The following is a 57,551-nucleotide window of genomic DNA, read 5'->3' as shown; positions in this document are numbered from 1 at the left end:
ATCCACGAAAACGACCTTCGCATCTTGGATCAAGACAAGGTGGAAGAAATTCACGCCCGCATCGACCAAGCCAAGCGCGATGGTGACACCCTTGGTGGTGTCATTCGTGTCGTCGCCACCAACTTGCCAGCCGGCCTTGGCTCCTACACATCTTGGGACACGAAGTTGGATGCCAAAGTCGCTGCTGCCGTTGTCGGCGTGAACGCCATGAAGGGCTGCGAAATCGGTGACGGTTTCGAAAACGCCGTTCGCCCTGGTTCCCAAGTCATGGACGAAATTGACTGGGAAGAAGGCAAGGGCTTCACTCGTAACTCCGACCACTTGGGTGGCTTCGAAGGTGGTATGACAAACGGTATGCCAGTGATTGTCAAAGCAGCTATGAAGCCAATCCCAACGCTCTACAAGCCATTGCAATCCGCTGACATCAACAGCAAGGAAATCAAGAAGGCCACGGTGGAGCGCTCTGATACAACCGCCATCGTGCCAGCCTCAATTGTGATTGAATCCGTTGTCGCCATCGAATTGGCCAAGGCCATCACCGAAACATTCGACGGTTCACAAATCGACCGCTTGAAGAAGCAGGTTGCTGAATACCGCGAAGAATTGAAGAACTTCTAAGGAGTACGCCATGTCGAATCCAAGTTTACAAGGTAGCATTCAGGTCCCAGGTGATAAGTCCGTTTCCCACCGCTCCATCATCTTTGGTGCGATTGCCGAAGGCGACACTCACGTTAAGAACTTTCTCCGTTCCAACGACTGCTTAGCCACCCTCCAGGCCTTCCGTCAAATGGGTGTTTCAGTTGATGAAGAAAAGGGCGAACTAATTGTTCACGGAGTCGGTCTAAACGGCCTGACCGAGAGTTCTGCAGATCTCGACATGCAAAACTCAGGAACGTCCACCCGTTTGCTTGCCGGCCTACTGGCCGGACAGGACTTTACCAGCCACATGGTTGGTGACGCTTCCCTATCCAAGCGTCCAATGGGCCGTGTCATCACACCATTAACTGAAATGGGAGCAGAGTTATCTGCCACTGAAGGTCACCTACCAATGACGGTCAAGGGACAGCCCCTTCATGGAATTAACTACCGCTTGCCCGTTGCTTCGGCCCAGGTTAAATCCGCCATTCTATTGGCTGCCTTAACAGCTAAGGGCGAAACAGTTATCGAAGAGCCCCTTCCTTCCCGTGACCACAGTGAACGAATGCTAGATCTTTTCTCACCAGAAAGTATTGAACGAACTGGGGATAAGATTCATATTCGCCCAGGTTATCCACTAAAGGGACAGGAAGTCACAGTGCCTTCTGACATTTCATCCGCCGCCTTCTTCTTAGTTGCCGGTGCTATCGTACCGGGTTCAAGGATTACCATTGAATCCGTTGGCATGAACCCCACCCGTACCGGAATCATTAAGGTCTTAGAACAGATGGGCGCTGACCTGACAATCGATTCAATCGAAACGGCCGGTGAACCAATGGCTAACTTGACTATTCAGGCTGGACCTTTGAAGCCATTTACCATTACTGAAAAAGACATCCCCGCCCTAGTCGACGAAGTGCCAATTTTGGCCCTTCTAGCCGCCCGTGCCGACGGTGTTTCAACCATCTCTGGTGCAGCTGAACTCCGTGTTAAGGAATCCGACCGTTTGGCCGCCATTGCAACCGAATTCAAGAAGCTTGGCATTCAAATTGAAGAAAAGCCAGACGGCCTCATCATCACGGGTTCAACAAAGCCATTCCAAGTGGCTGACAAGGAACTCGAATCATACGGCGATCACCGCATTGCGATGACCTTAAAAGTCGCCAGCCTCTTAGCTGACCAAGCCGTTCACATCCAAGATGAGGACTGTATGGCGGTATCCTACCCCGACTTTACCAAGGACTTAAACCAACTACTAAGGAAGTAAGAACATGACCACAGTCTTTATCGACGGCTTGGGCTTTATCGGCGCCAGCCTTGCAGAATTAATGAAAGAGAGTCAGCCCGATGTCAAAATCATCGCTCATGACCCAAACCCTGAAAACCTTCAGGTAATGATGCAGTCTGGCACCGTGGCAGCAGCCGTTGATTTTGAAGAAGGTGCCAAAGAGGCCGACTGGATTTTCTTAGCCAGCCCCGTGGCAGTTATCTGCCAGCGTCTAGAAGAATTAGCAAAGCTTTCTCTGAAACCTAGCGCTGTTGTCACCGACGTTGGTTCTTCTAAAGTTCAAATCGAAAAGAGTGCCCAGGCCCTCATGGAGAATGGCGTTGCCTTCCTTGCCGGTCACCCCATGGCCGGTTCCCACCTTTCAGGTGCAGCAAATGCCAACCCAGGTCGTTTGGTCGATCACACCTATTTCTTGATTCAAGAAAACGCCAGTCAGAAAGAAGTTCAAGCCTTTGAAGACTTGCTGTCTGCAGCTCGTTTCGACTTTCGTATGGTGGACGCCAAGAGCCATGACCACATCGTGGCTAGCTCTTCCCACCTCCCCCACTTGTTGGCCTTTGCCCTAGCCGAAACAGTCGCAAAAGACCAACGAGAATCCGACGTTGATTGGGGAAAGCCAGCCGCTGGCTTCTTAGACGCTAGTCGAATCGCCAAAGCCGACCCGACCATGTGGACCAGTATCTTCCTGTCAAACCCTAAACAGGTTTTAGCAGAAATCACTGACTTTGAAGAAGAAGTACAAAAGTTAAAGAAGTTTATCGAAAACGGTCAGGAAAAAGAACTTTTTGACCAATTAAGTACCACACAAGCAGATCGCATTCGAATGGAGAAAGAACATGAATAACCCAATTTTAATCGGTTTCATGGGCTCCGGAAAAACAACCGTTGGCCGTGAACTAGCTAAAGAATTGAACATCCCTTTCTCCGATTTGGATTTAGTCATTGAAGAACGAATCGGTCATACCATTCCCGAATTCTTTTCCAGCCAGGGCGAAGCCGCTTTCCGGAAAATTGAAGCGGACCAACTCATCGCTGAACTAGATAGTGAGAACATTCTGGCAACTGGTGGTGGCACAGCCTGCCAAGCCGTTAACCAAGAAATCTTAATTCAGCACGACCGTCCGGTTATTTGGCTCCAACCTTCCGACGAAACAACCATCGCTAATCTATCTGGCGAAGACTGGGGCAAGCGCCCCATCTTAGCTGATAAAAGCGTGGATGACCTAATTGCTTTAAAAGAGTCCCGACAGGAAAAATACGGTAAAACAGCCGATTTAATTATCAAAGTCGACCAGAAAACACCGGAAGAAATTGCCAAAGAAATCATCGAAGAACTCAAAAACGTCTGATTAAAACAGAAAGGAATCGCTTATGCCTCTTATCCATACCCTTGGTCCAAAGGAAACCGACTCCAATCTTACTGCACAAAACCTTCAAGATGGAGACCCCCACTATCAGTCTTTTGGAATAAAACTCCACCCAGACTTTGCCTCCATCTATGAAAAGCTTGACCAGTATTCAGGCGACTACTTCTTAGTCCCGGTTGGCTACCAGGGTCCAAACGGTGATACCTGGACCAGCCAGCATTATGCCCACTGGCAACAGCTACGCATCCAAAAGACTTGGGCAGCGCCCACAATGGAAATGCTCCTTGTCGAAAATACGTCACAGCCAAACAGGCGTGCCGTCAGTCATAAGACGACCAAGACACTCCTCGAAGATTTCGAGAAAGCAAATGGTCTGCATTTAGACATTGACTTTGTCCCCGCTAAGCCATTAGCAGCCGACGCCTTTTTCTCTGGGGACTACCAGTACGCCATCTTTAGCCAAAACGCTGAAGATCAACTACAAAAAAAACAGCGGGTCATCGGCCGTTTCCAACCGGAAATGATTTGGTGCCTGTACCAAATTCAATAAAAAAGATCCTGCTTATAACTAAGCAGGATCTTTTTTTATTACCGTCTTTTTCTCGCCAGCCAAACCACAACAATGACAATCAGAATCAAACCTGAAAAGCCAAAGAAAGATGCAAGCTGAGAGCCAATGTGCCAACCAATACTCCAGAAAATAGCACGGGAAATCCAACGGCCGATGTTGCTTCCAAATCCAGAAGAACGACGGCCGTATGAAGATGAACGGTTCGAACGTCCTGATGAACGCATCGGGCGTACTCTGGATACGCGTCCGGAACGTAGTAATAGTGTTTGTATGGATGAGAACATTCTTTCTCCAATCAGTAAGCGTTGTTTACATTACTATAACAAAAAAGTCCGCTCAATGAGCGGACTTTTCTTAATTGATTCATTACAATTCTTGCTTCAAATCTGATGGTTGGTAGAACTTCAACAGTTTGGAGAAGATAAACTGCGCCAAAAGTGCTGCAATGACAGGGATAATCACCCAAACAATCAAACCAACAAATGGTGAGATATAGTGGTTCATCACCGTACTTGGGATTGCCGCATCCTTAATCATTGACTGCAATGGTGACACCATTCCAATGTATCCGAATCCGGCCGTAATTGGCGTTCCCTGAACATCAAAGAGTGCCATTGGAATACCAGCAATGGCACCGGCAAACATGAAGGAGAATAGCATGAGTGGCTTCTTAAAGATAGAAGGCATCATACCCTTCATCGCTCCTAAGAAGATGGCAACGGTCGTCCCCTTCTTGTTGACTGACCATGAGTTAATCAACAAGACGATGGTTGTCGCAACCACACCAGCAGCACCAGCTCCCGCAGCAACACCAGAAAGGTTAATCGCCAAAGCGATTCCCACCGTTGAAACCGGGGTGATAACAATCACTGAGAAGGCCATCGCAATTAGGATAGCCATTGGGATTGGCGCCAACTTAGTAAATGATGCCACAATGTCACCAATCAAAGTCGTAATTTCACCGACTGCAGGTGCAATCTCCTTACCAAGGAGTCCCACACCACCACCAATCAAAATTGGTGACAGGATGATGGCAACTGATCCAAATCCGTTTAAGTAACGTGAAACAAGCCAAACCACGAAGACCGCGATGGCAGAAACAATCATCGCGTTAATCACGTCACCGGCCCCAGCCGCCATGTAAACACGAGTTGGTGCGGCTAAGACTTTACCAGACAACGGATGGGTTGTTCCTGCTTCAACCGTTCCCCACAAAATAGAATTTGAAGCAACCATCGTTGCCAAGGCAACAACACCGGTATCCAAGACCTTCATCTTGAAGTTCATGGCCACGGCCATTCCAATTAGAATTGGAATCATTGATGTAAAGAGGGTCAAAATAGCAGAGTAATTTGCACCCCAGTGAGTATTTCCAATTCCGGAATACTGAATAATATACTTCATAACGGCAGCAGGTAAAACACCAATCAAAATACCATTGGCAGAACCTTGCAAAACCTTGAAGAAGAAGTCTTTAACGTTCAGGGCTTCTTTTCCTGAAAATTCTTGAGTAGTCATCCTTTATTCTCCTCAATAAAAACCCCAAGTCCAAGACTTGGGGTTTCAACAATGTTATTAGAACTTAACAGCAATTGCGGGTGTTTCACCCTTGGCAAATGATACAGCTGCATCAAATGATTGGTGAACCATTTCTGAAACGGCCTTCGTTGTGTAGAAGGCGATGTGTGGCGTTACCAAAACATTGTCACGTGAAATCAAGTCGGCGATCTTTGGATCAGGGAATTCCTTACCTGACCAGTCCTTGTTGAACAAACCAACTTCGTTTTCGTAAACGTCCATTGCGAAGTCAGAAACCTTACCTGAGTTCAATCCGTCGATAACGGCATCAATATCCATCAAGTTTCCACGAGCAACGTTAACAATCACAACGCCATCCTTCATCTTGGCGATTGATTCCTTGTTAATCATGTGTTCGTTTTCAGGAACACCTGGCACGTACAATGAGATAGCATCAGCTTGGGCGTACAATTCGTCCAACGTATCAACGTACAAGCCTTCCTTTTGCAATTCAGGATTAGGGTACTTATCGTAAGCGATAACCTTAGCGCCGAATCCCTTCAAAATGTTAATGGCAACACGACCAATGTGACCAGTACCAATGATACCAACCGTTTGCATGCGCATTTCACGACCAATAGTTGGTGCCCAACGCAAATCATGCTTGGCAACCTTGTTGTCCATTGGCTTCGTACGACGAAGCAAACGTGACAATTGAATCATTGAATGTTCAGCGATAGCGTTTGGTGAGTAAACGGGAACGTTTGAGATGTTGAATCCCAATTCCTTAGCAGCATCGAAATCGATGTTGTCAGTCCCAACGTTTCGGAGTGACATGTTCTTAACACCGGCATCAGCCAATGCTTGCAACGTTTCCTTCGTGTAATCCAATTGTTGGTAAACAACAGCTGAATCTGCACCCTTAGCCAACTTGGCAGTTTCAGGCGTCAACAATTGATCGGTGTATTCAACCTCGATATCAGGGTTCTTTGATTCCCAATCCTTCAAAGCTGGCTTTTCATCTTCACGAATTCCGTAAGCAAAAACTTTCATTATTCGTCCTCCAATTTTTTCTGTCTGTATGTTCATTATACTTCAAACATTTAAACTAAGCTAGATTTATCGCTTATTTTTTTAAAGTAATGGGCTTTTCACCGGCTTTTTCCATAATTCCGTCAATCAATCCGTACTTTAATGTTTCTTCGGCTGACATCCAGTAATCACGTTCGGTATCTCGGGCAATCGTCTTCAAATCCTTACCAGAATTATCTGACAAAATTTGGTTCAACTTTTGACGAGTTTTTGTCAATTGCTCGGCAATAATGGCCATATCTGACTGTTGCGTACCACCAGCTGCACCACCCATTGGTTGGTGAATCAAGTATTCCGCGTTAGGCAGCATATAACGGTGCCCCTTTTCACCTGAAGAAGCAATGATTGTTCCCATTGAGGCAGCCAATCCCATGACAATGGTTGTCACTGGTGCCTTAATAAAGTTCATCGTATCAGTGATTGATAGCCCTGCGGTTACTGAACCACCGGGTGAATTGATGTACATGGAAATTTCTTTATCTGGATCTTGCGCTTCCAAGAAGAGCAATTGGGCAACGATAGAAGTTGCCATGCTATCTTCCACTTCACCTTGAACCAAAATAATTCGGTCCTTCAAAAGTCGTGATGGCAAGTCGTAGGACTCACGTCCGTTTGCAGTTTGTTCAATAACTCCAGGCCACATAGTAATCTCCTTTATTCTTCTTTAGTGTTCTATTGTAACGCATAAAAGACTATTTCTAAACAAAAAAGGGCTCTCACCCCTTTTTGTCATAGCTTATCGGCATCAAAAGTACCGTCTTCAATTTGCTTGGCCAATTCCTTTAGCTTGCGCATCCGGTGGTTGGCACCAGATTTGGAAATTTCCAAGTAGTCACCAACTTCTGTCAAGGAAGCATCGGGATGTTCCAAGCGTACCCTAGCAAAGTCGGCCAGTTTAGCTGGCAGTTCATCCAAATCACCAATCTCCGATTGAATGGTCAAAATGACCTGCACTTGCGCATTGGCAGCATTCGCCACCTTTTGCAAGTTCGCCATGTCAGCATTCATCATCCGGTTAGCAGAATTACGCATATCCTTGGCTAAACGAATATCTTCAAAGCGAAGCATCGTTTCAGTTGCGCCAATTAGCTTCAAAAACTCTACAATCTTATCAGAGCGCTTAATGTATAAAACATAATGCTTGGAACGGGCAATCATTTTAACCGGCATTAAGAAGTCATTAATCAAGTCTAAGAGCTGTTCGGCCAATCCCTCTTGTCCAGTTGAGATTTCCAAGTGGTAATTGGACTTTTCGGGTGAATTCACAGAACCCGCTGCTAAGAAGGCTCCCCGCAGGAAGGCAGCCCGTTTGTCTTCAGTATTTAACAGCCAGGCTGGAACAGACTGATCGATTCCAAAGGGGTCAACCCCCAGGTCATCCAAGATTTCTTGCACTTCGGTATGCAAGATAACTGTTAAAACCTTATGCTCGGATAAAGCAAACTGCTGTTTAACCGCGACATCCACTTCCGCCTTTGGGTAGGATTGTCGAATTAGCGTATAAATACGACGAGCAATGGCTGGGTTATCAGTCTGTACCCGAACCTCCTGTTCAAAGCCCAATGTCGTCACACCGTTCATTTGTAAAAGTGCAGCTAACTCGGGTTTGGCAGCGTCATTCGAAACGATTCGACCCGTTAATTCTTTTTTCACTTCAGCAGCAAAGGACATTCCTAATCCTCCAACAATGAAAGCAAGACTTTCGCAACCTTTTCGCCATCGTGGAAGGCACCGGCATCACGCAACAGTAAGAAATCCCGTGAGACAACCTGAGCGTTCAGCTTTTCGATTGCTTCTGGGTCCTGCTTAACCTGTGTTGAAATTTCACCCCAGCGTTGATAATCAACGAAATCATCGGGAACTTCTGTTTGGTTAGTCAAAACTGCACCAACCATGTCTTTTCCGAGATGGCGGTCCAAGACGGCCAGATGTTCGGCATCCGTATAGGCATCCGTTTCACCCTTTTGAGTCATGATGTTGGCAATGTAAACCTGCTTAGCTGGCGTTACTTGCAAGGCTTCTTTGACACCTGGTACAACGATGTTTGGCAAGATTGAAGTAAAGAGTGAACCCGGCCCATAGACAATCATATCTGCCGATAGAATGGCATCGATGGCCTCAGGGTTCGCCTCAATTTTTTGATTGTCCTTTGAAGCCGATACCCAAACGGTATCCAAAGCTTGGTGAGCAGCCGTAATCGCTGCTTCACCAGATAAGTGCTCACCTGACAAAGTCTTAGCATTTAAAATCAAAGGTTCTTTAGCAACCGGATAAACCTGTCCCTTAATTTTAAGGTAGTGTGATAACTCTCGGATTGCTTCTGATACATCCCCTGTCATCTCCGTTAAGGCTGCAATCAATAGGTTTCCAACAGCGTGCTTTGCTAAAAAGTCATCGTGTGTTTGGAAGCGGTACTGAAAGAGATCTAATAGTTTCTGATCAGCCCCGGACATGGCAACAAGAATGTTCCGAATATCCCCAGGTGGAATGATGTTAACGTAATCGCGTAGTAGACCGGATGAACCGCCGTCATCTGCTACCGTTACAATGGCCGTCAAATCAACGTCCGCCTTAACCAGTGGCTTAATGATAACAGGCAATCCTGATCCACCACCAATCATTACGATTTTTGCAGGCATACTGTAGCCCCTTTCCAATCTTTCTCTTCCCTTAGTTTACCATTTTTATTGTTCACTCACTGCTAAGGAATTCCAATTTAATCATTATTTTTTAATCAATCCCCCTCCTCTTCGAAAAAGGACCAATACGAAGACTTCGTGATAATAAAGGAATCGATTAATGGTAACCCTAGCTGATGACCTAAGGATTTTAATCGCTTCGTAAACTGTCTGTCCGCCTCCGAAGGAAGTACGTTTCCCGAGGGATGGTTATGAGCCAACATAATTCCATAGGCATTCGCTAACATGGCCCGTTGAAAAATTTCTCGTGGCGAAGCAGATACTTCAGTCAAGGTGCCAACAAAGACCACCTCCCAGCCAATCATATCCAACTGTGTATTTAGAAGCGCTAAACAAACCTGTTCCTGCTTCAAATGTCCCATCTCGGCTTGCGCAAAGCGCCCAAAACTTTCTGAGTGCTTCGCTGATATTAGTATTCTCCTGGCGTATTGATTCATTTTTTGGCCAGCATATAACGCGTGTAAAAGCGCCTTATTGACCCGTGGATTTTCTGAGATGAAATCTTCTTTCGTATCTTGATCCATCTCTAAAAAGTCATAGCCACTGGGAAAATACAGTTCAAAGATATCTGTCTGCTGCCTGGCATCTTCCCCCAGACTTTCATAAAAAGAAAAAACCTGATTCTTCATTACCATCCTCCTTAGAGAATAGTACGAAAATCAGGTTTTATTATCTTAAGCTTCTTCTTTTTCTGTCTTCAATGCATCCGTCATCTTCATAATACGGAGTGACATAGCAGCAGCAATAATCGTTAGAATCAAATCCATGATATAGGTCCAACGAATTCCAAGGGCAGTTCCATGTGACAAAGAACTGGCATTATTCTGGAAAACCGAAACGATTGAAGCAGCCAAGGCAATTCCGACCGCAGCGGAATAATTGTTGACCGCAGCAAAAATTGAGTTACCAGCGTTATGGTACTGCCGGTCCATGTTGGAAATCGCGTTGGTCATGTTGTTTCCGTTCCAGAACCCAACACCCAACTGCATCAATGAGAAACCGACGGTCGCCGTCAGTACAGTAAGTGGTAGAACAGCCATAAAGAGAACACCGGAAGTAATCAATGCCAATCCAATGTTGTTTGGTAGGCGAACACCAAAACGGTCGTACAAGTTTCCTGAAATCACCGCCATAAAGGCCAATCCCAAAGCACCTGGGAACAGAACCAAGCCAGCTACAGATGAACTCTGGTGCAAAATTAATTGCAAGCCCATTGGAATAGCATAGTTAAAGGTCAAGTTGACCATCTGCAGGATAAAGGCTGCAAAAACAGAGAGCCGGAACATTGGCTTTGCAAACATACTTGGTGAAAGCAAAGGCTCCTTTTCGTTTCGAGCATAGAGGTAATAACCCAATAGTCCAAAGACGAAGGCAGCCAAAGCAATCATACTTGGCACATTCCAAAGGCCGTCCGCTGAGAAACGATCAATCGTAATCAAACCACCGATGAAGAAGGTCGAGAGAAGCAACCAACCAATAAGGTCGAACCTGACTTTCTTAGTGGGTACTGTCTGTTGAATTGTTGCCCATCCTAGTCCAAGGGCTAGTAATTGCAAAGGAATCACGACCCAAAAGACCATGTGCCAGCCAAAGGCATCCGTTAGGAATCCTCCGAAGGCAGGGCCTAATGCAGGTGAGAATGAAACAATCAATGAAGCCAAGCCAACCATCGTTCCACGGCGGTTAGCAGGGACCTGTTCAAAAATAACGTTATTCATCAAAGGAAGTCCAACACCGGCTCCAACACCTTGCAAAAGACGGCCAAGAAGAACCATTGGGAACTGATTGGATACCGCATCAATTAAAATTCCAACCAAGGAAATGATCCCAGCGGCCATAAACTGGGAGCGGTTATGAAAACGGTCCTTCAACCACGATGACATAATAATAACCATCGAAGTTAGCAAAATAACCCCGGAGGTTAGCCACTGGACCGTTGCCGCATCCACGTGTAACTCTTTCATCAAAACTGGGAATGACACATTCAGTGCCGTTTCCAACATAATGTCTGTAAAAGCAATAAGTGCAATTGACAAAATACTTAGAATCAATTTTGGACTAAGTGTTTTTTCTTCTGGCATAAATGCCTCCTAACATCTGAAATAAAGTAAAGTGAACCGGTAAATACTAGCGGTCGGTGACTGTTGTAAGCAAGTTCCACTGCCTGATCAACTGAGCAAAGTCGCTGATTAATTAGAAAATCAGGTGTCGCCATCCCTGATCGTCCTGGTAGTCCTTCATAATCAAAGAAAAACAAATCAATTTTAGGGTCCCCTTCGAGCATCCTTAAGGATGCCTCAAGGTGTTTATCAGCTAAAGCACCAAAGACAAGCAGAACCGGCTCATCAAACTTTTTATCAATTGTTTTTCTCAAAGCTGCTAAGCCGGCTGGGTTGTGAGCTCCGTCTAAATACACATCCGGCTGGACTTCTTCAAAGCGCCCTGGAATAAACGCTGTTGATAAACCTTTTTGAAGAACCCTTTCTTCCACATCTGGTCGAAAAACTCGGTAGGCCGTGACCGCTGTCGCCTTGTTTGCCTCTTGAAATTCACCGTGCAAATTTGACTTCAAGAAAGTCCGTTCAGCTAAAACCAAAGAACTTTCCTTTTTCAGGCACTCCCTCTTAATCACAGATAGCGCCTCTTTCGGAATGTTGGGTCCAATGACTGTTGGCTGTTTTGCTAAGATAATGCCAGCCTTTTGTTTGGCGATTTTAGCCAAAGTATCCCCAAGCATCGCCTGGTGATCTAAGGCAACAGAGGTAATCACTGCGACTTCCTTTTGGGGCATCAAATTTGTTGAATCATAGAGGCCCCCAATGCCAACTTCAATGATTGCTAAATCCAATTCGGACTCAGAAAAATAGCAGAACATAATGGCTGTGACCACTTCAAATTCAGTGGGACGCAACTCTCCGCCCGAATCCTTTTCAACTTGATCAGAAGCTACTTTCACTCGACCGGTTATCTTCGTCAATTCATCATCTGAAATATCCTGATCATTAATCTGAAAACGGTCGTTAAAAGCGATGATATAGGGCGAGGTAAAGAGTCCGACCTTTAAACCATCGGCCTGTCCAATGGCCGAAAGCATGGTCGCCACGGACCCTTTACCATTTGTTCCAGTCACATGAATAACCGCTGGCAAATGTTTTTCAGGGTTTCTTAACGCAGAAAGAAGGGCAGCCATCCGAGCCTGACTATCCTTTTTCCCAGACTTTGGCCGGGAATGAATATAAGCCAATGTTTCTTCAAACGTCATGGCGCCCTCCCTTCTTATCTAGTTCCATTATAAACACAAAAACCGTCTGATAACAGACGGTTTTATAAGTTTTATACCTTAAATTATAATGGCTTAACCCTTTTCACGGACGGTAAAGTCACGCTTACGGCCTTGACCGTTTCCGCGACGTTCGCCACCATGGTTGTTACCCTTGTAACCACCACCGTTACCACGACGTTCGCCATTTCCACGGCCACGGTAGCCTCCGCCACCATTTCCACGACGATCGCCATCACGGTGTCCACGGTATCCACCACCGTTACCACGACGGTTTCCACCACGGTAACCTCCGCGTGAGCCGCCCTTACCACCCTTACGGCGTGGCAATGGACGTTCGCGTGACAATGTCACAGGGGCGTTTTGCTTTTCCAATCCGGCAACGGATGCCAACAAACCAGCAGCCAATTGTTCTGGTGTGAACTGACTCATCAATGCTGCAACCTGTGCTTGCATTTCTTCTGGCTTAACCTTGCCCATCAAAGCGGCTGTTTCGTCGAGTGAGCCGTTAATACGTCCCAAACGAGCTTCCTGCAAAGTAGCAGGTTGCAATGGTGTCATGCGCTTCTTCGTCAAATCTTCGATGGCACGCAAGTAGTCCATTTCGTTTGGCGCAACCAAGGTAACAGAAGTACCCGTAGCACCGGCACGACCAGTACGTCCGATACGGTGAACGTATGATTCTGGATCTTGTGGAATATCAAAGTTATAAACGTGAGAAACATCCTTCACGTCCAAACCACGGGCAGCAACATCAGTTGCAACCAACAAGTTGATTTCGTGTTTCTTGAACTGATCCAAGACACGTGAACGCATTTGCTGAGTCAAATCACCGTGCAAACCAGCAGCGCGGTAACCACGCGCTTCCAATCCACGTGCTAATTCTTCAACACGACGCTTTGTACGTCCAAAGACAATACCCAAGAAAGGTTCTTGAATATCAATCGTGCGAGTCAAAGCATCAAACTTTTCTTCGTGACGGCAGCGAATAAAGAATTGTTCAACCAAGTCAGTCGTCAATTGCTTTGCTTCAATCTTAACCATTTCAGGGTTCGTCATAAACTTCACCCCGATACGGCGGATTGATTCAGGCATCGTTGCTGAGAAGAGCAAAGTCTGGCGATCAGGATTTACCTTAGCAATAATTGCTTCGATGTCGTCCAAGAATCCCATGTTCAACATTTCGTCGGCTTCATCCAAAACCAAAGTCTGAACCTTATCCAACTTAGCAGTCTTACGGTTGATGTGGTCAAGTAAACGACCAGGTGTTCCAACCAAAATCTGTGGCTTTGACTTCAAGCCTTGAATCTGACGGCGGATGTCTGATCCACCAAAGACCACTTGCACGTTAACGTGCTTGTCTGATCCCAACTTCTTCAATTCATCAGCCGTTTGGATGGCTAATTCACGCGTTGGGGAAATGATAACCGCTTGAATGTTTGGGTTATCCAAATCAATGTGTTCCAAAATTGGCAAACCAAAGGCAGCTGTCTTACCAGTTCCAGTTTGAGCTTGACCAATAACGTCCTTACCAGCCAAAGTCAATGGAATCGTCTTTTCCTGAATTGGCGTTGCTTCCACGTATCCGTGGGCGGCGATAGACTGCAAAATGGCTTGCGACAAGCCGAGTTCTTCAAACTTCAAAATTTTCTCCTTTAAAAGCACAAAAAGCGCGCTCTAAGACCAAATTGGTCTACATCTATGATAACGCGCTTCCTGCGCGTTTAAAAGGCCGAGCGGTTTATAGTCTAGCTGGGCTGACTCAATTGGTACCGCTAAAAAGCGCTACACATGCGACATTATGGGGCCGCTTCCCCGGTCAACTCTGTGAAGAATTGTTGACCAATTTTTTGAACAGAATGTTCATTATCGTACTGGTTAGAAAGCAAGATAACAGCGTTTTTCCCATTTTTAGAAAGAACAACATTTGATTCATACCCAGAAAAAATACCGTGGCCCTCGTATATCGAGCCATAACCGTACAATCCTGAAGCATAGTGTGCCGGAAGGTGTTGCTTAAGCAGGTCTTTATGATTCTTTACAAACTTATTATCAAAGAAATCACGGTATAACTGATAGAGCTGACCGGTCGTCATCGAAACGTTTCCAGTACCAGTTTCTCGTTGGTACTCAACAGTAGTCACGTCTCGTTCACTCTCCGTGCCAACTTGATAAGCATTGGCTAGATTATTCGCCTTCTTAAAGGCTGGATAATAAAGAATTCCTAATTTCGCCTTCTTATTAAAAGTCTGCTCCGCTAATTCTTGATAGGACTTACCAGTCACCTTCATCAAGATACCAGCAAGGAGCCGGTAATTAATTGGCTGGTAAGACCAACCATCCCCCGTTCCAATAACACCACCAGAACTTTCAGCGTTGGCTGCCGAGAAGTCCACGTTTGCCATATCATCAGTATAGCTATCCGGCTGCTTACTCTGTTTCAAGCCAGAGGTCATGGTCAAAAGGTCTCGAACCGTAATTCGGTCCGCATTTTGTACCCCGGGATAAAAGTCAGAAAGCTTCGTGTCATACTTGAGCTTTCCAGCATCAACCTGTTGTCCAATTAAAATTGCAGTTAAAATTTTAGCCGTCGAAGCTACCGGAAAAGTCGTTGTCGGACCATTCCATTTTTCCTTTTGAACGTTTGCCTTACCATAGCCCTTATGAAGAAGGACTTTCCCGTCTTTGACGACTAAGGCTGTTCCAGAAAAATGAGCGCCAGTTAAAGACTGATCAAGTTTAGTCGCAACCTTTTCCTTTGGATTGACCTTTTTCTCAAGGTTAACCGAAGTTGCAGCTGTAGCCTTGTTCACGATGTGCTTATCTTCTTTTTTAGAAGAAAACACGACAGTTACAATGACTAAAACAATCAGGGCTAAAATGGCAAAAACATAAAACAAGGGTTGCTTCGTCCAGCTAACCTTCACCCTCGCGGGAAATAGGTCAGTTCGTTTCAGCATGCTCTTCCTACTTTCCCGTTAAAGTCGCCAGGACTTTTTCTAAATGAATTCCATGGGAAGCCTTTAAGAATACAAGATCATCCTTAGTTAATTCATTTTGCAAATCTTGACCAAGCTGGTCCAGTTGATCAGCCTGGTAAGTGTGTAAGTCCAATTGCTGATCAGCCTTTTCAAGAGCCGGTGCCAAGTTTTCAACCATAAGTGGTCCAACTAGGTTAACCTGCTTTGGCCGGGCTTTCAAAACAGCATCGGCTAAGCTGGCATGTAAAGCTGGTCCTTGCTCGCCCAATTCCAACATGTCACCAAGCACAAGAATAGGTCGTCTTGCGCTATCCTTTGCCAAGGAAGCTAATACTTCCTTTGTGGCCGTTGGGTTGGCATTGTAAACGTCTGAGATTAACTGAGCGCCACTCGTGGCGGTCAAAATTTCTGTTCGATTCTTCGTTAAATCAAAATGTGCCAAAGCACTTGCCATGGTCTTGAGGTCTAAGCCCAGTGCTTGACCAACCATAATCGCTGCTTCTGCATTCTTAACATTATAACGACCAAGCATTGGAATTGCAAATGCTTGCCCCTGTTCTGTCCATGACGTTTCATGCAACGATTCTTGAATATCTGCTGGTACAGGGCCAAAAGTCTTCGTGTTAGCTGGTAAGTTTTTTGCTTCCGTCAGCAGTGGTTCATCCGCTGGGATGAAGAAGAGCCCGTCTTTTTTCAAACCGTTGGCAATTTCCAACTTTGCTTTGGCAATGTTGGCGCGGGTCTTAAAGAATTCCAGGTGGGCTTCCCCAATCATGGTAATGACAGCAATGTCAGGCTTGGCCAAGTTAGACAAAGCGGTCAACTGACCAGGACGATCCATTCCCATTTCCAACACAAGCATTTCGGTGTCTTTCGGCATGGACAGAATGGTCACTGGTAATCCAATTTCATTGTTAAAGTTTTCAGGTGTCTTAAAAGTCTTAAACTTCCGAGACAAAATTGCCGCCGTCATATCCTTGGTCGTGGTCTTACCGTTTGAGCCAGTAATGGCAATGACCGTTGGCTTAACCAGTTCGAGGTAGTACTGGCTCAATTTTTGCAAACCAGCTAGGGTATCTTGCACAATCACAGCAGGTACATCACCTGGTAGCACGTGTTCTTCTTGGGCTAAGACCGCTTTCGCCCCTTTGTCCATCGCCATTTGGATGTAGTCATGGCCATCATTTTCACCAACAAGGGCAATGAAAAGGTCGCCTTCTTTTACCTGCCTAGAATCAAAAGAAACACCAGTAATTGTTGTGCTTTCTTCTCCTTGCAAGCTTCCCTTTGTTGCTTTTTGAACCTCTGATAAAGTTAACTTCATGAAATTATCCTTTGACTTGATTAAGTAAAAACTCGATTGAAACTCTGTTTTTATAAAACACATCCAACGAAATGATTCAGTTAAAAACCGTCTTTATTTTACCGCTTTTTTTGAAGGACCGTTACCGTTTCAATGTGAGCGGTTTGTGGGAATTGGTCAACCGGCACAACCGGTCCGGTAATATCGTACCCCACTTCTTGAAAGAGGGCACAATCACGGGCTGCCGTTAACGGATTACATGAAACATACACCACACGGTCAGGCCCCATTAAAGCCGTTTTCTCAATCAATTCAGGGGTTAAACCACGGCGGGGTGGATCAACGAAGACAACGTCAGGGCGTACGCCTTCTGCTTCCCATTCCAAAAATTGTTCGGGGGCATCCTTTAAGATGTAGCTCGCGTTTTCAATGCCATTCAATGCTAGGTTTTTCTGAGCATCCGCCACCGCACCGGGCACCACTTCGACCCCGATGACTTTCTTCACTCGGTCTGCTACCGACATTCCAATTGTTCCAATACCGGCGTATGCATCAACCACGAGATCCGTTTCCTTCAAGTTGGCTAAGTCCGCCGCTGTCTGATAGAGTTTTTCAGTCATCACGGGATTCACCTGGTAGAAAGAGTTTGGTCCAATTAAGAACCGCTTTCCCAAGAGGGAGTCTTCAATCTGACTCTTTCCGTATAGGGTTTCATTATCTGCCGACAGCTGGACATAATCCTTCTTAGGTGCCTTATTCAAAATCAGAGAAGTTAGGTCCGGCAAAGCCGCCACAATTTCTTCCACGACTTTCTCTTCTTTTGGTAAAGTCGTTTCGTTTGACACCAAAACCACCATCAACTGTTTTGAATAGTAGCCCCGTCGCACCATAATGTAGCGAATGGCCCCTTCTTCTGTATCGGGGTCATAGGCAGAAACCTTTAATCGCTCCAAAATATTCCGAACAATCACAATCACTTCGTCCAAGCGTTTGTTATTCACAAAGTAGTCTTCCATTGGCACCAATTGATGGGTTCCACGTTGGTAAAAACCAGAAAGAAGTTTTCCATCCTGCCATTTAACCGGCACAACCGTTTTATTACGATAGTAGGAAGGAACCTTCTCATCCATCGTAACCGGTTCAGCCACTTGAATAGCTAGTCCGGCCGAAGCGAAGTTCTCTTTAACAAGCGATTGCTTCCAAGCCTTTTGCGCTGGATAGGCCCAGTTTACTAAAGGGGCCGTTCCCGCCTCTAACAAGTAAGCACGATCAGCATCAATTCGTTCAGGATTCTTTTCTACCCAGGAAACAATCCGCCCATAGGCCGACAACTTATCAACTTGGATAATTTCAGCCTCTACCACTTCGCCTAACATGGCATCGGCCAAGTAGACAGGGTACTGTTCTTTTTCATCAGCCCAGGCTAAGCCCATCCCATTTTGACGTATCTTAGCAATCGTTAACTGAACTCGTTCATTTAGTTTTACAGGCGGTGTGGTCTTTGCCATGGTTACTCCTAACTAAGACATTATGACGAAACTTGAAAAAGAAAAAGCGTCCACCGAGGTGGGCGCTTTTCGTTCAAAAACTTACTTGTTCTTGAAACCGAAGTTAGCAAACTTCTTGTTAAACTTGTCAACGGCACCATCAGCCTGAGTAAACTTCTGCTTACCAGTGTAGAATGGGTGTGAGTCTGACGTGATATCCATACGTACTGATGGGTATTCTTGACCATCAAATTCAACAGTTGTTTCAGTTTCAACAGTTGAAGCTGACAAGAACTTCTTACCAGTAGCAGCGTCGATGAAGACAACTGGACGGTAGTTTGGGTGGATGTTTGCTTTCATGATTGATCTCCTTAGCGCCCTGACTATTCATAGCCAGAGTCAGTTATTAACTGTATTAGTGTAGCATGTTAACTACTTTTTGACAAGAACTTATGGCATTAAATTGATTAAATCAACGCCTTCAATTGTCAGGTCAACGCCTAGGCCGCGAAGCTTTTCAGCCAAGCGGTCGTAGCCACGCAAAATGTGTGACGCGTTATCAATGACGGTTTGTCCATCAGCCATAATCGCTGCAATAACCAAAGCAGCACCTGCTCGGATTTCCGCGGCTTCAACCGTTGTTCCAACCAAGCGTTCGGAATGGTTCACCTTAATTTCACCTGGGTTCAATGAGGCGACATCAGCGCCCATTCGACGCAATTCGGCAATGTGACGAATACGCTTTGGATAAATCGTTTCAATGATTGTTGACTCGCCGTCTGCTAAGAATAGCAAAGGCGTGATTGGCTGTTGCAAGTCTGTGGCAAAACCTGGGTAAGGCATTGTCTTAATTTGAACAGGCTTCAAAGCACGGGAAGGTCCAATGTAAATGGAATCTTCCCCGATGGTCATATCAACGCCCATTTCAATCAACTTTGAAGTGTATGACTCCAAGTGTTCAGGAATAACGTTTTGAACCGTCACACCGTCACCATAGGCAGCGGCCATTGACATGTAAGTTCCGGCTTCAATACGATCTGGAATAACCGTGTGCGTATTTTGCGCCTTCAATGAATCAACACCAGTAATACGGATTGTATCTGTACCAGCACCACGGATGTTAGCACCCATGTTGTTCAAGAAGGTTGCAATATCGATAATTTCAGGCTCTTTGGCCACGTTTTCGATAATGGTCTGACCCTGAGCACGAACTGCTGCCAAAATGATGTTAATCGTAGCACCAACTGATACCGTGTCCAAGGCAATGCGTGCACCGACCAAGCCGTTTTCAGTGGCATCGATGTTAATAACATCGTCTTTTTCCGTAACCTTTGCACCAAGGGCTTCAAAGCCCTTAATGTGTTGATCAATAGGACGAGATCCCAAGTTATCGCCACCTGGGAAAGTCACTGTTGCACGACCGAAACGGCCAAGCAATGCGCCCATGAAGTAGTATGAGGCACGCAAGGACTTAATGGCCGTTGCAGGAAGTGGTGCTTCCTTAATGGTTGTTGGGTCAATTTCTAGGTCGCCATCATGAAAGTTTGAATGAACATTCATGGCGGCTAAAATATATTGTAAGTTTTTAACGTCCAAAATTTGTGGCACGTTATCAAAGTGAACCGGTGTATCAGCTAGAATGGCTGCTGGAATTAGGGCTACTGTTGAGTTTTTGGCACCACCAATAGTCACTTGACCAGAGACTTTGTGGCCACCGTTAATAATAATTTTTGCCATGAGGCGAATTCCTACTTAGCTATCGTTTTACCTCGATTATACGGGGTTTATGGTCAGCTTACAAATGATATTAACGAATCTCAGCCGCCAATTTCTCTTCCAAAGCCTTTGTAACCTTGTCAAAGTCCTTTGCAACGTGTTCTTCAACCAGCGTATTTTCTTGATCTTGGTAAGTTAATTGATAAGCCAAAGACTTCTTACCTTCCGGCGTTCCCTGTCCAGTGTACAAGTCAAAGAAGGAAACATCCTTCAAATACTTGCCAGCCGTTTCCCAGATGGTATCAAGCACCATTTGGTTCGTCACATCCTGGTCAACCAAGATAGCCAAATCGCGAGTAATTTGAGGGTAACGTGAAATTGGTTGGTAAGCATTATCACGCTTTGCCAAGCGAATAATTTCTTCCAAGTTCAATTCAAAGGCAAAAATGGCTGGTAGCTTTTGCTTGGCAACAAATTCAGGGTGTACCTGTCCAATATATCCCAAGTAGATACCACCTGAATAAATATCGGCCGTCTGTCCAGGGTGCATGTTTTGCATGTTTTCAGCCTTCTTGAAGGTCACATGCTCAATGCCAATATTAGCCAAGTAACTTTCAACCCGGCCCTTCATGGCGTAAAAGTCAACTTCGCGTTCCTTTTCATCAGACTGCCAAGTTGATTCAGCAATTGAACCAACAAGGACACCGGCAATGTGTTCCTCTTCAATTGGTTGAACCGCAGCATTGTCATTCAAGAAGACACGGCCCTGTTCGTATAAGGCAATGTTTTTAACCGAACGTGCAACGTTATAAGCGACATCATCAATCAAACCTGAAATCAAGTTTTGACGAGCAGTTGTCCGATCAGAAGACATTGGGTAATCCAATGACAAAACCGGGTGCTGACCAACCATGTTGAAGGCCGTTGCCTTTTCAGGCGTCATCAAGGCGTAAGAAATGGCTTGGTCAAATCCCAAAGCCTGCATAATCTTACGTGAGGCACGAATCTTCTTTTGACGTGCTGTTAAATCACCCGCCGTTGACTGACCATCAATCAAAGCCGTTGGCAAGTTGTCGTAACCGTAAAGGCGACCAACTTCTTCAACCAAGTCGGCTGGAATAGTCAAATCAGTTCGGCGACCAGGAATGGTAACCGTCAATTGGCCGTCCTTATTAGCTACGGTCAACGCTAACTTTTCAAGCAATTCAACCACTGTTTCGTTTGACAAAGTCGTACCCAAAACTTGGTTAATTCGTGCCACCGTTGTCTTAATCACAACGGGTTCACTGTTTTCAAATCCATCAACAGCCTGTCCCTTAGCTAGTTCACCCTTGGCATTCTTTGCCACAGCATTCGCTGCTGAAGCCAAAGCATCCTTAGTATTTGACAAGTCAATGCCACGTTCCAAACGGAAGGATGATTCTGAACGCAAGGCGTGACGGCGAGCTGCCTGTCGAATAGCACTTGGGTTGTATTGTCCAGCGACAAGTAAAACATTCTTTGTTGCTTCGTTCACTTCAAAGGCTGGGTCGGCAGCAATTCCTGCCAAAGCAATGATTTGCTTACCAGCTACCAAAACAATGTCTTTTCCAGCACGGAGGGCAATGGCTTCTTCGCCATCCCCTTGTCCAAGCACTTCACCTTCTTCGGCCAAGCGGACGCGAATGACTTTATCGGCCAACTTATCCATGTCGAAGGCAGCCAATGGCTGACCAGAGACTAGCAACCAGTAGTGCATGGCGTCCAAGACGTTGTTTACTGGCTTAATACCAGAGGTCCACAAGCGGCTTTGCATAGACAGTGGGCTTGGAGCAACAGTCACACCGTTGACAACGGACATGGCAATACCAGTAGCCAAGGCAGGGCTATCAATGGCAGCAGAAATTTGGTCATCAGCCAAGAAAGCTGCTTCCTTTGCTCCGCTTTCAGCCACTTCATGAACATTTTGGCCAGTCATGGCAGCTAGTTCATAGGCCATCCCACGCAATGACAGCAAATCAGCACGGTTAGGTGTCAAATCAGTATCAATCATTGGATCCTTCAAGCCAAGAACTTCCAAAGCATCATCCCCAGGCTTTACACCAGAGTTTGCATCAAAGACGTAAATTCCATCTTCAATTGGTGTTGGGCAAACGGCATCGGGAAGGCCAACTTCTTGCAAGGCTGACAACATTCCGTAGGATACTTCACCACGGAGCTTCGCCTTGTGAATCTTAACCAATTCACCGGATTCACGGTCAATAATGTGTGAGCCGACGCTAGCCAAAATGACTAATTGCCCCTCCGCCACGTTAGGCGCTCCGGTAACAACCTGGAAAGTCTCCTTACCATCAAATACTTGCGTAATGTGCAAGTGATCTGAATTGGCATGGTCCTTTACTTCTTCGACACGGACCACAACCAAGCCATCTTGCTTAGCTGCCGCTTGGCCAACTTCTTCGACTTCGACAGCCGTTAATTCAATTTGTTGGGCGAGGTCCAAAACGGCCTGTTCGCTCAAATCCAAACCTGGCGTCAAATATTCGTTCAACCATTTCAAATTTGTCTTCATGATTAGTTACCTCGCTCGTTAAACTGCTCTAAGAAACGTGTGTCGTTTAGATAGAACTGACGGATGTCTTCTACGCCGTACTTCAACATAGCAAAACGGTCAGGTCCCAATCCGAAGGCAAAGGCCGTGTACTCTTCTGGGTCAATCCCATCCATCTTCAAAACGTTTGGATGGGTCATACCCGCACCCAAGACTTCGATCCACTTAATGTCTTCAGGCTTTGTATCGGGAGTGACTTCATCCCATGACACATCAACTTCAACAGATGGCTCCGTAAATGGGAAGTAAGAAGGACGCAGACGAATTTGGTGCTTTTCACCAAAGAGTTCCTGCATGATTGATAGCAAAGTTCCCTTCAAATCAGCCATGGTAATGTTCTTACCAACAACCAATCCTTCCACTTGGTGGAACTGGTGGGAGTGGGTCGCATCATCGGTATCACGACGATAGACTTTTCCAGGGGCAATCATCTTCAATGGGCCCTTTGAAAAGTCATGTTTTTCCATCACGCGAGATTGAACCGGTGACGTTTGCGTACGAAGCAAAATTTCAGGTGTGATATAGAAAGTATCCTGCATATCACGTGCTGGGTGATCCTTTGGCAAGTTTTCGCGTTCGAAGTTGTATTCGTCCGTTTCCACTTCAGGTGAATCCACTGGATCATCGATAATTTGATAACCAAGGCCCAAGAAATGCGTCTCGATTTCGTCAATAATTTGCTGCAAGACGTGTGGCGCCCCAATCTTTGGCTTTGCACCAGGCAAAGTCACATCAAGGGTTTCGGCTGCTAGCTTTTCTTCCAAAGCCTGAGCAGCTTGCGCAGCCTTCTTTTCTTCAATCTTTGCTTGAATGGCCGTACGGACCTGGTTTCCCACCTGTCCGACTTCCTTCTTTTGATCAACCGCCAAGTCCTTCATTGACTTCAAAGCGCCGGTAATCTTTCCCTTCTTACCAAGGAAAGTCACACGAACGGCCTCGACATCAACGTCCTTCTTCGCCAATTCGGCTGAGGCTTCCTTTAAGAAGCCTTGTAGTTCTTCAACTAATGTCATCTTGTCCCTCTTTTATCCAAATAAAAAATCCCCTGTCATCTTTCGATGCCAAGGGACGTCACGAATGCCGCGGTACCACCCAATTTCTAGCAAAGCGCTAGCTCTTGAAACCGGTATCGGCGGTCACCGTTGACGATTAAGTCAAGTTACTTCAGACTGAAATTCAAATTGTTCAACTGACGGGCTTTCACTATCCCCGCTCGCTAAGCAGCTAATTCAACTCTACTAGGTCCTGTATTTCACATACAGTATACCAAAAATTATGAAGAGAAACTAGCACGGCTCCTCTTCCCACAAATAAAAAAGTCCTTCCACAACGTGAAGGACCTTTTAATTAGTTCACTTGGTTTTGGCTTCCCTTACCAGTTACAACAGACAGGATATCCTTTGCTGCCGTTTCACCAATTGTTTGGAAGGCTTCTTGTGAATTACCAGCCACGTGAGGAAGCACGTAAGTGTTTTCCAAGGCGAGCAATTCGTTATCAGCTGAGATTGGTTCTTGTTCAACAACATCCAATCCAGCTGCTGCAATTTCGCCGGCCTTCAAGGCGATAATCAAAGCCTTTTCGTCAACAACCGGTCCACGACCAACGTTGACCAAAACAGCTGACTGCTTCATCTTCTTAAAGGCAGTTTCCCCAACCATCTTAGTGGTTGCTGGCGTTGCTGGCAAAGTTGATACAACAAAGTCGGATTGTTCAAAGATTTCATCAAGCGAAGCCATGCGACCGTTTGGCACATCCTTATCGTGACGTGCATAGGCCAAAACATTCACACCAAAGCCAGTCAACAATTCGGCAATTGTACGACCAATGTGTCCGAATCCCAAGATACCAACCGTCTTGCCCGATACTTCAACACCGCGGTGGCTCTTAGCATACGTCTTGGCACGTTCGTCCGTAATACCGCGCTTGTCAGTATCGAAAAGGCGACCTGCCATCATCATCAAAGTAACAGCTGTTTCCGCAACGGCCGTTGCATTGGCACCCGGCGTGTTGGACACAACGATGTTACGTTCCTTAGCGGCTTCCAAATCCACGTTGTCATAACCAACACCGTGACGAGCGATTACCTTCAAGTTTGGGTAGCGGTCCATGATGGCCCCATCAATTGGGTACATCATCAACAAGATTCCAACGATGTCGTCAGAACCGGCGAAATCATTATCTGATGCCTGTGGATTTGAAATCACTTCGTACCCAGCATTTTCCATGATATCGATAGCGTGCTGATCAATACCGTCAAAAACCAAAACTTTTTCTGTCATGATAACTTCCTTTTCTTTTTATTCAATAAAGCTTACTTTTTTAAAAGCTCTTCCAATTGGTCCAAACGGCTCTCGAAGACCTTGAATGCTGAATCCAGGTAGTCGCCCTCTTCCATGTCGACGCCCGCCTTACGCATTACATCCAATGGATTTTCAGAAGAACCAGCCTTCAAATAATCCTTATAGGATTCCGCCTGTCCTCGTTCCAAGATTCCCTGCGCTAAGGTCGTGGCCGCTGCTTCACCAGTCGCGTACTGGTAAACATAGAAGTTGTAATAGAAGTGAGGAATACGCGTCCATTCAAAGGCAATTTCAGGATCAGCGATAACATCAGGTCCGTAGAACTTCTGGTTCAAATTACCATAGAAATCCGCCATTACTTCGGCAGTCAAAGGTTGACCTGCTGCATCTTGTTCATGGATCCATGCTTCAAATTCAGCAAACTGTGTTTGACGGAAGACCGTTCCCTTGAAGCCATCCAAGTACTGATTCAAGATGAAAGCCTTAACCTTATCGTCATCCGTTTGCTTCAAAAGGTAATCCGTCAATAAACTTTCATTCGTCGTTGAGGCAATCTCAGCTAAGAAGATTGGATAGTCGCCATAATGGTAAGGCTGGTTATGACGGGTTAAGTAAGAATGAACTGTGTGGCCCATTTCGTGTACCAATGTATAAACGTTGTCCAAAGTATCCTGCCAGTTCAACAGAATGTATGGGTTTGTATCATAGGCTCCACCAGAATAGGCACCGGAACGCTTCCCCTTGTTTTCCACAACGTCAATCCAACGTTCTGAAAAGGCCTTCTTCACAATGGCTAGGTAGTCTTCACCAAGTGGTGCAAGAGCTGCCAATGCAATTTCTTGCGCCTTTTCATAGGTCACGGGGAAGTCTACGTCATCAACCAGTGAGACATACAAATCATAATTGTGCAGTTCTTCTGCCTTCAAAACCTGCTTACGCAAGGCAACGTAGCGATGCAGCAAATCAAGGTTAGCGTCCACCTTTTCTTCCAAAGTCCGGTACACCGCAACTGGGATTTGGTTAGAAGAAACCGCCGCTTCCTGTGCTGACTGATAATGACGGACCTTAGCTAAGAAATTGTGCTTTTTAACCGTTGCCGAAAGTGTTGAAGCAAAGGTATTCTGCAACTGCATGTAAGCGTCATACAAAGACTGGAAGGCTTCCTGACGTTGAGCAGGATTCTTCGAACGCAACATAATGGCGTACAAACCATTCGTCAATTCCTGAATGTCGCCGTCTTCAGTCATCACATCGCCAAAGTCGATGTCCGCATTATCCAAAACCGAGAAAGTCTGTTCAGCAGAAGACATTACCGTCGAAGCGCCAGCCAAAAGTGCTTCTTGCTCCGCTGGCAAAGTGTGGGCCTTTTCTGACAAAAGAACGTCAAAGAAATGCTTGTAAGCCTGCAATTCAGGGTTTTGTAAATATTCTGACAATGTCTTTTCATCCATTGCCAAAACTTCTGGTTGGAAAAAGGCAGTGACCGCAGACACCTGGGCAAGCAAATCTTGTACCTGCGCGTTCATCCCCGCGTACGTGGCATTAGCCGTGTCCTGATCAAATTTTTGATGGGCGTATACAAAGAGCTTTTCGAAGGCTCGTTCGATTCGCAAATCCTCTTGCAAACCGGCCAAGAGGATGTCAGCTGAATCTGCTAAGTGTCCCTGGAATTCAGCCAACTTTGGCAATTCATCTTGCAATTTATCAAAGGCTGCCCGATATGCTTCGTCCGACTCAAAGACCGTCGAAAGGTCCCATGTCAACTCTTCTGGTAATTCTTCACGTGTGATTTGTGCCATGTCGACTCCCTTTTTCTACTTTTCTCCAGTTTACCATAAGACGCCCTTATTCTTTATATGGAGGAGGGGTTTTTATGAAAATTTTCTCACTTTGAATAATCAGGAAACCACCCTGATGGAGTTCTTCCAAATAATCGTTCAATACTTCTGTTTGGTACGAATAATTCTGATAAAAATAACGGGCCATTCTCCTTAATAAGTCCTGCTTTGTTCGCCCCTTTTCCCCAGCCTTATCAAAAAGTAGTAAGACAATTAGGCGGTACTGCCAATTCGGAATTTTCAATCCAAAGGACTGCCCTAACAAGCAAATAGCCGGCACTTGATCAACCCGGTAACCTCTCTCATAAAGATAGCTAACAATCTGTGGATTAATCTGCTCACGGGCTAATTGTAAGGACAACTTTGACCGTTGGCGCTTAATATCTAAAACGGGCCGTTTTACGCTCTGGGAAAGTTCATTAGAGTTAAACACAGCCGACCAATTGGGTAGTGCACCGCTTCGTATGTGAAGGGGGTCCGACAAAAAGTTTCTTATCTGACTACGCTTCTTGAAGTCTGCTTTCGAGTAATCACTATCCCGCACAAAGCTGCTCTTCTCGCCTGGCAGATAAAACCAGAGGCGTCCTGCCAACCAGAAGCGACAAATCGTCGCCATGGATAAGTGCTTTTGATAATAATTTGGTCCCAGTATCCACCAAACGCGAATACCAGCCTTAGCGTAGCCCTCGTTGCGCCTGGTCAAATCAGCCTGAGAAATTGGTGAACACTGGTACTCAATGGCTACTTGGCTCCCCGGGCGCCCCACCAACAGATCAGGCCGTTGCTCAATCTGTGACAAGACCGGTTCCACTTGAACGGGCACACGCCCTTTAAAGTAATGGTAAATGGCTAACTTACCAGCCAAATGGTCGGCTGACTCTCCCTCTGAAAAGTCTGCACAGGCGACTTTGGAAACATGGGCAAAGTGCGCAACATTTGATTCCCCCTGTTTCAACCGAACCGGTCCCCGGCAACCTGGGCAAAGATAAATTTCATTTTTCTTAGCATTCTCTGCTAGACAATATTGATTTGAAATAGTTACTGCAATTAACATAATAAAAACACCTCACTCGATTAATGACACGAGTAAGGTGTTTATTTTACTAATTATTTAGTTAATCTTCTTCTCTAACCAGTTTGAGAACCAAGTCAAAAGTGTAATCACAATCAAGTAGATGATGGCGATGATACCCCAAACTCGGAATCCCTGTGAGTTACGAGCAACAATCAACGTTCCAGTTTGTGTCAATTCCAAAATTCCGATAGCGGACAAAATTGACGTATCCTTCAAGGTGATGATGAACTGGTTAACAAAGGATGGCACTGTCATCTTCAAACCTTGAGGAACAACAACCTTCCACATGGCTTGTCGGTGTGACAAACCAAGTGAACGGGCTGCCTCCATTTGGCCAATGTTAACAGAGTCGAACCCTCCGCGAACAAAGGCACCCGTATAGGCCCCTTCGTTCAAAATCAAGGTCAGCAAACCAGCTGTAAAGGCTGGAATCTTCATACCAATCACACCAGGCAAACCGATGTAGATAAAGAAGGCCAAAACCATCAATGGCAAACCACGGAAGGTGTAAATGATCGTTGTTGAAAGGCCACGCCAGAACTTTGACTGGGCAGTTCCCATCAAACCAAGTAACAATCCCCAAAGGGAAGCCAAGACGATACCAGCAACGGTCAACTTAGCTGTTTCAACCAAGCCCTTCCAAAAGGCGGACTTGTTGGACTTCAAAATCCCCCACATGGAGTTGTTATCTGAAGTATCCCCAACAAAAGTCTTCTGTGATGAATTCAAGTACTTGTTGATAATCTTATCGTAAGTACCGTCCTTCTTCATTTCAGCCAAAGTCGTGTTGAACTGCTGCAAGAGCAAGGCGTTTTCGCCCTTCTTAACGAAGAAACCAACACCACCACCGTTACCCAAATCCTTTGGGTTACGCACTTCCAACTTCATACCGTTTTTAATGGCATATTGGATAACTGGATAATCTTCAAAAGTCGCAGCTGTGTTTCCGTTAACAACGTCGTTATACATCGTATCCGTGTCGTTAAAGTACTTCACCTTGAAGCCGTACTTATCTTTCAAAGAAGCTCCGTAGTTGGCTGCAGCAGTTCCAGTCTTCAAAGCAACCGTCTTGCCCTTCAAGTCTGACAAGGACTTGATCTTTGAGTTTGGCTTAGTAATCCAAGCCACCCCTGACTGGTAGTAAGGGTCTGATACATCATAAACCTGTTTACGAGCATCGTTAATCATCATTCCGGCGATGATACCGTCAGCCTGTCCGTTGGCTACCATTTGCGCAGCAGCGTTAAATGACATTGGCTTTAATGTGTAAGTGAAATTATTTCGCTTGGCCACTTCTTTCAGAATGTCCATATCGATTCCAACGTACTGATTATTCTTATCTTGAAAATCAAATGGGGCGTATGCCGCATCCGTTGAAATGATGTAGTTAGGCTTCTGGGCTGCATCGGCACGTGTTCCAGCCATAAAAATGGCAAGGAAAAACGCAACCATTACAGCCAACAGCGGTTTGTACCGTTTAGTGACCATGGTCTAATTCCTCTCGATTTTCGTATCAGAAGAACTTAGGCATGCATGACCTTCGATAAGAAGGTTTGCAAACGTTCGTTCTTCGGTGCAGTAAAGATTTGTTCTGGTGTGCCAGATTCTTGAATCTTTCCAGATTCAAAGAAGACAACACGGTTGGCAACTTGCTTGGCAAATCCCATTTCGTGGGTAACGATAACCATCGTCATTCCAGTCTTAGCCAAACGCTTCATAACTTCCAAAACATCCCCAACCATTTCTGGATCCAAGGCAGATGTTGGTTCATCAAAAAGCATGATGTCAGGATTCATTGCCAAAGCACGGGCAATCGCAACACGTTGCTTTTGTCCACCAGAAAGCGAATTGACAGAAACATTCGCCTTGTCTGGCAAACCAACCGTTTCAAGCAATTCCTTTGCCTTTTCTTCGGCTTCGGCCTTTGTCATCTTGCCCAATTGAACAGGGGCCAAGGTGATATTTTCAAGAACCGTGTAATTATTGAAGAGATTAAAGTTCTGGAAAACCATTCCGATATTTTCGCGAACCTTATTGATATTCGTCTTTGGATCCAAGATATCATGTCCATCAACATCGATAACACCAGAGTCTGGCTTCTCGAGAAGATTGAGCATTCGCAAGAACGTCGACTTACCGGAACCAGAAGGGCCAATCATTACGACCACTTCGTTATCCATGACGTCCAGGGAAATATCGCGTAAGACATGGTTATCACCATATGACTTGTTGACCTTGTCAACGTGTACTTTCACTTGTTTCTCTTCACTCATGCGTTCATCCTTTTTTCAACCCAGTTACTGAACCATGTCAGTAACGTTATTACAACCAAGTATATCATAGCAACGATTGCCCAAACACGGAAACCTTGCGAGTTACGTGTGACAATCAACGTTCCAGTTTGTGTTAATTCAAGGATTCCAATTGCTGACAATAATGACGTATCCTTCAACGTAATAATAAACTGGTTAATAAATGATGGCACCATCAAGCGCAATCCCTGAGGGATAATGACTTTTCGCATTGCTTGACCGTGTGACAATCCCAATGAACGGGCAGCTTCCATCTGTCCTGAATCAACTGATTGGAATCCTCCCCGGACAAAGGCTCCTGTATAGGCTCCTTCGTTCAATACCAAAGTCAAAATTCCGGCCGACCAGGCAGAAATCTTTGTTCCCAACAAGGCAGGAATTCCAATATATAGGAAGAAAGCCAAGACCAGCATTGGCATTCCACGGAAAATATAAATTACCGTTGTGGACAATCCACGAACAAAAGCGTTCTTCGACACGCCCATCACACCAAGCAGCAAGCCCCAAAGGGAAGCGAGGATAATACCGACAACCGTCAAGTACATGGTTTGCTTCAAACCAGACCAGAAGGCCGAACGGTTTGTCTTCAAGATTCCCCAAACCGTGCTGTTATCCTTAGCAGAACCCGTAAAAGTCTCCGCCTTAGCATCCAAGTACTTGTTGATAATCTTATCGTAAGTACCGTTCTTCTTAATGATTGCTAGACCCTTATTGAAGTCGGCTAGCAATTCGGCATTTTGCCCCTTCTTAACGGCAAAACCTAAGTCACCCGCAGCAAATGGGTCCTTTGAATTTTGAACCTTCAAGGCAGTACCGTTTTTGATGGTGTACTGCAAAACAGGCATATCCGCAAAGGTTGCAACCGAATTACCATTAATCACATCGCGGTAAACCGTATCAGAATCAGAGAAGTAAGTAATCTTGAAACCGTACTGGTCCTTGATTGACTCCGCGTATTCGGCACCGGCAGTACCGGTCTTCAAAGCAACCGTCTTACCTTTTAAGTCAGATAAAGACTTAATCTTTGAATTCTTAGCCGTTGCCCAAGCAATTCCTGTCTTATAATAAGGGTCAGAAAAGTCATAGACAGCCTTACGTTCATTCGTAATAGTCGTACCAGCAATCACCCCATCGGCTTGCGATGAAGCAACTGACTGCATGGCTGCGTTAAAGGCCATTGGCTTAACAGTAACTGTAAAGCCCGCTGCCTTCGCGATAGCCTTTAACAAATCCTGATCAATACCGATGTATTGATTATTCTTGTCCTGAAAGTCAAACGGAGCATAAGTTGCATCCGACGTAATGGTATAATTTGGCTCACTGGCACTTGCTGTTTCCTTGGAAAGTCCAAAAACAGCAAAAAGCGCAGAAAGCGCCACCAAAACCGTTAATAATCCTTTTTTCATGGTAACCCCTCTTGCATTGTTAACTTCAGTCTAGCAGGCCAATTACAAGGGATTCTGAATTACGTTAGATATTCTAACATCGTTTTATCAATCGGTCTAGTCCTTATTCCAGTTTTATTGGAGAAAAATTAGAAAAAAACCATGTATTACATTACACAGACAATTGAACCCTGGATGCCCGCTGGCGCTCTAAAGGCAAAAGACGACCTAGCACGTATTGCAGTCAAAAACGACTGGCAGCGACTAGCCATCGAACGATACAACGACGTTCGTTTTTCTGACGAAATCCGCAGTAGCAAAATTGACACGATGCTAGAAAAGGTAAAACCCGGCGATATTATTCTTCACCAATTTCCAACCTACATGTCAGAGGACTTTGAAAAGGAGTTCCAAGAGGCTGTTCAAAAGCGCGGTGCTACATACACCTTATTGATTCACGACTTTGAACCCCTCCGCGTCGAACGCCAAAAAGCCTGGGAATGGCAACTAGCAGAAGGGGCCGACCTAATTGTTGCCCACAGTCAGCAAATGATTGAACAATTTAAAGCACACGGTATTCACAGCCCGGCCGTTACCATCAACCTTTTTGATTACCTGGGCCCATCCCCAACTACTAACCCAATATTTGACAAAGTCATTAACTACGCCGGTACCTGGCAGAAGGCCCCTTGGCTACAAACTTACGACGGCCCTGCGCTCCGACTCTTTGGATCTCGCCCTAAGAAGTGGAAAGAAATCGAACTCCCACCAGCCGTTGATTGGGCCGGCTCTTTTTTACCGGACGAAATCGCTCTCGCTTTCCACTCCGGTTTTGGACTTCTCTGGGACTCCGACTATGACGATAAGTATTTTCAAAGTTATACGAAGATCAACGCACCACATAAAGCTTCCCTCTATTTAAAAGCTGGCTTACCTCTCATCGTTTGGTCGCAATCATACTTAGCCAATCTGGTTAAAGAGTTCAACATCGGGTTCACCATTGATTCACTAGATCAATTAGAAAATAAACTTGGACAAGTTGACCAAAGCGGATACCAAAGAATACAAAAAAATCTGCAGCCATTCCAAGAAAGAGTCAGCAAAGGTCACTACACAAAAAACATGCTAGAAAAAGTGGTAAATTTCTTCAAATAAAAAAGCAGTTTCCCAGGGGAAACTGCTTTTTTTGTATAAGAAAAATCGACATTACTTTCTTTTTTTATAAAGCCAAAATATTTGATCAAAAAAAGGAACCAATATCATTAAAAGGAAATACCAAGATTTACTAAAAAAGAATAACAAAACTAAGAATACAACCAAAAGGTAGTTCATCCAATTGAAATTAACTTCAGTATTTTCATAATCCTGATATTTACTTACATGAAATACTTCAAACATGAACTCTTTATAGAATTCTGTTATATTAACAATCCGTTCTGGCAGACGCATACAAACCAGGAAAATAACAGTCCCCAGCAGGAAGGCAAGATTTTGAGTAAACAACAATAGGATAAATGAACTATAGGCTAAAACAATCGAACTCTTATTATTCTTTTTTGGCTTCTTTTCCATAGTATTCCTTTCAAATAGTCAAAAAATATAATAATAAGATGCTATCATAGCTTGATTTATCTGTAAATATTTCGGTCTTTCATATTAAAACCAACAACTCCGTGACTTCTTTTTATTTACTTTGCTAATCGGCCGGCTTCAATGCGACTTTGATTTAAAAACCAATACTGACTAGGGTCTCCCGTCAATTTACTAAAAGCAACCGGCTTTTTTCCTTCTACCAAAAGCTGCTTTTCCAAGAAGTTTTTTAAAATCCATGGTTCTTCAATAAAGGCAGTCTTTAACTGAAGCACATCTTCTAAATGCTTTGGGCTTGTCTGTAATGCTTCAGCCACCTTTTCGACTGGCCAATCTAAGAGTTGAAAGTTTTCATTTAACTCACGAATTGTATTCACTCGTTCTGTTGGATTTAACGACATTTTGAACCTCCCAATGAAAAACAAAAGTACGTCATTCTTTTGCACCTACTTTAAACTTCTTTTCAATTAATTCAACTTTTTCTGTACAATTTCTTCTCTTCTATCTATAATATTTCTTCGGGGAGTCCGTGTGACGGGCTGAGAGGGTAATACCATTACCGACCCATTGACCTGATACGGATCATGCCGTCGTAGGAATTATTTCCACGCTTTTAATGCGGACGTCTTTTTCAGGCGTCCTTTTTTTGTGGACAAAACGAAGAAAGGAGGCTTTTTCGGCATGATTTGTACAAAAATACACTGTTGTTTTTATACAAAATATCTAAAGGAGTTCTCCAATGAACAAGAAACTTTCCAGCAAGAAGCTAATTGTCACTGCCATGCTCGCCGCTCTCGCCTACGTACTCAATACCATGGTCGTCTTCCCCGCCATGGCACCTTTTCAACACTTTGTTAACGTTTTGGCCACTTACCTACTAGGACCCTGGTATAGCATGACCGCTGCTTTACTCTGCGGTTCCTTACGTATGCTCTCCGGCCGGACCATCATGGCCGTTACTGGCGGCATTGTCGGCCCACTGCTTTCCGGCTATATCTATAAGAAAACAGAAAATATCTACCTACTGGCGCTGGGTGAAGCCATCGGTTCCGGAGTCTTTGGCGCCCTACTTTCTTATCCATTTATGGTTGCCTTTTACGGCATGAAGGCTGGTAACTGGGGTCATCTCATTCCCTTCTTCCTGCCATCAGCAGCACTAGGAAGTTTATTAGGACTAGCCTTGTTGCTAATCCTTAAAAAGTCGAAACTGCTTGACAGACTAAAGAAACAAATTAATAAGTAATAAAAAACGTCCCGGGTAACCGAGACGTTTTTTTGTGTAGAACAAGAAGAATATCATTTAACATATATCACTAAAAATGAAAAAAATTATGACATTTTGTCAATAATTATCCAAACAATCTTTGATACAGTTATGACGAACATAAAAGTCACAAAGAAAGGAGAAATAATATGTATCAATTAACCAATACTTTAACCTCGCAAGAACTAGCAGAAATCAGTGGTGGATATAGCCGAGGCCAATGTTACAAGGCAATGGCATCTGGTGCTGCATGGGGCGCATTGCGAGGCGGAATGTCAGGTACTTTTGCCGGAGGCCCCGTGGGAACAATTGGTGGAGCAATTGCTGGAGCCCACCTTGGTGCAATCGGTGGTACAGCAGCCTGTGTTGGCGGATATTTATTCGGATAGGAGAATCTATGAATTTAGAAATTAAAGTTTTAAATAATAATCAACTTTCTAAAATTACTGGTGGAAAGAAAATTAATTGGGGAAGTGTGGGTGGATCATGTATCAAAGGAGCTCTTTTTGGAGCAGCGTTTGGAGGCAATGCGATTGGGGGCTGCGCTGGATCTGCCGCTGCTGACGCGAGCCTTCAGTTTTTCTTTTAAATAAGCATCTCTCATGAGCAACTGGCTAATCATATTAATCATCTTCTTTGGGTATTCATTACTCGTTCTCGTTTTAACCCTTCCCAAACATGATGATTATTATCGACAAGTACCAAATAAGATTACTGGAAATAAATCCAAATCATTTTTAAAGGCATACTTCACCAACTTTTTCTGGTATTTATAGAAATTAAAAAGGAGACGATAAAGTCTCCTTTTTATGGATGCATCACACCCTATATGCCTGAGAAAATACCAAAGGCAAAGCCACCAACTGGGAAAAACAACCCACCAGTAGCGTGCAAGAACCTGACACCCCTTCTAAAACCACTATTTGGCAATTTCTATTGAAAAAAACTGATAGCAACCCACTGTATTTCTGTCTTACTTTTAATCTTATTTTATTCTTACTTAACTAGAATGAATAGGCCCTACCATGTAACAATCATAAAATATAGATGATATAAATGTTATAATTTATCTTATATAAAATAATTTGTGTCTATTTTCTAAAGTATAATTTAAATGAAAGTAGCACTTTTCTTGGAGAAAATACGAACTACAATGAAGAACACATTGACAACTGCTAGCCAAAAAGAACACAAGGTTCTACACAAAATAAAGAAGAACTGGGTTGTTCTTTCTTTTTCAACGTTAGCATTACTGGGAGCGGGATCACTTGTTTCCAACGAAGGTACTCACCTATTGCCTAGCGGCACAATTTCAGCCAGTGCTGATACTAACGTTACCACCGGTACGCTAGGTACCGTTTCATATACGTATGATAATTCAACCAATACACTGACTTTCACGAGTGGGGGAACATTACCTCCTGCTTCTAATGATGAACAACGAATTGATCGACTTTTTCAACATCTTCAGCACATTGTTTTCACGCAAACCGTTCAAGCACCTAAGGATTCAACACGTCTCTTTGCCATGTTACACTCCCTGCAGGACTTCACGGGGTTGAACTACCTAGATACCAGTAACGTAACATCGATGAACGCCATGTTTAATCAGGAAAGCACTATTACATCGCTCGATCTTTCCGGATTTGATACCTCCAAAGTCACGGATATGTCCTGGATGTTCACTAAAACCAATAATTTACAGACGGTAAACCTTTCAAGTTTCAACACCAGCAATGTAACAACTTTCGAGGCAACCTTCATGGAATCAGGCTTGCAATCCTTAAACCTTTCAAGCTTCGACACAAGCAAAGTCGTGTTCATGAACGATACATTCAGTCACATGGCCAACATCCAATCACTGGACCTGTCCAACTTCAACACGGCCAGCCTGACAGACATGCATAGCCTCTTCGAAGGTTCAACTGCCTTGAAGTCAGTTGATATCAGCAGCTTTAACACTGATAAAATTGTAACTAAAATTACCGTTGGGACAGAACACAAAGTTCTCGATAAAACCGGTGTCAGCGATATGTTTGAGAATACTGGTAATGGATCAACACTTGCCATCAAATTGCCTAGCGCTTCTTTCTACAACGATGCCGGGCTCGGTAACGGTTATTCTGCATTCGTTGCTGTTAATGGTGGAACAGTGACAGATCCTAAGGGAACCCTCCTTACGAAGGCAGCCTTCCAAAATATTTTCAGCACAGGTGCAAAGACTTCTGATTGGTACGTTTGCTCTTCATTAACAAAGACAACCCAAAACAAAACGCTCACTCGTACGGTTAACTACGTTGATGCTAACGGTAATGAAATTACTGGACAAGCACCAACAACGCAAACACTGCACTTCCACCGTACGGTAACGGGTCTTGCAGGAACGAACTACAAGTCATACTCAGATTGGGAAGCTGATTCAACTGCTGACCAAGCGTTTGACAACATTGATGTACCGCAATCATTGAATGATGGTCAGCTAATCAATCCAACGGTTAACGGAAAGAATGTTAAGACAATTTCCACAAACCTTCCTACTCTGGATGATAATGATGCACAGACTGAAAATGTAAATGTTATTTACAGCGCTAAGTCTGCGGATACACCATCGAACAACAATGATAACGGCGGACCAAGTTCAAACAATAGTGGAAGCGATTCAAGTAACAATGGAACGAATAATTCAAACAACAACCGTTCCTCTCACCACTCATTGACCCTCCCCTCAACGGGAGGTAACGAATCCCTTGCAGCTGCTTTACCTGCCACTGCCAAAGTCGTTTCCAAAAATGTCTTTATCACAGTGCCATTCTTGTTCACTTCACTCGCGGCCGGACTTTATTTCACAACAAAGAAACGCTAATCGTTCATTAATAAATTATTACAAAAAAGACTTCCGATTCCACTCGGAGGTCTTTTTACTTTAGAACGGCTATAAATAAAACGAGAACTCCACCTTTTACCGAATAATAAATTTCAAAATTAGTAACATTTTTATAATTTGCCCCTAAGCCGTAATTTATCAGTCATATAGCCGAAATATAAGATTGCTAAACTACTATTAAATCAATACGCAATGCTTTCGGAGGTGCATCATGATAAACTTTACTGTTTCAAATGAGCCAATGAAAAATAATGATACTGTTGAGTTCTACGTTCACTCAGGATACTCTGCCAGTAAACGTTCATGGTTTGTTTGCGTTGAGAATGCAATCCCCTTTTATAAGAAGTGGTATTGTTCATCGGAAAAAGCAGCTGATGAGCAGGCAAAAGAGCTCTCACAGCAGATTCGATCTGGTCGTTTTCAGAAGAAAATGACTTATCAATTCTAAAAAAGGAGGCTAACAGTCAAATACTGTTAGCCTCTTTTTTTAGTTTAAAATGACTGTTTTTATTTGGCATCGTCAAATTTTTTCAAATTAGCAAGATACATCGACCCACCAACAATTGAAATAATTCCTCCAACCCAGCCTAACAAGGGCACAAGTGCTATCGCTCCACCAACGATTAACAAAACACTTGGTGATTTCGTAATAATCGGATTTTTATTAAATTCCGTAAGGCCGATGATACCCAAAGTGAGAATCGCAACCTTTAGGCAACCTAAAATGATAACCATTGGTGAAATGCTATCCCCGCCGATAAGAATATCTGAAGTAGCAGCACCAGCCACCATAAAAACACCAAACAATAGTACAATTCCACCGGCAAGGCCCACAATACCATTAGCCACAGCTAAGTCCTTCAACTTCATTAAAGCTCTCCCTATTCATTATCATATTAAAAATATTCCATCTCTTTAAAACGCGATGGAAATAACTTTTTCAGTATACCACCAGCGCTAAAGTAGACCGAAATAAATCATATAAAAAACCTCCCAACGTTTCGTTGAGAGGTGTTTCTTTTGAATTATGCTCCAAAAATCTTAGCAACTTGTGCTTGAATCTTGCCCAAGAAAGTTTCTTGGTCCTTTTCAGATTGAGCGAAGTCTGCTTCATTGATGCTTTGGTTCTTTTCATCCAAAGCGTCTGCCATCATCTTAGTAGCAGCAGCGTAGTCGGCATAGGCCTTTGCCAATGTCTTGTGTACGCCCATGAAGCGAACGGGCACTTGCAAGGCAGCCAAAGTCTTAGCATTCTTCTCGTATGCCGCAACGGCATCGTCAAATTCAGCCTTGATTTCGCCGAATTCGGCCTTGGCCATGTCGGCGACTTTATCAGCTTGCTTTGCTTCATCCAACTTAACGAAGAATGGTGATACGTGATCAGCAGTATCTTGAGTGTTTTGCAAAACTTCTTGCAAAGTCGTTACGTAGTACTGCATTTGTTTAGGGTTAAATTTTGCCAATGTCTTATCCTCGATTAAAAAATGTTCGTTGTACCCATTTTACCAGTTCAACGATAACAATGATAGAAAGGGATGCGCCAATGACAATTAGCCACTGGTATAGATCCAAGTTTGTCACGTGGAAAATGGGGTTCAATGGCTTAATCACGACAACTGCCATCATGGCAATGAAAGAGAAGAAGAGCGCACCATTGAAGAAGTGGTTCTTAAAGGCTGACACGTTCAACTCCGAGTTGTAAACGGACTTCACGTTAATGGCGTTTACCATCTGCATCAAACCAAGGGTCATGAAGGCCATCGTCAAGGCATCCCCGTGGACTAATGTTGAGCCAGCATGGTCTGGGAAGGCCAATGCCAAGCCATAGACAGAAAGCACAATGGCCGCCTGCACAATTCCCTGCCAGATAATGGCAGGCCCAACCCCACCGGATAGGAAGTTCGCCGTTTTACCACGGGGCTTCTGACTCATGATGTTTGGCTGTGCTGGTTCAAGCCCCAGTGCAATGGCTGGGAAAGTATCCGTCACTAGGTTGATCCAAAGAATCATCACCGGTGCCAAGACCTCCCAACCAAGCAAAGTCATGGTGAAGATGGCAATGACTTCGGCCAAGTTGGAAGCCAGCAAGTACTGCAAGGCCTTTTGAATGTTGGCAAAGACTTTTCGTCCCTCCTTAACCGCTGAAACGATGGTTGAGAAGTTATCGTCGGCCAAGACCATGTCGGCCGCTTCCTTGGAAACTTCCGTTCCGGTGATACCCATGGCGACCCCGATATCAGCAACCTTCAAGGCGGGCGCATCGTTCACGCCGTCTCCGGTCATCGCAACGACCTTGCCCTTCTTCTGCCAGGCCTGCACAATTCGAACCTTGTGGGCAGGTGCGACACGAGCATAGACTTTGACGTCTTCAACCCGCTTTTCAAAAGTCTCATCCGACAATTCATCCAGTTGAGCCCCCGTCATCACGGCTTGGCTTCGGTCATCGGTTTCTTCCAAGATACCAAGACGGCCGGCAATCGCTGCCGCTGTCTGAGGATGGTCACCGGTAATCATCATTGGGCGGATACCGGCAGCCTTGGCCTGAGCAACCGAGTCTTTTACCTCTGGACGCTCAGGATCAATCATGGCCACGAAACCAATCAAGGTCAAACCAGTTTCCATTTCATCGGACTTGGCTTCGGCTGGCAGTGTTGCCAAAGACTTCTCAGCAAAGGCTAAGACACGGAGGGCCTGGTCAGCCAACTGCCCGTTGGCTTCTTGATAGTGGGCCAAGTCTGCTTCAGTGAAAGGTCGAACGGTCCCGTTATCAAAGACCGAATCAACACGTGACAGAATGGCATCAGGCGCACCCTTCACCGTCACCTGGTAGACATCTCCGGCACCGTAAATGGTTGTCATTAACTTTCGTTCTGAATCGAATGGAATTTCCTGCAAACGGTTGTGACCACGAAGTTCTGCCAAGCGTTCTGGACGGTACTTTTCGTTGAAATCAATCAAGGCCGTTTCGGTTGGGTCCCCGACCAATCCTTCGGCTGTCAACTGGCTATCGTTATTCAAAGTCATGATGTCGCCTAGAATACCGGCAGCCTTGGATAAGTCAGCGGATTCGAATGGGTTTTGCCCAGCCAAATCAACAATTTCGCCGTTCAAGACGACTTTTTCGACCGTCATCTTGTTTTGCGTCAACGTTCCGGTCTTATCGGAACCAATGATGTCAGTTGAACCTAGCGTTTCAACGGCTGGCAACTTTCGAACCAAAGCGGCCTTCTTGGCCATACGGGCCGTTCCTAGTGCCAGGGTAATCGTCACAATCGCTGGCAACCCTTCAGGAATAGCCGCCACAGCCAACGAAATGGCCGTCAAAATCAAATCAATAACCGGCATATTCTGGGTGAAGTAACCAATTACAAAGGTCAAAACGGCGATGAAGAGGATCAAATAAGTCAGGACTTTTGAAAGTGACTTCAGGTTTTCCTGCAATGGTGTTTTCGTTTCGTCCTGCCCTTGCAAAGCTCCGGCAATCTTACCCACCTCAGTCTGCATACCAGTGGCGACGACTACCCCATGGGCACGGCCATACACCACGTGGGCGTTCATAAAGGCTAGGTTACTTTGGTCACCCAATGGCAACTTATCCTCTGTCAAAGTCTTGTCCGTCTTTTCAACGGGAACGGATTCCCCTGTCAACGCCGCCTCTTCCACACGCAGGTTCATTACGTCAACCAAACGCAAATCGGCTGGTACGATATCCCCGGCTTCCAAGGAAACCAAGTCACCAACCACCAAGTCAGTAGCCGGTACCTGTTCCGGTTGGCCGCCGCGAATGACCGTTGCTTTTGGCGTTGCCATCTTCTTCAAGGCATCGATGGCGTTTTCGGACTTCGATTCTTGGAAAACACCAAAGATAGCGTTAATAATGACGATTGCCAAAATAAAAATGGCATCTGTCTGCTCACCGGTTAAGGCAGCGACCAGTGCTGCGGCCAGCAGGATTCCAATCATCAAATCCTTAAACTGATCAACAAACTTGGCGAAGAGGGACTTCTTTTTCTTCGCCGTTAACGCATTGGGTCCGTTTTCGACCAGGCGCTTCTTGGCGTCTTCCGTCGTCAGTCCGTCCTGCAAATTTGTTTTCAAATCAGTCGCCAGTTCCTGGCTGTCCACTTGATAAAATGACTTTTTCAACGTCTTCTCCTTTTATATTACCTTCCTGAGAAAGAAAAAGAGACCTATGGGAGTAGGAAAAAATCCTACTCCCATAAGTCTCGCTGTTTAATGCTGAGCCGGTGCTTTCGCACGATAAAAGGTGTGACACCTCGGTTTGACGGTACTCAGCAACGACTAGGTCGCCAGTTACTCCCTTAGGAAGAGTTGTTACTGTTATTATAGCAAGTACCTTTGTAAAGAACAAACTATTTTGCAATATGAAGAATCAGCAAGTCGGGCAAAGCCCTAGATGGTTTTTTTGAGTCATTTTATCAACAAAGAAAAACACCGACATCACTGTCGGTGTTTTTAGTTAACGCCTACTTTGAGGACTTCTTTAATAACCAAACACCAGTTGCGAGCAATCCAGCACTTGCGAATGCCATTGCTGAAGCGCTAACTGCTTGGACTTGTTTTTCAGTCATTGGCAAGCTTGCCTTGTTCGTATCAGCCATTTTCAAAGACTTTTCAGCCTTTGAAGAACCATTGTTATTCTGGTTCTCTCCAGCGGTATTCGAATGATTATTGTTATTATCGGAGCCACCATTGGTTGCCGGAGTACTTCCCCCACCGTTATTTGCAGGAGTATTTCCACCATTGTCAGACGGCGTGTTGTCACCGCCATTTGAAGGTGTATTTGGGTTGACAGGCGTGTTATTCGCGCTATAAACAACCGTAATTTCTTCATCATTTGAATTTTCTGTCGTCTTTTCGGAGTTGACTAACGCGGTATCCGGGGTCATGTTAGCGACTGATGGACTGATTACAGCATCATAATAAGGATTTGTACTTGTCCAATTATCTTCAACGACTTTTCCAGTAACGACATCAATGGATAGCGCACGGGACCAATCAACATCCTGAACCTTGTCTGGCGCAACCGTCTTTCCACTTTGATCAACGTAGTGAATCGTACGCTTGCTATGGTGTTGAATGTTATTCACGTCATCTGGATAGTTAGCAGAACCACCAGGAATGTGGTCACCACCCTTGGCAGGGTGCTTAGGATCAACATTCGTGTGGTTATGCTTGAAGTGAATTTCAAAAGTCAAATCATGATCAGAAAAGTGAATCATCGCTGGTAAATTATTGGAAACTAGTGCATAGCCCTGATTAATGTACTGCGAAATGCTATCCATGTACATGTCAACATCCATGTCAACAGAGCCGGTTATTCCCGTTGAAGAAACTGACTGAAGAAGTTTTCCATTCTCGTCATCATCAATGTAGTTAACCGTCACCTTATGTTGGTTTTGCTCAGCGCTCTTCTTGTACCAGTGGATAACGCTAGTCTCATACGAAGGAGTTAATGTCAGTGACTCGTTATTTGAAAGAACACGCGATGTAACAGAGTCACCAATACCATTATCGTAACCAATCGTCTTTTCCAATTGGTATCCTTGAATGTCATCCGGTGTCAAACTGACATTATCATTTATCCTCTGGTTTTTTCCAAGAGTCTTCATATCAGCAATTTGTTCACCTGTATCGGCATCCACATAGTATTCTTTTACAACATTTGGAAACGACGTAGCTTGAATCGTTGAAACGTTTTGCCAAACAACATTTTGACGTAACCTATCAATTTCCGGCGCATTCCAATTAACATTTAAGCGATAAGTTGCTGGTGACTTGCTAAGATCTGCCTGATCATTATAGCCTTCGTCAATCCCCTTATTACCTTCGAAAATTGAAGTACGTTGATCTTGATGAATGTAATAACCAATGTAGCAGGCCTTTGAAAAATCCGTGGTACGAGCGGTCGTTGCATCCATATAGTAACCAGGCGTTACTGACTCAACGTTACCATTAGGAAATGTAATGGTGGCACCCTTTATATCAGCCTCACTTTTAATACCAAGGTCTGTTAATAAAATTGGCTGTTTATTACTATCTTGAACCCCAATAGAAATTGCCTGAATATAGCTTCGCCCAATCGTATCCCCTGCATGATAACCGCTAAACGTTGCCGTTTCTTCAGCACCAGTAGTTGTTAATTTATCAATATTACTATCTTGAGAAAAATCGAAAGAGCCATTTTGCTGCCAGTTACTCCAATCAATATTAGGCGTCCCCTGGTCAGTACCAAAGTTATGAGCTGATGAACCGACTACCGTATTCGCCTTTTGATTATCAGTCGCCTGGGTAGTTTTTTCATTATTGTCTGCACTCACATAGTTCACTCCGGCAGCAATGTCTGACCCTAATAGCGCTAAGGTCATCATACCGGCAAATGCCCAATGCTTTCCTGCCTTATACATTTTGACGCGGCCTGTTGCCTGCTGAGTTGATTTATGATGCTTCATTATGTTTATATTTTCTCCGATTGTTAAATTTTTGACACAAGACCAATATTATTACAAGATTACAAAATAGCAACCGAATCACGACAACTATATGTCAAATGTGTCACGTTCACGATACAAAAAGAGACATCTGTATCAGATTTACCCCCTGACTATCACTATATCGTTCACAATTTTAGAATAAAAAGTTGTTATTTTCCTTTAAAACAACCTTCTTTTAATCTTCATTTCATTTTTTTGTTGACATCTTTCAAAACAGCGGGTAATATTATCAACAAGATATCAATACATAAACAAGTTGATCAGGAAAGTACCTGCTAAGCAAAGCGTAGAGAGCAACCGGTTGGTGAAAGGTTGCGTGCGGGCAGTAGGGAAAATGACCTGTGATTGGCAATTGCGAATCGGTTTACCGTTAGCGATTGACGAGTTGGCCTTCGTTACCAAGGCACACCATTCGGCTAGGATCATTCTCCGCGGCCCGATGGTTAGTGAGTAGCATCGGGGTAACTCGGTGTGACAACCTCAGAATGGTAACGCGAAGTCGCTTCTGTTTTTTCCACGTGGAAACAGAGGCGGCTTTTTTTGTTACCTTCACAAAAATACTTTCTAAAAGTACAGGAGAAAAAATTATGTCAAAGAAAAAATGGATTATTTCAGGTATTGCCGTACTAGCAGTCGCAGCCGTTGGTTACTTCAGTTTTGGAAACCACGACTCAAAGGAAGATAAGACGATTACCGTTGGTCGCATGTCAGCCACCAAGCAAGACGACCAAGTCTGGGACACAATCAAGAAGGAAGCCAAGGACAAGTACGGCATCACCGTTAAGGTTAAGTACTTCACAGATTACTCACAGCCAAACAAGGCTTTGACTTCTGGCGACATCGACGTGAACGCCTTCCAGCACTACGCATTCTTAGACGCTTATAACAAGAAGAACAAGACAGACATCGTTTCAATTGGTAAGACAGTTATCTCACCAATCCACCTTTACTCAACCACTTACAAGTCCGTTTCCGACTTCCAAGACGGCGACACAATTGTGGTGCCAAACGACCCATCAAACGAAAGTCGTGCCCTCAAGGTATTGAAGTACGCCGGATTAATCGATTTGAAGGATGGCCAAGACCTTGTCACGGTTAAGGACATCACCAAGAACACGAAGAACTTGAAGATTAAGGAATTGTCAGCTGATCAAACTGCCCGTTCCATCAACGACGTTCAAGGAGCGGTTGTTAACGCTAACTACGCTTCAACGGCTAAGCTTTCAGAAAAGGACGCCATCTTCACTGAACCTTTGAACAAGGATTCAGAAAAGTGGGTCAACTTGATTGCTGCAAACAAGAAGGACAAGAACAAGAAGCTTTACAAGGACTTTGTAAAGGCTTACCAGTCAGATGCTGTTAAGAAAGCCATCCACAAGGCTTACGGCGACACATCAATTCCTGCCTGGGACCGTTCATTTAACTAATTCTTCTATTAAAGTGGGGGCTTCCCCACATACATAAACAAAACGAAAGGAAACACCACATGACTATCGCAAGAGAAACCTACTTAGACCTACTAAAAGAACTTGTCGCCATCCCCTCCGTCTCAGCTAAACGCGAGCATCTACCAGAAGCAGCAAACTTAATCGCCGATGCCCTTACCGAACTTGGTGGCGAAACAACAGTTGACGACCACTACTTCGCCCCACTCGTCATCAGCCTTTTCAAAAGTCAAAAGCAAAACGCGAAGACGCTCATCATCTACAACCACTACGATGTGCAACCAGCCGAACCCTTCGACCTCTGGAAATCCGATCCTTGGACGTTAACAGAACGTGAAGGTCACCTTTACGGACGTGGGGTTGACGATGACAAGGGAAACATCACCGCCCGCCTAACGGCGCTGGCTGAATACCTTGATGAAAACAAGGGGGAACTTCCCGTTAACATTCTCTTCGTTATCGAAGGTTCCGAAGAAACGGCCTCTCAACATCTCGATGACTACTTTAAGGAACATCCTGAAATTCAGGGTGACCTGATTATCTGGGAATCGGGTTCTAAGGATAAGGACGGGCGAGTTGTTCTTACCGGTGGAAACAAGGGAATTGTGACTTTCAACTTAAAGGCCAAGACCGGTGGTATCGACCTTCATTCATCATTAGCTACGGTTGTTGATTCAGCACCCTGGCGCTTGTCTCAAGCACTGGCCACCTTCTTTTCGACAGACGGCCGCATCAAAGTGCTCCACTTCTATGATCAGGTAAAAGAGCCAAACCAGCGCGAACGGAAGTTAGTCAACCTACTGTCTGATACAAAGGAAGACTTCATCAAAAAGAATCAAATCGAAGCCCCCTTGCTAACGGATAAGCGTGGTGACGATTGGAAACAGGCTCTTTACTTTGAACCTAGTTTGAACATTGAAGGGATTACAACCGGTTACCAGGGCGCTGGTGTGAAAACCGTTCTCCCTGCAGAAGCCACTGCCAAAGTCGAAGCCCGCCTAGTACCAGGCATGGACCCCGATAAGACTTTAACAACCATCAAGGAACACCTAGTCGCCCAAGGTTTTGAAGACATCGAAGTCGAGAAAACCCTTGGTCAGGGTGGTTACCGTTCCGACATGACCAACCCCGAAATTGAACGTGTAATTAATGTCAGCAAGCAAGAAACTGGTGAAGACCCAGTTGTGATTCCAACCTCTGCCGGAACCGGCCCAATGAACTACGCCTACGAAGCAACCGGCACCCCAATTATTGCCTTGGGAATTGGTTACCCTGGCACATTGGACCATGCTCCTAATGAAAATATTCGCTTAAAGGACTATGATGAAAACGTCGAGTTCCTCAAAGCAATTATTGCTAGCTATAAAGAATAAAGAAAAGAATAATGTCTAAGAAAAGCAAAATCATCAACTCTATCGTCCTCCTCGTCATTTTGATTCTCGGGTACTTCTCCTTTGTACAACCAAATCAAAAGTCTACGAAGACAGTCACTGTCGGAATCATGTCCGCCAACAAGCGAGATGACGCCATCTGGTCACAAGTAGCCAAAACCGCCAAGAGCAAGTATGGCATCACCATTAAGTTCAAGCGCTTTACCGACTACTCCCAGCCAAACAAGGCCCTTGAAAACGGTGACGTTGATTTGAACGCTTTCCAGCACTACGCCTTCCTTGATGCCTACAACAGTAAGAATGGTACCAACATCAAGGCGATTGCAAAGACAGTTATTTCGCCAATCCACCTTTACTCCCAGTCTTACAAGTCCGTAGAAGACTTCCAAGACGGTGACACCATCGTGGTACCAAACGATGCATCAAACGAGAGTCGTGCTCTTTACGTTTTGAAGAACGCCGGTTTGATCAAACTTTCATCGGGTTCTAGCCTAAAGACAACCAAGGATATTACGGCCAACCCAAAGAACCTTAAAATCAAGGAAATCTCTGCCGACCAAACGGCTCGTACACTGGGTGACGCCAAGGGTGTTGTCGTCAACGGAAACTTTGCGACAGCCGCTGGGCTTTCATCAAAGGACGCCATCTTTACAGAACCTTTGAACAAGGATTCCAAGTCTTGGATCAATATCATTGCTGCCCGTAGCAAGGACCAAAATAAGAAGCTTTACAAGGATGTTGTAAAGTCCTACCAGACACCTGAAGTAAAGAAAGTGATCAAGGAACAGTACGGTAATTCAGAATTACCTGCCTGGGACCGCGACTTCAATTAATCATCATCAACTAAGCAACCAAAGAAAGGACGGCTTCCCATGACAGCCCCTATTATTTCATTAAAAGACATTGACGTGACTTTCACGCCAAAAGGAAAAACCATCCACGCAGTGCAAGACGTTTCAATTGACGTCCAAAAGGGTGACATCTACGGTATCGTTGGTTACTCCGGTGCCGGTAAGTCAACCCTAGTTCGTACCGTCAACCTCTTGCAGGAACCAACTTCTGGCTCCGTCACCATTAACGGTGAGACTTTCTTCAGCAAGACCAACGACGGTGCTGCCACGAAGATCAAGGGTAAGGAACTGAAGGAAAAACGTCGTAAGATTGGCATGATTTTCCAGCACTTCAACCTCCTAAATGAACGAACAGTTGAAGAAAACGTTCTCTTCGCCTTGGAAAACAACAAGGAAAAGGAGAAGATTAAAAAGGAAAAAGTCGCCGAACTCTTAGAGTTGGTTGACCTCTCCGACCGCGCTAAGCAGTACCCATCACAGCTTTCAGGTGGTCAAAAGCAGCGTGTTGCTATCGCTCGTGCCTTGGCCAACGACCCTGAAATCTTGATTTCCGATGAAGCAACCTCAGCCTTGGATCCAAAGACAACCCGTCAAATCTTAGATTTGTTGAAGAAATTAAACAAGCAGTACGGCTTGACTGTCCTGCTCATCACCCACGAAATGGAAGCCGTGAAGGCCATCGCTGATAAGGTTGCCGTGATGCAAAATGGACGGGTTTTGGAAAAGGGTTCAACCTTGGACATCTTTACCAAGCCACAGGCTGAGTTAACGAAGGAGTTCATTGCAACCGCAACGAACCAGGACCAGGCAATCCAGGCCATCACTGATAGTGAAACGGTTAAGAACCTCCCTGCCGGTCAGACTTTTGCAGAATTGAAGTACACAGGTAATTCAACAAACGAACCATTGATTACAAGTCTCTACGAACAATTCGGCGTTGTTGCCAACATTCTCTATGGAAACATCGAAGTCTTGCAAGGCACTGAAGTCGGTTCACTCTTGGTCATTCTTTCAAGCGAAAAGGATAACCTGGATGACGCCCTCGCCTTCCTCGCATCACAAAACGTGACCGTTAACATTTTGAAAGGAGCACAAGCATGAGTACATGGTTTGCTGAAACATTTCCAAACGTCGTCTACCAAGGATGGGGCGGCGACACTGGCTGGGGAACAGCCATCTTCCAGACCCTCTTCATGACCTTCTGGTCAGCCATCTTTGGTGGCTTGCTCGGACTCATCTTCGGTGTGGGACTAGTTGTTACGGGTCCTAAAGGAATCACGCCTAATAAGACCCTCTTCTGGATTTTAGATAAGATCGTCTCAATCTTCCGTGCCGTTCCTTTCGTTATCTTGCTAGCCTTCATTGCGCCCTTCACAAAGGCCCTTGTTGGTACGCAAATCGGTATTAACGCTGCGTTGGTTCCCCTTTCATTGGGAGTCTTCCCCTTCTACGCCCGTCAGATTCAAGTTGCTCTTTCAGAAGTGGACAGCGGAATCGTTGAAGCTGCCCAAGCGGTTGGTGCTTCCTTCTCCCAAATCGTCTTCGGCGTTTACATTAAGGAAGGCCGTTCTGAAATTATCCGTGTTTCAACGGTAACCTTGATTTCATTGATTGGTTTGACTGCTATGGCTGGTGCCATCGGTGCCGGTGGTATTGGTAACATGGCCGTTGCATACGGGTATAACCGTTTCGCCAATGACACCACTCTCTTCGCCACTTTAATTGTCTTGGTCATGGTCCTCATTGTCCAAGTCACTGGTGATTGGTTGGCACGTAAGTACAACCACAAATAATCCACTTTAAAAGTCCTGTGCGAATGCACAGGACTTTTTGATTATTATTTTAAAAAATGTCACTTAAATAAAACAATTTTCTTATACATTTTCAAGCAATTTACTGGTACAATGTTTCTTTGTCGGAGGTCTTGAAAAGTGACAGAAAATCGATTCCCATCCCATGAGCGCGTGCTTTTTGCTAGTCTACTCACCATGACAGCAGGGTCACTAGACGCTTATTCATACCACATGCACGGACAAGTTTTCGCGGGCTTACAAACCGGAAACATCGTCCTACTCGGTATTAACATCAGCCAATTTAAATGGGGCAACGCCGGGCAGTACGCCTTTTCGTTGATGGCCTTTGCCCTTGGAACCCTAGTTGTTAAACTGTTCCAACACTACCGGGTCAAAATGGACTTTTCTCGTACAAAAGAACGTCAGTATGTCTTACTTTATATGACAGTTCTACTAACTTTGTCCGCTTTAATTGGCCGCTCTGTTCCAAACGTCTTTGGAACTGCCATTCTTTCCATTACAGCAGCTGCTGCTTTGCAAGAATTCCGCGTCTTAAAGGGGAACGCCTTTATGCCCCTCTTGATGACTGGAAACCTGCGAACACTCTGTGCAGCCGCCTACGAAGGCTTTATCCAGCGCGACCCCAAGATGGTTGAACGCACCCATGACCTACTGCGCGTCATGCTTTCCTTCTTTATCGGTGCCTTAACCATCAGCCTATTGATTCCGATGGTCGGCCAGTTCGCTATCATTTTTTCAGCCTTTCTAACGCTCTGCATGAGTCACATCGTGGCTTGGAACTAAAATATTTTAAAAGTCCGTCCTGCGCAATCTACGCAAGACGGACTTTTTTACATTGATTCGGGTTTTTGAACAGCAATAATCGAAGGCTTTCCATTTCCTAACAGCAAAGCCTCTCCCACTGGTAATTGTGGTAGTTTCTTTAAAAAGCGCTTTGAAAGCATTAAACTACTTAAATCGTTAGTTGATTGATAGCGGTGTACCAAATTGCTTGCCAGCTGCCCCCGTAATGCTTCTGGTAGATCTTGTAGGGACTGCGTGGAAATGACCACGTTCAGATTAACTTTTCGACCTTCTCGTAGTAAGTGGAAGAGTCCGTTTTCATTGATTGCCTGGTCCAAGGGAATGTAACGATGGGCCTCATCTAGAAAGACAGCCACTGGTCGTTCAGTCCGGCTAGCCAAACGATTCAATAGGATAGTATCCATCAAAAAGGATAGCACTCGTTGCTGAACGGCTGGATAAGGCTGTAAGGCAGATAAATCGATAATTAACGAACGCTTTTGGTTCACCTTTCCCTCGAAAGTCTTTAGAATAAAGGGCAAATCGTATTGGGTCGTCTTTGACTCAACCGCTTGAAAGTGGAAGATTCGATTTAAGGTATCATCAGATAACAACTGTTCAAGCTCTTGAATCTGAGGCCAATATTGTTGAATTCGAGCACGGTCAAGTTCTTGCCCAAGGACGCTGTAATCCGACCTTTCGTCTGCAAAGGGAACTACAAATTCTTGTACCAGCTGCTTCGCCAAGAGCTCAATGGCATAGTTTTGGTTCAGGATCGTTAGTGCCTGTTCAGAACGCTCAAACTCGGATACCGGCCGGTTGACTTTGGAATACAATTCACGGGAATAGGGGTTAATTACAGACTGGATACGTAGGGAAATAATAGCCGACTGAAGCTTGGCAGTTAACTCTCCATTCCAATTCAAGCCCAGTAATTTCGTAATTTCTTCGGCCGACAGAGCACGGATGTCGATAAAGGCATTCTGACCAACTTTGTAGGTTACCCGATTATTGAGATCACGGCTGTACTCCCCTGTCGGATCAAAAACCATGTTCGTTACATTGTTTTTCTGTAATTCATTAATAATCTGCTTAGCTGAAGTAGATTTACCAGAACCAGTCTGGCCCATAATGAGCAAATGCTTTGACAAAAGGTCGGCATAATCAATCGAAATAGCTCGGTGCCAGGCACCTTGTCCCAGGTTTAGTTTTACTTTTTCATCTGCCATTTGTTTCACCCCACTGCGTCAAATACTTAGCTCTATCTTAGCAGAAAAGCCCTCCGCTTTGGCGGAGGACTTAATTATCTTTATCGTGTTAACTTAAATTCGAATCGGTCCCCAACGTAATAGGAACGAACGTATTCAAATGGATTGTCCTGCTGATCGTAAGAAACCTGGCGGACAGCCAAGATTGGGTCACCCCGCTTAATTTCTAATAGTGCCGCCTGGCGTTCTGTAGCAAGCGATGCGGTAATCGTTTGGTTAGCACGTCCAGGTTGGATGCCGGCGTCAATTAGCGTCTTATAAAGGGACTCCGTTAGTTCTGAACGGGTAAAGTTATTCACTAACTTCACTGGTAAAGTCGTTTGTTCGAGCAAAATGGGTTCATCATCCCCCAAACGCAAACGTTCCATCACTAAGACTTCATCTTCAGCCTTTAAGTTCAAGTGGTCCATTTCTGAAACAGATGGTGTCGTGACCTTATAGGAAACCGTAACTGACTGTGCCTTACGACCGGACTTTTTCATCAGTTCGGTAAAGGAGGTTACGCCCAGGGCACGTTCCGAAACCTTCTTCTCGGCAACGAAGGTTCCAGAACCAACACGGCGTTCCAAAATCCCCTCGTCTACCAAAGTTTGAATGGCCTGTCGCAAGGTCATTCGGGAGACATTAAACGATGCGGCTAATTCACGTTCAGCGGGCAAGCGCTTGTTTGTTTTCCATTCACCCGCCGCGATGCGCTGACGAATCTCATTATGAATTTCAATATACCGTGGTATAGCCATGGTAGAAACCTCCTCAATTGGATAAGTACCTTTTAGTATGGACTTTATCCCCATGTGTCATCTTTTATAATTATAATTGGTCTAGTCTGATAATTCAAATACCATTTTGCTATCGTAAACCATTAAAAAAAGCATAAGCCAAAAGAGTTAAAGCAAAAATAAAAAAATCGACTTTTTTACCCGCAACCCCTTGCATTTTATTCAAAAATTAGCTAATATATATCAAGTAATTGCCCCTTGGCCAAGCGGTAAGGCGGTGGCTTCTGGTGCCACTATGCGCTGGTTCGAATCCAGCAGGGGCAATACCTAAAGGCGGAACCGATTGGTTCCGCTTTTTTTACGATTAATTTTACGGCGTATAATATGCTATGATATTAAAAAATATAAAAGGAGCCCCCATGAATATCCGCCCATTAGAGAAACGAGACCTGCCTCACATTTACCGCCAAAAGAACTCACGTTCCGTTATGGCCCTTTGGTTCGAAGAACCATATAACTCCTTTGACGAATTGACTTTGCTTTACGACCGACACGTACTCGATCAAACAGAACGTCGTTTCGTCATCGAAAAGGATGGTGAATTTGCTGGTGTTGTTGAATTAATGGAAATTAACACCATTCACCGACACGCTGAAATTCAAATCATTATTGATTCAAAATTCCAGGGGCACGGATTGGCACAAGCCGGAATGCGAGCTGGTATTGAATACGGGTTCAACGTTTTGAATCTGCACAAGATTTACCTCTACGTTGACGTGGATAACGCGGCTGCCGTTCATATTTATAAGAAAATTGGTTTTGAAGAAGAAGGCTGCTTGAAGCACCACTTCTTTGCTGAGGGAAAGTACCATGACTCATACATGATGGGTCTCTTTGCGGATGACTTCCGTCAGCCAACATCAACAGAACCAAAGGTTGATTAATCAATAAAGTAGTAATTACTTATTTTTTCAAAGAGAAAATTTACTATGACTAATAAAAAAGACATGCGCTTTTCAAAGGCGGACCAAGCGATTCAAGATTCATTTTTAGATTTACTTAAAAAGAATGATTTCAGCAAAATTTCGGTTAAAATGATTATTGATGAAGCCGGCATTAACCGTTCAACTTTCTACGCCCATTATTTAGATAAATACGATTTAATGGATAAGATGCAAGACGAACTTCTTGATAACTTAATCAACGGCCTTCCTGACGTCGACTGGTCTACTCGGGGCCCCCTCGTTGAACAATTTCAACAACGATCCATTCATATTGTTCAAAATATTAACCAACACCGTGAGTTAGTTGCACTGATGCTTTCTGACAACGCTGGTCACACCTTTGAGAGTCACCTTCAGGAACGTGGTATGGAAACTTTCTCTTCTGCCATCGACGATGAACACCTAGCCATTCCTCGCGACTACGCTATGGTCCTCTTAACCTCCAGTGTTAGCACTATGTTAACGACTTGGGTTAAAAAGGATTTCGCCGAAAGCACCGAGGAATTCACTAACATCATTAAAGAAGTCATGCCTAAAGTAGTCGTTCAACTGATTAAATAACCGACACTTGTTTTAAAAATGTTTATTAACTTAAGTTATCCAACCTTTAACCAACGTTTGTTGGTTTTTTTATTTTTTAAAACTCCCTATACTTAACGATAGTTTATTGATAGAGAGGAAATTAATATGAAAGCATCAACCCCAAAGTTCATCCTGACTTTGGCCGTTGGTTTGACAGTTGTGTTGTCAATTATGATGACCGCCTTTGCCACGCCAGCCGTTAACTCAGGTGTGAACAACGTTCCAATCGGAATCGTCACAACAAACGAAGAAGTCTACCAGAAGATGGCCAAGCCACTCGATAAGAAGGGCTTCGATGTTACACAGTATAAGTCAGTTTCAGCAATGAAGACTGCCGTTAACGAACGTAAGATTTACGGCGCCTTTGATATTTCAGAAACTGGCGATATGACTTTATACAAGGCAACTGCAGCTTCAACTGCTGTTGCACAAGCCTTAGAAACAATCGGTAATGCCGTTGTTACCCAGCAAAAGGTTGCTGCCAAGGCACAAATTCAGACAATGCAAGCACAGGCAGCTGATGCCAACGTGTTAAAGACTTTAAATGCTAAGGTTCAAGCAATCGATGCCAAGACGTTGACTGTTAAGGAATTGAAGTCCTTCCCATCTCGCGATACAAAGGGTGCTGGACTTGTTGCCGGCGCCTTGCCAATCGCTCTTGGTGGTTGGATTGGTACTGTTGCCATCGCCAACATGGTTAAGGGTAAGAAGCAAAAGTTCTGGGCTGCCATCACCTTCGCCATCATCGGTGGTCTCGGTTTGGTTGCCGTTATCCAGTTCGGAATCGGTACCTTTGACGGTAACTACTTCCTAACTTCACTTGGCGCAATGCTCGGTATTGCCGGAACAGCCTTCTTTGTTCTTGGTTTGCTTGAAGTCATGGGAAATGGTGGACTTGGAATTGCCGCCGTAATGTTGATCTTGCTTGGTAACCCATTATCAGGTCTTGGATCAGCCCCTGAAATGTTGCCTAAGGGCTGGGGATTCTTAGGACAACTCTTGCCACCTGGTGCAACTGGAACGCTTTTGCGTAACATTACCTTCTTCGATGGTAACGCCATTGCCATGCCAGTCTGCGTTCTATTAACATACATTGTAGTAGGTATGATTCTCTTCAAGATTGGTAAGAAGTCAGTTCTTGTTGAAACTGTCTAAATAACTAGTTTTTATAAATAAAAGCAGCAACTTGAAGAAAACAAGTTGCTGCTTTTTTGTTCTTACAATGACATACAGGGCTTAACGTAATGATAATACCTCCGGATACTTACCCTCTAGGGAAGCTAACATCGCCTGCCACTCTGCTTGCGTCAGCTGATCAGTATCCGCCTTCTCCTGCATCATGTACAAGTTCTGCCAGAGATAGCGCTTGTTATGAAAGCCTTCAAAAAGTTCTTTTCCGCTGGTAAAGTAGACATCTCCCAGTCCATTTTCTTCATATTGTATCGGCCGGTTCCAATCGTATCCAATATCCTTTTTCAGCTTCTGATGGGACCTTTCCGTGGTATTATAACCCCGTCGATTCATTTCCCGTTTCACTAACTCGATGTATATCTCTAAATCTTCAATCGGATAGTCATTCAAACGGTTAACGGTAGCGTGGTTAACCTCACCATTCTTGCTAATGGCCCCGGTAATGGCCAAACATTCCCGCCACTGACCCAAAAGGTTCTGACGTGAAAGTGTCGGTATTAATCGATAATGCCATAAGCGCATCGCAAATCTCCATTCTGATGTTTTTTATTCATTATACGGAATTTTAGAGGGCTCTTCTATATAAAAAAGTCGCTGCCAAAGCAGCGACTTTTCATTTATACAATTAATCAAACCAGTAAGTTGAAATGTAAGTTCCAGTAGCATCATCACAAGTTTGGAGTCCCATTGCGTGTGTTGAAGTCAAATTTTCAACAGTCTCCAAAGAATCCAAACGCTTCATACCGTGACGAATGTCGGTTACATGGTATGTCTGTCCATTAACCACGACTTCATCCCCTACTGAAAGCTGACGAACCGCAGAACCAGCACTTGATGCAGCTTCAGCTAAGTAGTAGTTAGGAATCGCTGACCACTGGAAGATATATGGTGTCCAACGAGGCGTGTTCCCACCACTAGTGTTAGAAAATGTCGTAATATCCCAATGCTTACCTAAGAAGTTAAAACCATCCGTACGTGTTGCCTTAGGGGCAGCAGCATTCGGTGCTGGTGATGTATTAACCGCTGAAGTAGGTTGCGTTTGCGTAGCAGTTGCTGAGGCATCCGTAGCAGCTAGCTTTTCAGTATCAGCCTGAGTATTCGTAGCAGTTTCCGGCTGGGTCTGGGCTGCCGTTTGAGTCTGTTCTTGCTTCTGATCTTGAGCGTTATTCTGTGTATCATCTTGTTTCTTGGCATCAGAGGTCTTAGCAGCCAACTTCTGCGCCTTAGCCTTGGTTTGTTCAACCTTTAGTGCCTTGGCCTGTACTGCCTTATGGTGTGTGCTCTGTGCTTGAATATAAGTAACGCCGGATGCAGATGCAAGGGCAATGGCGGTAACGCCGCTTAATAAGATTACTTTTAATTTCATAATTTTTCTCCATAACTGAGTTAACCTACTCAGAATAACAGGGTGGAGATTTCGGAGGCATATCAAGAAGTTGCAAAAAGATTGACCTTATTTAACAGAAATATTTCTTACAATAATAAGACTTTTAAGACAGACAACCATGCTTGATAATATGCGCTTTTCATTTATGAACTGTTTCTTTGTTTCAAAAGCCTTTCATCCATAACGTTTACGCGTCTTAATCGGTTCCTTCGAATAGAACTAAGGCCTTTAGAATGGGGATTTGAACGATTCTATCCTTTTAAAATCCGGTCCTAAATAGATTAAAAACAAAAAAGATGCGAACATTTGTTCGTATCTTATGATAAAATATCTTCACCAATACTATTCCAATTAAACTCTTAAAACTGATGTTAATCAGATTGCTGCATAGTTAGGGGGAGATAATATGATCGAAACCACTACCTTTCTTGACTGGGAAAGACAGCTTCAAAGCCTTCAAGAACAATATAATATTTCGATACAGAAAAAGGACACCGCTCTCCGCACACTCAAAAAATACTCCTTTCATAATCTAATCGATAAATATCAGGATTCATTACGCAAAGGGCCAGACACTGAGACTTTCATTGATGGCATTTCAATCGAAACACTTGGGGTCATTCAAATGCTGGAGAACCGACTCGCCTCTGAAATTCTACAAGCCATCCTGTCGATTGAAAAAAATATGAAATCAGTTTTTCAATATGAGCTTGCTCAACAATTTGGCACCTTAGAAAGCAACTATTTATCAAATGTTATTTACAGTAAACGGGGACAATTAACGAAACAAGTTTTACACACCTTACACCATAAAAACCAACAAAGTAAAAACGTCTCTAAAACATTGCTTGCTTATCGCCTTAGTGGTAACGTGCCGCCTTGGATATTAATTGAAAACATTTCCTTTGGGCAGTTTAACTGTTGGTTTCAAATTAGCCCCACCAACATACGTGAAAAAGTGATGACTGACTTTTTCATTCCTGCGTCAATTAATGAAGAAACATTAATTGCTTTCCAGAATACAATTGATTATTTAATTGATTTTAGAAACGGACTGGCCCATGGTGAAGCCATTGTCCAAATCCATTCAAAAGCCCCTCTCACTCTCTCCTACATCCGTTCTTTTTACGAAGAAGAGGTAATCACCGACGAAGAGTTCAATGAAGGCTATGGACAACAAGACTTTTTCGGCCTTCTACTGGTTATTGGTATTCTCTTAAAACAGAGTGAACGTCAAATATTCAAGGATCAGTTAATAAACCTGCTAAATATATTCGATAGCCTTCTTCCAATCAATGAAGGACCGATGAGACATATACTTGGGCAAATACCGATTAACATTCAACAGCGAGTTAAAAAAATAATATAAAAAAAGAAGGCCATCTAAGCGATGACCTTCTTTATCTAATAGTGCCGACTAACGG

At 44.4% G+C, this 57,551-nt stretch carries 54 protein-coding genes, 1 tRNA gene, 1 riboswitch and 1 other annotated feature (1 of these 57 running past the window's edge); of the genes, 22 read left to right on the top strand and 33 right to left on the bottom strand.

The window, feature by feature from the left end; all coding sequences use genetic code 11:
* The 5 genes in view from aroC to BMZ93_RS03665 are tightly spaced (at most 22 nt apart) and all read left to right on the top strand, a layout consistent with a single transcriptional unit that may run on beyond the window.
* On the top strand, window positions 1–618 hold the 3' portion of the coding sequence (gene aroC, locus BMZ93_RS03685) for a chorismate synthase (protein WP_091502343.1). The gene continues 552 nt to the left of window position 1, outside the view; 618 of the gene's 1,170 nt are visible here — the last part of the coding sequence; the start codon falls outside the window, past its left edge; it ends in the stop codon at window positions 616–618.
* Between the two features lie 10 nt (window positions 619–628).
* The gene (gene aroA, locus BMZ93_RS03680) at window positions 629–1,903 is read left to right on the top strand and encodes a 3-phosphoshikimate 1-carboxyvinyltransferase (RefSeq protein WP_091502341.1); all 1,275 of its coding nucleotides are present in this window, start codon (window positions 629–631) and stop codon (window positions 1,901–1,903) included.
* A 4-nt stretch (window positions 1,904–1,907) separates the two neighbouring features.
* The gene (locus BMZ93_RS03675; protein WP_091502339.1) at window positions 1,908–2,768 is read left to right on the top strand and encodes a prephenate dehydrogenase; all 861 of its coding nucleotides are present in this window, start codon (window positions 1,908–1,910) and stop codon (window positions 2,766–2,768) included.
* Complete coding sequence (locus tag BMZ93_RS03670) at window positions 2,761–3,273, top strand: shikimate kinase (protein ID WP_091502337.1); 513 nt, start codon at window positions 2,761–2,763, stop codon at window positions 3,271–3,273. Before BMZ93_RS03675 ends, BMZ93_RS03670 begins: the two co-directional genes overlap by 8 nt.
* Before the next feature lie 22 nt (window positions 3,274–3,295).
* Window positions 3,296–3,841: a hypothetical protein gene (locus tag BMZ93_RS03665; RefSeq protein ID WP_091502335.1), complete on the top strand. Its 546-nt coding sequence runs from the start codon at window positions 3,296–3,298 to the stop codon at window positions 3,839–3,841.
* Window positions 3,842–3,879: 38 nt separating this feature from the next.
* Here the strand turns inward: BMZ93_RS03665 and BMZ93_RS03660 are convergent, their stop codons facing one another.
* The 23 genes from BMZ93_RS03660 to BMZ93_RS03550 form a co-directional block, all read right to left on the bottom strand.
* Window positions 3,880–4,146: a hypothetical protein gene (locus BMZ93_RS03660; RefSeq protein WP_143404274.1), complete on the bottom strand. Its 267-nt coding sequence runs from the start codon at window positions 4,144–4,146 to the stop codon at window positions 3,880–3,882.
* A gap of 82 nt (window positions 4,147–4,228) precedes the next feature.
* The gene (locus tag BMZ93_RS03655) at window positions 4,229–5,380 is read right to left on the bottom strand and encodes a PTS sugar transporter subunit IIC (RefSeq protein WP_091502331.1); all 1,152 of its coding nucleotides are present in this window, start codon (window positions 5,378–5,380) and stop codon (window positions 4,229–4,231) included.
* 57 nt (window positions 5,381–5,437) lie between these two features.
* A complete protein-coding gene (locus tag BMZ93_RS03650) occupies window positions 5,438–6,433 on the bottom strand; it encodes a D-2-hydroxyacid dehydrogenase (RefSeq protein ID WP_091502329.1) in 996 nt (331 codons plus the stop codon).
* Between the two features lie 73 nt (window positions 6,434–6,506).
* Window positions 6,507–7,115, bottom strand: a complete 609-nt coding sequence (locus BMZ93_RS03645) for an ATP-dependent Clp protease proteolytic subunit (RefSeq protein WP_091502327.1) — start codon at window positions 7,113–7,115, stop codon at window positions 6,507–6,509.
* A gap of 86 nt (window positions 7,116–7,201) precedes the next feature.
* Window positions 7,202–8,143 carry a DNA-binding protein WhiA gene (whiA, locus tag BMZ93_RS03640; RefSeq protein WP_091502326.1) on the bottom strand — a complete coding sequence of 314 codons (942 nt, stop codon included), beginning with the start codon at window positions 8,141–8,143 and terminating at the stop codon, window positions 7,202–7,204.
* Between the two features lie 2 nt (window positions 8,144–8,145).
* The gene (locus BMZ93_RS03635) at window positions 8,146–9,111 is read right to left on the bottom strand and encodes a gluconeogenesis factor YvcK family protein (RefSeq protein ID WP_091502324.1); all 966 of its coding nucleotides are present in this window, start codon (window positions 9,109–9,111) and stop codon (window positions 8,146–8,148) included.
* 95 nt (window positions 9,112–9,206) lie between these two features.
* Window positions 9,207–9,800, bottom strand: coding sequence for a JAB domain-containing protein (locus tag BMZ93_RS03630; RefSeq protein WP_342027620.1), 594 nt, complete (start codon window positions 9,798–9,800; stop codon window positions 9,207–9,209).
* Between the two features lie 45 nt (window positions 9,801–9,845).
* A complete protein-coding gene (locus tag BMZ93_RS03625; RefSeq protein WP_091502321.1) occupies window positions 9,846–11,252 on the bottom strand; it encodes an MFS transporter in 1,407 nt (468 codons plus the stop codon).
* Window positions 11,219–12,433: a bifunctional folylpolyglutamate synthase/dihydrofolate synthase gene (locus BMZ93_RS03620; RefSeq protein WP_091502320.1), complete on the bottom strand. Its 1,215-nt coding sequence runs from the start codon at window positions 12,431–12,433 to the stop codon at window positions 11,219–11,221. Before BMZ93_RS03620 ends, BMZ93_RS03625 begins: the two co-directional genes overlap by 34 nt.
* A 93-nt stretch (window positions 12,434–12,526) precedes the next feature.
* The gene (gene cshA, locus BMZ93_RS03615; RefSeq protein ID WP_091502318.1) at window positions 12,527–14,095 is read right to left on the bottom strand and encodes a degradosome RNA helicase CshA; all 1,569 of its coding nucleotides are present in this window, start codon (window positions 14,093–14,095) and stop codon (window positions 12,527–12,529) included.
* Between the two features lie 155 nt (window positions 14,096–14,250).
* Complete coding sequence (locus BMZ93_RS03610; protein ID WP_091502316.1) at window positions 14,251–15,411, bottom strand: serine hydrolase domain-containing protein; 1,161 nt, start codon at window positions 15,409–15,411, stop codon at window positions 14,251–14,253.
* Window positions 15,412–15,418: 7 nt separating this feature from the next.
* On the bottom strand, window positions 15,419–16,756 hold the full coding sequence (locus BMZ93_RS03605) for a UDP-N-acetylmuramoyl-tripeptide--D-alanyl-D-alanine ligase (RefSeq protein ID WP_091502314.1): 1,338 nt from the start codon (window positions 16,754–16,756) through the stop codon (window positions 15,419–15,421).
* 98 nt (window positions 16,757–16,854) lie between these two features.
* Window positions 16,855–18,243 carry a 23S rRNA (uracil(1939)-C(5))-methyltransferase RlmD gene (gene rlmD / locus BMZ93_RS03600; RefSeq protein WP_091502312.1) on the bottom strand — a complete coding sequence of 463 codons (1,389 nt, stop codon included), beginning with the start codon at window positions 18,241–18,243 and terminating at the stop codon, window positions 16,855–16,857.
* A gap of 81 nt (window positions 18,244–18,324) precedes the next feature.
* Entirely contained in the window at window positions 18,325–18,582 is a 258-nt protein-coding gene (locus tag BMZ93_RS03595) for a type B 50S ribosomal protein L31 (RefSeq protein ID WP_091502310.1), read from the bottom strand.
* Window positions 18,583–18,672: 90 nt separating this feature from the next.
* Window positions 18,673–19,959 (bottom strand): UDP-N-acetylglucosamine 1-carboxyvinyltransferase, encoded by a 1,287-nt coding sequence (locus BMZ93_RS03590; RefSeq protein ID WP_091502308.1) that lies wholly within the window; start codon window positions 19,957–19,959, stop codon window positions 18,673–18,675.
* Between the two features lie 70 nt (window positions 19,960–20,029).
* Window positions 20,030–22,489, bottom strand: coding sequence for a phenylalanine--tRNA ligase subunit beta (gene pheT, locus BMZ93_RS03585; RefSeq protein ID WP_091502306.1), 2,460 nt, complete (start codon window positions 22,487–22,489; stop codon window positions 20,030–20,032).
* Window positions 22,490–22,491: 2 nt separating this feature from the next.
* On the bottom strand, window positions 22,492–23,541 hold the full coding sequence (gene pheS, locus BMZ93_RS03580; RefSeq protein ID WP_091502304.1) for a phenylalanine--tRNA ligase subunit alpha: 1,050 nt from the start codon (window positions 23,539–23,541) through the stop codon (window positions 22,492–22,494).
* Window positions 23,542–23,875: 334 nt separating this feature from the next.
* Window positions 23,876–24,808, bottom strand: coding sequence for a phosphoglycerate dehydrogenase (locus BMZ93_RS03575; RefSeq protein ID WP_091502302.1), 933 nt, complete (start codon window positions 24,806–24,808; stop codon window positions 23,876–23,878).
* Window positions 24,809–24,840: 32 nt separating this feature from the next.
* Window positions 24,841–26,628 (bottom strand): oligoendopeptidase F, encoded by a 1,788-nt coding sequence (gene pepF / locus BMZ93_RS03570; protein ID WP_091502301.1) that lies wholly within the window; start codon window positions 26,626–26,628, stop codon window positions 24,841–24,843.
* Between the two features lie 46 nt (window positions 26,629–26,674).
* On the bottom strand, window positions 26,675–27,721 hold the full coding sequence (locus BMZ93_RS03565; protein ID WP_091502300.1) for a competence protein CoiA: 1,047 nt from the start codon (window positions 27,719–27,721) through the stop codon (window positions 26,675–26,677).
* Between the two features lie 57 nt (window positions 27,722–27,778).
* Window positions 27,779–29,194: an ABC transporter substrate-binding protein/permease gene (locus BMZ93_RS03560; protein ID WP_244269344.1), complete on the bottom strand. Its 1,416-nt coding sequence runs from the start codon at window positions 29,192–29,194 to the stop codon at window positions 27,779–27,781.
* Between the two features lie 71 nt (window positions 29,195–29,265).
* Window positions 29,266–30,015, bottom strand: coding sequence for an amino acid ABC transporter ATP-binding protein (locus BMZ93_RS03555; protein ID WP_091502298.1), 750 nt, complete (start codon window positions 30,013–30,015; stop codon window positions 29,266–29,268).
* Window positions 30,012–31,460, bottom strand: a complete 1,449-nt coding sequence (locus BMZ93_RS03550) for an ABC transporter substrate-binding protein/permease (RefSeq protein WP_091502297.1) — start codon at window positions 31,458–31,460, stop codon at window positions 30,012–30,014. Before BMZ93_RS03550 ends, BMZ93_RS03555 begins: the two co-directional genes overlap by 4 nt.
* 141 nt (window positions 31,461–31,601) lie before the next feature.
* On the opposite strand from BMZ93_RS03550, the gene BMZ93_RS03545 reads away from it, so the two are divergent.
* A complete protein-coding gene (locus BMZ93_RS03545) occupies window positions 31,602–32,594 on the top strand; it encodes a sugar transferase (protein WP_091502296.1) in 993 nt (330 codons plus the stop codon).
* A 51-nt stretch (window positions 32,595–32,645) separates the two neighbouring features.
* Here the strand turns inward: BMZ93_RS03545 and BMZ93_RS03540 are convergent, their stop codons facing one another.
* Together BMZ93_RS03540 and BMZ93_RS03535 are read right to left on the bottom strand one after the other, a co-directional pair.
* The gene (locus tag BMZ93_RS03540; RefSeq protein WP_091502294.1) at window positions 32,646–33,011 is read right to left on the bottom strand and encodes a hypothetical protein; all 366 of its coding nucleotides are present in this window, start codon (window positions 33,009–33,011) and stop codon (window positions 32,646–32,648) included.
* Window positions 33,012–33,127: 116 nt separating this feature from the next.
* A complete protein-coding gene (locus BMZ93_RS03535; protein ID WP_091502292.1) occupies window positions 33,128–33,430 on the bottom strand; it encodes a DUF2316 family protein in 303 nt (100 codons plus the stop codon).
* Between the two features lie 108 nt (window positions 33,431–33,538).
* Window positions 33,539–33,643, top strand: a riboswitch (TPP riboswitch).
* Window positions 33,644–33,768: 125 nt separating this feature from the next.
* On the opposite strand from BMZ93_RS03535, the gene thiW reads away from it, so the two are divergent.
* From thiW to BMZ93_RS03510, 5 genes are all read left to right on the top strand, one after another.
* Window positions 33,769–34,272 carry an energy coupling factor transporter S component ThiW gene (thiW, locus tag BMZ93_RS03530; protein WP_091502290.1) on the top strand — a complete coding sequence of 168 codons (504 nt, stop codon included), beginning with the start codon at window positions 33,769–33,771 and terminating at the stop codon, window positions 34,270–34,272.
* Between the two features lie 170 nt (window positions 34,273–34,442).
* Window positions 34,443–34,682: a Blp family class II bacteriocin gene (locus BMZ93_RS03525; RefSeq protein WP_091502288.1), complete on the top strand. Its 240-nt coding sequence runs from the start codon at window positions 34,443–34,445 to the stop codon at window positions 34,680–34,682.
* 8 nt (window positions 34,683–34,690) lie between these two features.
* A complete protein-coding gene (locus BMZ93_RS03520) occupies window positions 34,691–34,882 on the top strand; it encodes a Blp family class II bacteriocin (RefSeq protein ID WP_091502287.1) in 192 nt (63 codons plus the stop codon).
* Window positions 34,883–35,446: 564 nt separating this feature from the next.
* Window positions 35,447–37,156, top strand: coding sequence for a BspA family leucine-rich repeat surface protein (locus BMZ93_RS03515; protein WP_159427785.1), 1,710 nt, complete (start codon window positions 35,447–35,449; stop codon window positions 37,154–37,156).
* A 232-nt stretch (window positions 37,157–37,388) separates the two neighbouring features.
* Window positions 37,389–37,625: a hypothetical protein gene (locus BMZ93_RS03510; RefSeq protein WP_091502283.1), complete on the top strand. Its 237-nt coding sequence runs from the start codon at window positions 37,389–37,391 to the stop codon at window positions 37,623–37,625.
* 59 nt (window positions 37,626–37,684) lie between these two features.
* Here the strand turns inward: BMZ93_RS03510 and BMZ93_RS03505 are convergent, their stop codons facing one another.
* The 4 genes from BMZ93_RS03505 to BMZ93_RS03490 form a co-directional block, all read right to left on the bottom strand.
* On the bottom strand, window positions 37,685–38,047 hold the full coding sequence (locus BMZ93_RS03505) for a hypothetical protein (RefSeq protein WP_091502281.1): 363 nt from the start codon (window positions 38,045–38,047) through the stop codon (window positions 37,685–37,687).
* A 155-nt stretch (window positions 38,048–38,202) separates the two neighbouring features.
* Entirely contained in the window at window positions 38,203–38,640 is a 438-nt protein-coding gene (locus tag BMZ93_RS03500) for a chemotaxis protein (protein WP_091502279.1), read from the bottom strand.
* 4 nt (window positions 38,641–38,644) lie between these two features.
* Window positions 38,645–41,323 carry a cation-translocating P-type ATPase gene (locus BMZ93_RS03495; RefSeq protein WP_091502277.1) on the bottom strand — a complete coding sequence of 893 codons (2,679 nt, stop codon included), beginning with the start codon at window positions 41,321–41,323 and terminating at the stop codon, window positions 38,645–38,647.
* Between the two features lie 341 nt (window positions 41,324–41,664).
* Entirely contained in the window at window positions 41,665–43,650 is a 1,986-nt protein-coding gene (locus tag BMZ93_RS03490) for a mucin-binding protein (RefSeq protein ID WP_091502275.1), read from the bottom strand.
* A 289-nt stretch (window positions 43,651–43,939) separates the two neighbouring features.
* Window positions 43,940–44,202, top strand: a binding site (T-box leader).
* A 77-nt stretch (window positions 44,203–44,279) separates the two neighbouring features.
* Between BMZ93_RS03490 and BMZ93_RS03485 the strand changes: the two genes are divergently transcribed.
* The 6 genes from BMZ93_RS03485 to BMZ93_RS03460 all read left to right on the top strand — a co-directional run bounded on the left by BMZ93_RS03485 (window position 44,280) and on the right by BMZ93_RS03460 (window position 49,976).
* Window positions 44,280–45,119 (top strand): MetQ/NlpA family ABC transporter substrate-binding protein, encoded by an 840-nt coding sequence (locus tag BMZ93_RS03485; RefSeq protein ID WP_091502273.1) that lies wholly within the window; start codon window positions 44,280–44,282, stop codon window positions 45,117–45,119.
* A 59-nt stretch (window positions 45,120–45,178) separates the two neighbouring features.
* Window positions 45,179–46,510, top strand: a complete 1,332-nt coding sequence (locus tag BMZ93_RS03480) for a M20/M25/M40 family metallo-hydrolase (RefSeq protein ID WP_091502271.1) — start codon at window positions 45,179–45,181, stop codon at window positions 46,508–46,510.
* Between the two features lie 11 nt (window positions 46,511–46,521).
* A complete protein-coding gene (locus BMZ93_RS03475; RefSeq protein ID WP_091502269.1) occupies window positions 46,522–47,361 on the top strand; it encodes a MetQ/NlpA family ABC transporter substrate-binding protein in 840 nt (279 codons plus the stop codon).
* Window positions 47,362–47,400: 39 nt separating this feature from the next.
* Window positions 47,401–48,480 (top strand): methionine ABC transporter ATP-binding protein, encoded by a 1,080-nt coding sequence (locus BMZ93_RS03470; RefSeq protein ID WP_091502267.1) that lies wholly within the window; start codon window positions 47,401–47,403, stop codon window positions 48,478–48,480.
* Window positions 48,477–49,172, top strand: a complete 696-nt coding sequence (locus BMZ93_RS03465) for a methionine ABC transporter permease (protein WP_091502265.1) — start codon at window positions 48,477–48,479, stop codon at window positions 49,170–49,172. Before BMZ93_RS03470 ends, BMZ93_RS03465 begins: the two co-directional genes overlap by 4 nt.
* Before the next feature lie 138 nt (window positions 49,173–49,310).
* The gene (locus BMZ93_RS03460; RefSeq protein WP_143404273.1) at window positions 49,311–49,976 is read left to right on the top strand and encodes a YoaK family protein; all 666 of its coding nucleotides are present in this window, start codon (window positions 49,311–49,313) and stop codon (window positions 49,974–49,976) included.
* Between the two features lie 47 nt (window positions 49,977–50,023).
* Here BMZ93_RS03460 and BMZ93_RS03455 read toward each other — a convergent pair whose 3' ends face one another.
* Entirely contained in the window at window positions 50,024–51,205 is a 1,182-nt protein-coding gene (locus BMZ93_RS03455; RefSeq protein ID WP_091502262.1) for an ATP-binding protein, read from the bottom strand.
* Window positions 51,206–51,285: 80 nt separating this feature from the next.
* The gene (locus BMZ93_RS03450; protein ID WP_091502260.1) at window positions 51,286–51,984 is read right to left on the bottom strand and encodes a GntR family transcriptional regulator; all 699 of its coding nucleotides are present in this window, start codon (window positions 51,982–51,984) and stop codon (window positions 51,286–51,288) included.
* 231 nt (window positions 51,985–52,215) lie between these two features.
* On the opposite strand from BMZ93_RS03450, the gene BMZ93_RS03445 reads away from it, so the two are divergent.
* From BMZ93_RS03445 to BMZ93_RS03430, 4 genes are all read left to right on the top strand, one after another.
* Window positions 52,216–52,287: transfer RNA gene (locus BMZ93_RS03445), tRNA-Gln, on the top strand.
* A 95-nt stretch (window positions 52,288–52,382) separates the two neighbouring features.
* On the top strand, window positions 52,383–52,907 hold the full coding sequence (locus tag BMZ93_RS03440; RefSeq protein WP_091502258.1) for a GNAT family N-acetyltransferase: 525 nt from the start codon (window positions 52,383–52,385) through the stop codon (window positions 52,905–52,907).
* A gap of 45 nt (window positions 52,908–52,952) precedes the next feature.
* A complete protein-coding gene (locus BMZ93_RS03435) occupies window positions 52,953–53,528 on the top strand; it encodes a TetR/AcrR family transcriptional regulator (protein ID WP_091502256.1) in 576 nt (191 codons plus the stop codon).
* A gap of 126 nt (window positions 53,529–53,654) precedes the next feature.
* Complete coding sequence (locus BMZ93_RS03430; RefSeq protein WP_091502254.1) at window positions 53,655–54,704, top strand: ABC transporter permease; 1,050 nt, start codon at window positions 53,655–53,657, stop codon at window positions 54,702–54,704.
* Window positions 54,705–54,785: 81 nt separating this feature from the next.
* Here the strand turns inward: BMZ93_RS03430 and BMZ93_RS03425 are convergent, their stop codons facing one another.
* Both BMZ93_RS03425 and BMZ93_RS03420 read right to left on the bottom strand, forming a co-directional pair.
* Window positions 54,786–55,262: a pyrimidine dimer DNA glycosylase/endonuclease V gene (locus BMZ93_RS03425; RefSeq protein ID WP_091502252.1), complete on the bottom strand. Its 477-nt coding sequence runs from the start codon at window positions 55,260–55,262 to the stop codon at window positions 54,786–54,788.
* A 103-nt stretch (window positions 55,263–55,365) separates the two neighbouring features.
* Window positions 55,366–56,106: a hypothetical protein gene (locus BMZ93_RS03420; RefSeq protein ID WP_091502251.1), complete on the bottom strand. Its 741-nt coding sequence runs from the start codon at window positions 56,104–56,106 to the stop codon at window positions 55,366–55,368.
* Window positions 56,107–56,533: 427 nt separating this feature from the next.
* Here BMZ93_RS03420 and BMZ93_RS03415 point away from each other — a divergent pair, with 427 nt between their 5' ends.
* Entirely contained in the window at window positions 56,534–57,496 is a 963-nt protein-coding gene (locus BMZ93_RS03415; protein WP_091502249.1) for an Abi family protein, read from the top strand.
* The last annotated feature ends 55 nt before the right edge of the window (window positions 57,497–57,551 follow it).

The organism is Fructobacillus durionis (assembly GCF_900112405.1).
In the GTDB taxonomy this organism is placed as follows: Bacteria; Bacillota; Bacilli; order Lactobacillales; family Lactobacillaceae; genus Fructobacillus; species Fructobacillus durionis.
Note: the sequence above shows the minus strand (reverse complement) of the source record. Positions and strands in the feature narration are given on the sequence as shown.

What these genes read in the sequence shown, in the direction of transcription:
- pheT (WP_091502306.1), bottom strand. Translation starts at nt 22,489, where the DNA reads ATGAAGACAAATTTGAAATGGTTGAACGAATATTTGACGCCAGGTTTG.
- BMZ93_RS03605 (WP_091502314.1), bottom strand. Translation starts at nt 16,756, where the DNA reads ATGAAGTTAACTTTATCAGAGGTTCAAAAAGCAACAAAGGGAAGCTTG.
- BMZ93_RS03420 (WP_091502251.1), bottom strand. Translation starts at nt 56,106, where the DNA reads ATGAAATTAAAAGTAATCTTATTAAGCGGCGTTACCGCCATTGCCCTT.
- BMZ93_RS03435 (WP_091502256.1), top strand. Translation starts at nt 52,953, where the DNA reads ATGACTAATAAAAAAGACATGCGCTTTTCAAAGGCGGACCAAGCGATT.
- rlmD (WP_091502312.1), bottom strand. Translation starts at nt 18,243, where the DNA reads ATGGCAAAGACCACACCGCCTGTAAAACTAAATGAACGAGTTCAGTTA.
- BMZ93_RS03525 (WP_091502288.1), top strand. Translation starts at nt 34,443, where the DNA reads ATGTATCAATTAACCAATACTTTAACCTCGCAAGAACTAGCAGAAATC.
- BMZ93_RS03595 (WP_091502310.1), bottom strand. Translation starts at nt 18,582, where the DNA reads ATGAAAGCAAACATCCACCCAAACTACCGTCCAGTTGTCTTCATCGAC.
- BMZ93_RS03645 (WP_091502327.1), bottom strand. Translation starts at nt 7,115, where the DNA reads ATGTGGCCTGGAGTTATTGAACAAACTGCAAACGGACGTGAGTCCTAC.
- BMZ93_RS03665 (WP_091502335.1), top strand. Translation starts at nt 3,296, where the DNA reads ATGCCTCTTATCCATACCCTTGGTCCAAAGGAAACCGACTCCAATCTT.
- BMZ93_RS03455 (WP_091502262.1), bottom strand. Translation starts at nt 51,205, where the DNA reads ATGGCAGATGAAAAAGTAAAACTAAACCTGGGACAAGGTGCCTGGCAC.
- BMZ93_RS03505 (WP_091502281.1), bottom strand. Translation starts at nt 38,047, where the DNA reads ATGAAGTTGAAGGACTTAGCTGTGGCTAATGGTATTGTGGGCCTTGCC.
- BMZ93_RS03550 (WP_091502297.1), bottom strand. Translation starts at nt 31,460, where the DNA reads ATGAAAAAAGGATTATTAACGGTTTTGGTGGCGCTTTCTGCGCTTTTT.
- BMZ93_RS03490 (WP_091502275.1), bottom strand. Translation starts at nt 43,650, where the DNA reads ATGAAGCATCATAAATCAACTCAGCAGGCAACAGGCCGCGTCAAAATG.
- BMZ93_RS03415 (WP_091502249.1), top strand. Translation starts at nt 56,534, where the DNA reads ATGATCGAAACCACTACCTTTCTTGACTGGGAAAGACAGCTTCAAAGC.
- aroA (WP_091502341.1), top strand. Translation starts at nt 629, where the DNA reads ATGTCGAATCCAAGTTTACAAGGTAGCATTCAGGTCCCAGGTGATAAG.
- BMZ93_RS03440 (WP_091502258.1), top strand. Translation starts at nt 52,383, where the DNA reads ATGAATATCCGCCCATTAGAGAAACGAGACCTGCCTCACATTTACCGC.
- BMZ93_RS03555 (WP_091502298.1), bottom strand. Translation starts at nt 30,015, where the DNA reads ATGAGTGAAGAGAAACAAGTGAAAGTACACGTTGACAAGGTCAACAAG.
- whiA (WP_091502326.1), bottom strand. Translation starts at nt 8,143, where the DNA reads ATGTCCTTTGCTGCTGAAGTGAAAAAAGAATTAACGGGTCGAATCGTT.
- BMZ93_RS03480 (WP_091502271.1), top strand. Translation starts at nt 45,179, where the DNA reads ATGACTATCGCAAGAGAAACCTACTTAGACCTACTAAAAGAACTTGTC.
- BMZ93_RS03650 (WP_091502329.1), bottom strand. Translation starts at nt 6,433, where the DNA reads ATGAAAGTTTTTGCTTACGGAATTCGTGAAGATGAAAAGCCAGCTTTG.
- BMZ93_RS03515 (WP_159427785.1), top strand. Translation starts at nt 35,447, where the DNA reads ATGAAGAACACATTGACAACTGCTAGCCAAAAAGAACACAAGGTTCTA.
- BMZ93_RS03540 (WP_091502294.1), bottom strand. Translation starts at nt 33,011, where the DNA reads ATGGAAAAGAAGCCAAAAAAGAATAATAAGAGTTCGATTGTTTTAGCC.
- BMZ93_RS03635 (WP_091502324.1), bottom strand. Translation starts at nt 9,111, where the DNA reads ATGCCTGCAAAAATCGTAATGATTGGTGGTGGATCAGGATTGCCTGTT.
- BMZ93_RS03620 (WP_091502320.1), bottom strand. Translation starts at nt 12,433, where the DNA reads ATGACGTTTGAAGAAACATTGGCTTATATTCATTCCCGGCCAAAGTCT.
- BMZ93_RS03655 (WP_091502331.1), bottom strand. Translation starts at nt 5,380, where the DNA reads ATGACTACTCAAGAATTTTCAGGAAAAGAAGCCCTGAACGTTAAAGAC.
- BMZ93_RS03485 (WP_091502273.1), top strand. Translation starts at nt 44,280, where the DNA reads ATGTCAAAGAAAAAATGGATTATTTCAGGTATTGCCGTACTAGCAGTC.
- pheS (WP_091502304.1), bottom strand. Translation starts at nt 23,541, where the DNA reads ATGACATTAGTTGAAGAACTACAAGGCTTCTTAAAGGAAGCCTCAGCC.
- BMZ93_RS03675 (WP_091502339.1), top strand. Translation starts at nt 1,908, where the DNA reads ATGACCACAGTCTTTATCGACGGCTTGGGCTTTATCGGCGCCAGCCTT.
- BMZ93_RS03590 (WP_091502308.1), bottom strand. Translation starts at nt 19,959, where the DNA reads ATGGCAAAAATTATTATTAACGGTGGCCACAAAGTCTCTGGTCAAGTG.
- BMZ93_RS03610 (WP_091502316.1), bottom strand. Translation starts at nt 15,411, where the DNA reads ATGCTGAAACGAACTGACCTATTTCCCGCGAGGGTGAAGGTTAGCTGG.
- BMZ93_RS03630 (WP_342027620.1), bottom strand. Translation starts at nt 9,800, where the DNA reads ATGAAGAATCAGGTTTTTTCTTTTTATGAAAGTCTGGGGGAAGATGCC.
- BMZ93_RS03560 (WP_244269344.1), bottom strand. Translation starts at nt 29,194, where the DNA reads ATGGTTGCGTTTTTCCTTGCCATTTTTATGGCTGGAACACGTGCCGAT.
- pepF (WP_091502301.1), bottom strand. Translation starts at nt 26,628, where the DNA reads ATGGCACAAATCACACGTGAAGAATTACCAGAAGAGTTGACATGGGAC.
- BMZ93_RS03510 (WP_091502283.1), top strand. Translation starts at nt 37,389, where the DNA reads ATGATAAACTTTACTGTTTCAAATGAGCCAATGAAAAATAATGATACT.
- BMZ93_RS03625 (WP_091502321.1), bottom strand. Translation starts at nt 11,252, where the DNA reads ATGCCAGAAGAAAAAACACTTAGTCCAAAATTGATTCTAAGTATTTTG.
- BMZ93_RS03545 (WP_091502296.1), top strand. Translation starts at nt 31,602, where the DNA reads ATGTATTACATTACACAGACAATTGAACCCTGGATGCCCGCTGGCGCT.
- BMZ93_RS03470 (WP_091502267.1), top strand. Translation starts at nt 47,401, where the DNA reads ATGACAGCCCCTATTATTTCATTAAAAGACATTGACGTGACTTTCACG.
- BMZ93_RS03670 (WP_091502337.1), top strand. Translation starts at nt 2,761, where the DNA reads ATGAATAACCCAATTTTAATCGGTTTCATGGGCTCCGGAAAAACAACC.
- BMZ93_RS03450 (WP_091502260.1), bottom strand. Translation starts at nt 51,984, where the DNA reads ATGGCTATACCACGGTATATTGAAATTCATAATGAGATTCGTCAGCGC.
- BMZ93_RS03465 (WP_091502265.1), top strand. Translation starts at nt 48,477, where the DNA reads ATGAGTACATGGTTTGCTGAAACATTTCCAAACGTCGTCTACCAAGGA.
- BMZ93_RS03565 (WP_091502300.1), bottom strand. Translation starts at nt 27,721, where the DNA reads ATGTTAATTGCAGTAACTATTTCAAATCAATATTGTCTAGCAGAGAAT.
- BMZ93_RS03430 (WP_091502254.1), top strand. Translation starts at nt 53,655, where the DNA reads ATGAAAGCATCAACCCCAAAGTTCATCCTGACTTTGGCCGTTGGTTTG.
- BMZ93_RS03475 (WP_091502269.1), top strand. Translation starts at nt 46,522, where the DNA reads ATGTCTAAGAAAAGCAAAATCATCAACTCTATCGTCCTCCTCGTCATT.
- BMZ93_RS03575 (WP_091502302.1), bottom strand. Translation starts at nt 24,808, where the DNA reads ATGACAGAAAAAGTTTTGGTTTTTGACGGTATTGATCAGCACGCTATC.
- thiW (WP_091502290.1), top strand. Translation starts at nt 33,769, where the DNA reads ATGAACAAGAAACTTTCCAGCAAGAAGCTAATTGTCACTGCCATGCTC.
- BMZ93_RS03520 (WP_091502287.1), top strand. Translation starts at nt 34,691, where the DNA reads ATGAATTTAGAAATTAAAGTTTTAAATAATAATCAACTTTCTAAAATT.
- BMZ93_RS03425 (WP_091502252.1), bottom strand. Translation starts at nt 55,262, where the DNA reads ATGCGCTTATGGCATTATCGATTAATACCGACACTTTCACGTCAGAAC.
- BMZ93_RS03660 (WP_143404274.1), bottom strand. Translation starts at nt 4,146, where the DNA reads ATGTTCTCATCCATACAAACACTATTACTACGTTCCGGACGCGTATCC.
- BMZ93_RS03535 (WP_091502292.1), bottom strand. Translation starts at nt 33,430, where the DNA reads ATGTCGTTAAATCCAACAGAACGAGTGAATACAATTCGTGAGTTAAAT.